Origin of the sequence: Streptomyces daghestanicus, assembly GCF_020521275.1 — a bacterium.
GTDB lineage: Bacteria > Actinomycetota > Actinomycetes > Streptomycetales > Streptomycetaceae > Streptomyces > Streptomyces griseoviridis.
Window position 1 is genome coordinate 1 of the sequence record NZ_BNDX01000013.1, and the last position, 54463, is coordinate 54463.

General features: G+C 71.2%; 64 protein-coding genes (1 of these 64 cut by a window edge). 21 read left to right on the forward strand and 43 right to left on the reverse strand.

Annotated elements, in window-relative coordinates:
* Positions 1–187 (reverse strand): hypothetical protein (locus Sdagh_RS24320; RefSeq protein WP_226535657.1); only part of this gene is annotated, 187 nt, incomplete at its 3' end.
* Positions 188–1260: 1073 nt separating this feature from the next.
* Here Sdagh_RS24320 and Sdagh_RS24325 point away from each other — a divergent pair.
* The 6 genes from Sdagh_RS24325 (at position 1261) to Sdagh_RS24350 (ending at position 8170) form a co-directional block, all read left to right on the forward strand.
* Complete coding sequence (locus Sdagh_RS24325; RefSeq protein ID WP_190078749.1) at positions 1261–1530, forward strand: hypothetical protein; 270 nt, start codon at positions 1261–1263, stop codon at positions 1528–1530.
* A gap of 12 nt (positions 1531–1542) precedes the next feature.
* Entirely contained in the window at positions 1543–2586 is a 1044-nt protein-coding gene (locus Sdagh_RS24330; protein WP_190078748.1) for a helix-turn-helix domain-containing protein, read from the forward strand.
* 114 nt (positions 2587–2700) lie between these two features.
* Positions 2701–4110, forward strand: a complete 1410-nt coding sequence (locus Sdagh_RS24335) for a DNA-binding protein (protein ID WP_190078747.1) — start codon at positions 2701–2703, stop codon at positions 4108–4110.
* A gap of 171 nt (positions 4111–4281) precedes the next feature.
* Entirely contained in the window at positions 4282–5040 is a 759-nt protein-coding gene (locus tag Sdagh_RS24340; RefSeq protein ID WP_190078746.1) for a TnsA-like heteromeric transposase endonuclease subunit, read from the forward strand.
* A gap of 59 nt (positions 5041–5099) precedes the next feature.
* Positions 5100–7130: a TnsB C-terminal domain-containing protein gene (locus Sdagh_RS24345; RefSeq protein WP_372478469.1), complete on the forward strand. Its 2031-nt coding sequence runs from the start codon at positions 5100–5102 to the stop codon at positions 7128–7130.
* Between the two features lie 71 nt (positions 7131–7201).
* Positions 7202–8170 carry a TniB family NTP-binding protein gene (locus Sdagh_RS24350; RefSeq protein WP_443732406.1) on the forward strand — a complete coding sequence of 323 codons (969 nt, stop codon included), beginning with the start codon at positions 7202–7204 and terminating at the stop codon, positions 8168–8170.
* A 572-nt stretch (positions 8171–8742) separates the two neighbouring features.
* Here Sdagh_RS24350 and Sdagh_RS24355 read toward each other — a convergent pair.
* Complete coding sequence (locus tag Sdagh_RS24355; RefSeq protein ID WP_226535659.1) at positions 8743–10704, reverse strand: helicase HerA domain-containing protein; 1962 nt, start codon at positions 10702–10704, stop codon at positions 8743–8745.
* A gap of 169 nt (positions 10705–10873) precedes the next feature.
* On the opposite strand from Sdagh_RS24355, the gene Sdagh_RS24360 reads away from it, so the two are divergent.
* Both Sdagh_RS24360 and Sdagh_RS24365 read left to right on the forward strand, forming a co-directional pair.
* Positions 10874–11113, forward strand: coding sequence for a hypothetical protein (locus Sdagh_RS24360; protein WP_190078704.1), 240 nt, complete (start codon positions 10874–10876; stop codon positions 11111–11113).
* Positions 11114–11185: 72 nt separating this feature from the next.
* On the forward strand, positions 11186–11707 hold the full coding sequence (locus tag Sdagh_RS24365) for a DUF6233 domain-containing protein (protein ID WP_190078708.1): 522 nt from the start codon (positions 11186–11188) through the stop codon (positions 11705–11707).
* Between the two features lie 89 nt (positions 11708–11796).
* Here the strand turns inward: Sdagh_RS24365 and Sdagh_RS24370 are convergent, their stop codons facing one another.
* Both Sdagh_RS24370 and Sdagh_RS24375 read right to left on the reverse strand, forming a co-directional pair.
* Positions 11797–12387 (reverse strand): hypothetical protein, encoded by a 591-nt coding sequence (locus Sdagh_RS24370; RefSeq protein ID WP_190078703.1) that lies wholly within the window; start codon positions 12385–12387, stop codon positions 11797–11799.
* A gap of 337 nt (positions 12388–12724) precedes the next feature.
* Complete coding sequence (locus tag Sdagh_RS24375; protein WP_226535660.1) at positions 12725–13363, reverse strand: hypothetical protein; 639 nt, start codon at positions 13361–13363, stop codon at positions 12725–12727.
* Between the two features lie 347 nt (positions 13364–13710).
* On the opposite strand from Sdagh_RS24375, the gene Sdagh_RS24380 reads away from it, so the two are divergent.
* From Sdagh_RS24380 to Sdagh_RS24400, 5 genes are all read left to right on the forward strand, one after another.
* Positions 13711–13878, forward strand: coding sequence for a hypothetical protein (locus Sdagh_RS24380; protein WP_190078709.1), 168 nt, complete (start codon positions 13711–13713; stop codon positions 13876–13878).
* 346 nt (positions 13879–14224) lie between these two features.
* Positions 14225–14428: a cold-shock protein gene (locus tag Sdagh_RS24385; protein WP_014145516.1), complete on the forward strand. Its 204-nt coding sequence runs from the start codon at positions 14225–14227 to the stop codon at positions 14426–14428.
* A gap of 348 nt (positions 14429–14776) precedes the next feature.
* On the forward strand, positions 14777–16255 hold the full coding sequence (locus tag Sdagh_RS24390) for a DEAD/DEAH box helicase (protein WP_190078702.1): 1479 nt from the start codon (positions 14777–14779) through the stop codon (positions 16253–16255).
* Positions 16256–16302: 47 nt separating this feature from the next.
* On the forward strand, positions 16303–16707 hold the full coding sequence (locus Sdagh_RS24395; protein WP_190078701.1) for a CBS domain-containing protein: 405 nt from the start codon (positions 16303–16305) through the stop codon (positions 16705–16707).
* Positions 16708–16756: 49 nt separating this feature from the next.
* Complete coding sequence (locus tag Sdagh_RS24400) at positions 16757–17065, forward strand: SCO5918 family protein (RefSeq protein WP_190078700.1); 309 nt, start codon at positions 16757–16759, stop codon at positions 17063–17065.
* Between the two features lie 149 nt (positions 17066–17214).
* On the opposite strand, the gene trhA is transcribed toward Sdagh_RS24400, so the two are convergent.
* The 3 genes from trhA to Sdagh_RS24415 form a co-directional block, all read right to left on the reverse strand.
* On the reverse strand, positions 17215–17991 hold the full coding sequence (trhA, locus tag Sdagh_RS24405) for a PAQR family membrane homeostasis protein TrhA (protein WP_190078699.1): 777 nt from the start codon (positions 17989–17991) through the stop codon (positions 17215–17217).
* Positions 17992–18258: 267 nt separating this feature from the next.
* A complete protein-coding gene (locus tag Sdagh_RS24410) occupies positions 18259–18627 on the reverse strand; it encodes an MmcQ/YjbR family DNA-binding protein (protein WP_190078698.1) in 369 nt (122 codons plus the stop codon).
* The gene (locus tag Sdagh_RS24415; RefSeq protein WP_190078697.1) at positions 18624–19019 is read right to left on the reverse strand and encodes an MmcQ/YjbR family DNA-binding protein; all 396 of its coding nucleotides are present in this window, start codon (positions 19017–19019) and stop codon (positions 18624–18626) included. The genes Sdagh_RS24410 and Sdagh_RS24415 overlap by 4 nt, the downstream gene beginning before the upstream one ends.
* 129 nt (positions 19020–19148) lie before the next feature.
* On the opposite strand from Sdagh_RS24415, the gene Sdagh_RS24420 reads away from it, so the two are divergent.
* Entirely contained in the window at positions 19149–20081 is a 933-nt protein-coding gene (locus tag Sdagh_RS24420) for a helix-turn-helix domain-containing protein (RefSeq protein ID WP_226535662.1), read from the forward strand.
* A 342-nt stretch (positions 20082–20423) separates the two neighbouring features.
* On the opposite strand, the gene Sdagh_RS24425 is transcribed toward Sdagh_RS24420, so the two are convergent.
* Both Sdagh_RS24425 and Sdagh_RS24430 read right to left on the reverse strand, forming a co-directional pair.
* Positions 20424–21404 carry an alcohol dehydrogenase catalytic domain-containing protein gene (locus Sdagh_RS24425; RefSeq protein ID WP_190078706.1) on the reverse strand — a complete coding sequence of 327 codons (981 nt, stop codon included), beginning with the start codon at positions 21402–21404 and terminating at the stop codon, positions 20424–20426.
* A gap of 153 nt (positions 21405–21557) precedes the next feature.
* Positions 21558–22994, reverse strand: a complete 1437-nt coding sequence (locus tag Sdagh_RS24430) for a carboxylesterase family protein (protein WP_190078695.1) — start codon at positions 22992–22994, stop codon at positions 21558–21560.
* Positions 22995–23853: 859 nt separating this feature from the next.
* Here Sdagh_RS24430 and Sdagh_RS24435 point away from each other — a divergent pair.
* Entirely contained in the window at positions 23854–24144 is a 291-nt protein-coding gene (locus Sdagh_RS24435) for a hypothetical protein (RefSeq protein WP_190078694.1), read from the forward strand.
* A 148-nt stretch (positions 24145–24292) separates the two neighbouring features.
* Here the strand turns inward: Sdagh_RS24435 and Sdagh_RS24440 are convergent, their stop codons facing one another.
* The 3 genes from Sdagh_RS24440 to Sdagh_RS24450 all read right to left on the reverse strand — a co-directional run bounded on the left by Sdagh_RS24440 (position 24293) and on the right by Sdagh_RS24450 (position 26727).
* Positions 24293–25318 (reverse strand): hypothetical protein, encoded by a 1026-nt coding sequence (locus Sdagh_RS24440; RefSeq protein WP_190078693.1) that lies wholly within the window; start codon positions 25316–25318, stop codon positions 24293–24295.
* Positions 25319–25387: 69 nt separating this feature from the next.
* Complete coding sequence (locus tag Sdagh_RS24445; RefSeq protein ID WP_190078692.1) at positions 25388–25900, reverse strand: hypothetical protein; 513 nt, start codon at positions 25898–25900, stop codon at positions 25388–25390.
* Between the two features lie 416 nt (positions 25901–26316).
* Complete coding sequence (locus Sdagh_RS24450; RefSeq protein WP_190078691.1) at positions 26317–26727, reverse strand: MerR family transcriptional regulator; 411 nt, start codon at positions 26725–26727, stop codon at positions 26317–26319.
* Between the two features lie 201 nt (positions 26728–26928).
* On the opposite strand from Sdagh_RS24450, the gene Sdagh_RS24455 reads away from it, so the two are divergent.
* The 3 genes from Sdagh_RS24455 to Sdagh_RS24465 all read left to right on the forward strand — a co-directional run bounded on the left by Sdagh_RS24455 (position 26929) and on the right by Sdagh_RS24465 (position 29270).
* Positions 26929–27858 (forward strand): alpha/beta hydrolase, encoded by a 930-nt coding sequence (locus Sdagh_RS24455; protein WP_190078690.1) that lies wholly within the window; start codon positions 26929–26931, stop codon positions 27856–27858.
* A 294-nt stretch (positions 27859–28152) separates the two neighbouring features.
* A complete protein-coding gene (locus tag Sdagh_RS24460; protein ID WP_229879963.1) occupies positions 28153–28605 on the forward strand; it encodes an AAA family ATPase in 453 nt (150 codons plus the stop codon).
* Positions 28602–29270, forward strand: a complete 669-nt coding sequence (locus Sdagh_RS24465; protein ID WP_190078689.1) for a hypothetical protein — start codon at positions 28602–28604, stop codon at positions 29268–29270. The genes Sdagh_RS24460 and Sdagh_RS24465 overlap by 4 nt, the downstream gene beginning before the upstream one ends.
* Before the next feature lie 49 nt (positions 29271–29319).
* Here Sdagh_RS24465 and Sdagh_RS24470 read toward each other — a convergent pair whose 3' ends face one another.
* The 4 genes from Sdagh_RS24470 to Sdagh_RS24485 form a co-directional block, all read right to left on the reverse strand.
* A complete protein-coding gene (locus tag Sdagh_RS24470) occupies positions 29320–31047 on the reverse strand; it encodes a helicase HerA domain-containing protein (RefSeq protein ID WP_226535664.1) in 1728 nt (575 codons plus the stop codon).
* Positions 31048–31095: 48 nt separating this feature from the next.
* Entirely contained in the window at positions 31096–31380 is a 285-nt protein-coding gene (locus Sdagh_RS24475) for a hypothetical protein (protein ID WP_190078539.1), read from the reverse strand.
* A gap of 92 nt (positions 31381–31472) precedes the next feature.
* The gene (locus tag Sdagh_RS24480; RefSeq protein ID WP_190078538.1) at positions 31473–32141 is read right to left on the reverse strand and encodes a ribonuclease FAU-1 family protein; all 669 of its coding nucleotides are present in this window, start codon (positions 32139–32141) and stop codon (positions 31473–31475) included.
* 119 nt (positions 32142–32260) lie between these two features.
* On the reverse strand, positions 32261–33745 hold the full coding sequence (locus tag Sdagh_RS24485) for a replication-relaxation family protein (RefSeq protein WP_190078537.1): 1485 nt from the start codon (positions 33743–33745) through the stop codon (positions 32261–32263).
* Positions 33746–34043: 298 nt separating this feature from the next.
* On the opposite strand from Sdagh_RS24485, the gene Sdagh_RS24490 reads away from it, so the two are divergent.
* A complete protein-coding gene (locus tag Sdagh_RS24490; protein WP_190078536.1) occupies positions 34044–34475 on the forward strand; it encodes a hypothetical protein in 432 nt (143 codons plus the stop codon).
* Between the two features lie 795 nt (positions 34476–35270).
* On the opposite strand, the gene Sdagh_RS24495 is transcribed toward Sdagh_RS24490, so the two are convergent.
* The 5 genes from Sdagh_RS24495 to mobF all read right to left on the reverse strand — a co-directional run bounded on the left by Sdagh_RS24495 (position 35271) and on the right by mobF (position 39030).
* Positions 35271–35477: a hypothetical protein gene (locus tag Sdagh_RS24495; RefSeq protein WP_190078535.1), complete on the reverse strand. Its 207-nt coding sequence runs from the start codon at positions 35475–35477 to the stop codon at positions 35271–35273.
* A gap of 212 nt (positions 35478–35689) precedes the next feature.
* Positions 35690–36394 carry a hypothetical protein gene (locus Sdagh_RS24500; RefSeq protein WP_226535666.1) on the reverse strand — a complete coding sequence of 235 codons (705 nt, stop codon included), beginning with the start codon at positions 36392–36394 and terminating at the stop codon, positions 35690–35692.
* 84 nt (positions 36395–36478) lie between these two features.
* Entirely contained in the window at positions 36479–37063 is a 585-nt protein-coding gene (locus Sdagh_RS24505) for a hypothetical protein (RefSeq protein WP_190078534.1), read from the reverse strand.
* 104 nt (positions 37064–37167) lie between these two features.
* Positions 37168–37470: a hypothetical protein gene (locus Sdagh_RS24510; RefSeq protein WP_226535668.1), complete on the reverse strand. Its 303-nt coding sequence runs from the start codon at positions 37468–37470 to the stop codon at positions 37168–37170.
* Between the two features lie 210 nt (positions 37471–37680).
* Entirely contained in the window at positions 37681–39030 is a 1350-nt protein-coding gene (gene mobF / locus Sdagh_RS24515) for a MobF family relaxase (protein ID WP_226535670.1), read from the reverse strand.
* A gap of 337 nt (positions 39031–39367) precedes the next feature.
* On the opposite strand from mobF, the gene Sdagh_RS24520 reads away from it, so the two are divergent.
* Positions 39368–39670, forward strand: a complete 303-nt coding sequence (locus Sdagh_RS24520; protein WP_190078533.1) for a hypothetical protein — start codon at positions 39368–39370, stop codon at positions 39668–39670.
* A 28-nt stretch (positions 39671–39698) separates the two neighbouring features.
* On the opposite strand, the gene Sdagh_RS24525 is transcribed toward Sdagh_RS24520, so the two are convergent.
* From Sdagh_RS24525 to Sdagh_RS24615, 19 genes are all read right to left on the reverse strand, one after another.
* A complete protein-coding gene (locus tag Sdagh_RS24525; protein WP_190078532.1) occupies positions 39699–40715 on the reverse strand; it encodes an ATP-dependent DNA ligase in 1017 nt (338 codons plus the stop codon).
* Positions 40716–40938: 223 nt separating this feature from the next.
* Positions 40939–41580, reverse strand: coding sequence for a 4-fold beta flower protein (locus Sdagh_RS24530; RefSeq protein ID WP_190078531.1), 642 nt, complete (start codon positions 41578–41580; stop codon positions 40939–40941).
* A gap of 152 nt (positions 41581–41732) precedes the next feature.
* Positions 41733–42623: a ParA family protein gene (locus tag Sdagh_RS24535; protein WP_190078530.1), complete on the reverse strand. Its 891-nt coding sequence runs from the start codon at positions 42621–42623 to the stop codon at positions 41733–41735.
* A complete protein-coding gene (locus tag Sdagh_RS24540; protein ID WP_190078529.1) occupies positions 42620–43969 on the reverse strand; it encodes a ParB/RepB/Spo0J family partition protein in 1350 nt (449 codons plus the stop codon). The genes Sdagh_RS24535 and Sdagh_RS24540 overlap by 4 nt, the downstream gene beginning before the upstream one ends.
* A gap of 312 nt (positions 43970–44281) precedes the next feature.
* Positions 44282–44824 carry a hypothetical protein gene (locus Sdagh_RS24545; protein WP_226535672.1) on the reverse strand — a complete coding sequence of 181 codons (543 nt, stop codon included), beginning with the start codon at positions 44822–44824 and terminating at the stop codon, positions 44282–44284.
* Entirely contained in the window at positions 44758–44967 is a 210-nt protein-coding gene (locus tag Sdagh_RS24550) for a hypothetical protein (protein WP_226535674.1), read from the reverse strand. Before Sdagh_RS24550 ends, Sdagh_RS24545 begins: the two co-directional genes overlap by 67 nt.
* Positions 44964–45479: a plasmid transfer protein KilB gene (gene kilB / locus Sdagh_RS24555; RefSeq protein ID WP_190078528.1), complete on the reverse strand. Its 516-nt coding sequence runs from the start codon at positions 45477–45479 to the stop codon at positions 44964–44966. Before kilB ends, Sdagh_RS24550 begins: the two co-directional genes overlap by 4 nt.
* A gap of 99 nt (positions 45480–45578) precedes the next feature.
* Positions 45579–46001: an NUDIX domain-containing protein gene (locus Sdagh_RS24560; RefSeq protein ID WP_190078527.1), complete on the reverse strand. Its 423-nt coding sequence runs from the start codon at positions 45999–46001 to the stop codon at positions 45579–45581.
* A 9-nt stretch (positions 46002–46010) separates the two neighbouring features.
* Entirely contained in the window at positions 46011–46187 is a 177-nt protein-coding gene (locus Sdagh_RS24565; protein WP_190078526.1) for a DUF8839 family protein, read from the reverse strand.
* Entirely contained in the window at positions 46187–46669 is a 483-nt protein-coding gene (locus tag Sdagh_RS24570) for a hypothetical protein (protein ID WP_190078525.1), read from the reverse strand. Before Sdagh_RS24570 ends, Sdagh_RS24565 begins: the two co-directional genes overlap by 1 nt.
* Positions 46669–46872, reverse strand: a complete 204-nt coding sequence (locus tag Sdagh_RS24575; protein WP_190078524.1) for a hypothetical protein — start codon at positions 46870–46872, stop codon at positions 46669–46671. The genes Sdagh_RS24570 and Sdagh_RS24575 overlap by 1 nt, the downstream gene beginning before the upstream one ends.
* Positions 46873–46891: 19 nt before the next feature.
* Entirely contained in the window at positions 46892–47191 is a 300-nt protein-coding gene (locus Sdagh_RS24580) for a hypothetical protein (protein WP_226535676.1), read from the reverse strand.
* Entirely contained in the window at positions 47188–47631 is a 444-nt protein-coding gene (locus tag Sdagh_RS24585) for an ASCH domain-containing protein (RefSeq protein ID WP_190078523.1), read from the reverse strand. Before Sdagh_RS24585 ends, Sdagh_RS24580 begins: the two co-directional genes overlap by 4 nt.
* The gene (locus tag Sdagh_RS24590; protein ID WP_190078522.1) at positions 47628–48305 is read right to left on the reverse strand and encodes a GGDEF domain-containing protein; all 678 of its coding nucleotides are present in this window, start codon (positions 48303–48305) and stop codon (positions 47628–47630) included. Before Sdagh_RS24590 ends, Sdagh_RS24585 begins: the two co-directional genes overlap by 4 nt.
* A gap of 88 nt (positions 48306–48393) precedes the next feature.
* Positions 48394–48705, reverse strand: coding sequence for a hypothetical protein (locus Sdagh_RS24595; RefSeq protein WP_190078521.1), 312 nt, complete (start codon positions 48703–48705; stop codon positions 48394–48396).
* 3 nt (positions 48706–48708) lie between these two features.
* Positions 48709–49668: an ATP-binding protein gene (locus Sdagh_RS24600; RefSeq protein WP_190078520.1), complete on the reverse strand. Its 960-nt coding sequence runs from the start codon at positions 49666–49668 to the stop codon at positions 48709–48711.
* Positions 49665–50009, reverse strand: a complete 345-nt coding sequence (locus Sdagh_RS24605; protein ID WP_190078519.1) for a hypothetical protein — start codon at positions 50007–50009, stop codon at positions 49665–49667. Before Sdagh_RS24605 ends, Sdagh_RS24600 begins: the two co-directional genes overlap by 4 nt.
* The gene (locus tag Sdagh_RS24610) at positions 50006–50518 is read right to left on the reverse strand and encodes a hypothetical protein (RefSeq protein WP_190078518.1); all 513 of its coding nucleotides are present in this window, start codon (positions 50516–50518) and stop codon (positions 50006–50008) included. The genes Sdagh_RS24605 and Sdagh_RS24610 overlap by 4 nt, the downstream gene beginning before the upstream one ends.
* A gap of 114 nt (positions 50519–50632) precedes the next feature.
* On the reverse strand, positions 50633–51094 hold the full coding sequence (locus tag Sdagh_RS24615) for an RRQRL motif-containing zinc-binding protein (RefSeq protein WP_190078517.1): 462 nt from the start codon (positions 51092–51094) through the stop codon (positions 50633–50635).
* Positions 51095–51391: 297 nt separating this feature from the next.
* On the opposite strand from Sdagh_RS24615, the gene Sdagh_RS24620 reads away from it, so the two are divergent.
* A complete protein-coding gene (locus Sdagh_RS24620; RefSeq protein WP_190078545.1) occupies positions 51392–51598 on the forward strand; it encodes a hypothetical protein in 207 nt (68 codons plus the stop codon).
* A gap of 26 nt (positions 51599–51624) precedes the next feature.
* On the opposite strand, the gene Sdagh_RS24625 is transcribed toward Sdagh_RS24620, so the two are convergent.
* From Sdagh_RS24625 to Sdagh_RS24635, 3 genes are all read right to left on the reverse strand, one after another.
* Positions 51625–52182 carry a DUF6197 family protein gene (locus Sdagh_RS24625; protein ID WP_190078516.1) on the reverse strand — a complete coding sequence of 186 codons (558 nt, stop codon included), beginning with the start codon at positions 52180–52182 and terminating at the stop codon, positions 51625–51627.
* 17 nt (positions 52183–52199) lie between these two features.
* Positions 52200–52388 carry a hypothetical protein gene (locus tag Sdagh_RS24630; protein ID WP_190078515.1) on the reverse strand — a complete coding sequence of 63 codons (189 nt, stop codon included), beginning with the start codon at positions 52386–52388 and terminating at the stop codon, positions 52200–52202.
* Between the two features lie 112 nt (positions 52389–52500).
* Positions 52501–54463, reverse strand: the 3' portion of a protein-coding gene (locus Sdagh_RS24635) for a DNA translocase FtsK (RefSeq protein ID WP_226535678.1). It continues 488 nt past the right edge of the window; the window shows 1963 of its 2451 coding nt (coding positions 489–2451); its start codon lies off the right edge, out of view — the gene reads right to left on this strand; it ends in the stop codon at positions 52501–52503.

Below are 54463 nucleotides of genomic sequence, written 5' to 3' on the forward strand. Positions count from 1 at the left end.
CCCCGCCCTCCGGCAGCGCCGCCGCCATCGCGATCATCGTCGCGCGCTGCTCGCGCTCCGTGCGCGCCTGCAGGTATGCCTTCAGGCACGTCTCCACCGCGCTCTTGGTACGGCGCAGCGCGTAGTACGCCAGGAGCATCAGCGGGACCGAGATCCCACCCGCTCCCATCCACTCGAGCCAGGTCACCAGACCGGCCTCCCATCATCGACTCGTTGACGAGGGTCTTTACGCCCTCACCCCCTTACACGCGCCGACACACCCGAATCCGGATGCCCTTGAACAACTTTTTTCCCGCCCGCTCCAGTTGTCGCCACAGACCGCTACTGATCAGCGGAAACACGCGTGGCCGCCGGTCAAGAGGGACAAGCCGTCCGCAGGAGTCCCGCCTGGGGCCCACGCCTCCTGCTCGGGCGTGAGCAGCGCATCACCGGACGCGCCCGTCGTCGTGAGTATCGGCGCCGGGCCCGGCGGACCACCCCGCCAGCGGTATGCCGGGCCGGCTCTCATCCTGGCCCGGATGCGGTCGGGGTACCGTCGTGGGTGTTGGTGTATCACTTCGGTGAGGCAACAACATCAGCATCACCGCTGCGTGCCGGCAATCGGCGCGTGTCGGGTGGGGACGATAACGACGGCCCTTGCGCTCCGGACGGACGCTGCCATCGGTGTGTCGCCCCTGCCGTGCATCTGACTGCCCGCGTTGGGGCCGATGTTCGGGACTTGGAGACGACGAAACCGGCACCCCGGGTAACAGATGCCGGCGTCGTGCGGACAGATCACGCGCCAACGTAGATCTGCCGGTGTCCCTGTCAGCGTCGGTTGCAGCCAGTAGCAGTTCAAGGACGTTCGCGGGCCGGGAGCACCGGCCTCGTCGTGTTCTGTGACTCACCATCGCTCATAGACGGGGCCGCGGCAAGCAGAGCATGGACGCGGATGGACTATTCGCGTGCAGCACGCGGCCGGAACTGACGGCACCACGGCTGCCGCCCTGGTCGTCCGGTATTCGAGGTACGAGGGCAGAGGAGGTTGTGAGAACCGCTCTCTTGGACACCACAGAACCAATCAACGGGCATTAGCGGCTTAGGTGATGTTTCGGTCGGTGATCTCTCTGCGGGATGCGGCGTGGGGCTGGAATGATGGAGGCATGCCCGGCACGAGCGGCGACGCCAATCGTCTTTGTGCTGACGGGATTTGCAGCCAGTAGCAGTTCAACCCGCCCTGGTCCGCTGTCTTGCTACCGGGGCTCGTGAGAGGACCTTCGTATGTCGAGCAACAGCCCCCGTGTGCCGCGATGCGGGGCCGGCCGGACGGACGCTGCGCCCCGGTTCGGTGCGCCGCAGGCCTTCACCGCCGTCTCGTTCCCCGTGCTGGGTGTCACCCTGCACATGACCGAGATGCCCGTGGACGACATCTTCCTGCTGCTCGGGGGATGTGGTGCCCTGGGTGCTGCCGCGGTCGTCGCTGTAGGAGGGGGCCGGCGTCGTCTGGGCGGATTGGCCGCCGCGGTGCTGCGTGCCACGGCCGGGAAGTAGGCGGCGAGCGGCATGGGGCGCAGAGAGAAGCCCGTCGACCAGAGCAGGCCTGCGCGCGGGCGGCTGGCCGTGCACTTGCGCGGATGGCGGGATTCAGCCGGGGTGACGTACGAGACGCTGGCCCGCCGGACGGGGCTGTCGCCTGCCACGCTGAAGCGGGCGGCATCCGGGGCTGTGGTGCCCCGGCGCACCACCGTCGAGGCCTACGTCGAGAGATGCGGCGGTGGGCAGGAGGCGGTGCGCGCCGCGGACGAGCTGTGGCGCCAGGCCCGCGTCGAGGAACGCGGTCGGCTGGTGCAGCTGCGGGCCCCGCGACCTGAGCTCATCGGGGATGAGGGGGACTTGAGCAGGGCGCTGGAAGTGGTGTGGGAGCAGGCCGGGGCGCCGAGCCTGCGGGAGCTCAAGAATCGCTCAGGCGACCCGCTCGCGCTGCCGGTCAGCAGCGCGGCCCGGATCGTCAGCCGCGACGCCATCCCGGCCGATGAGCAGCAGCTGCGGGCTTTCCTGGCCGGCTGCGGCATCCCGCCCGAGCGGCACACGCCATGGCTGAGCGCCTTCGAGAAGATCACCCGGCGCTCCCCGGTGACTGCGGCCGGCGAACTGCCCGGTGAGTGGAGTCGGCTTCGCAGTCAGGCCGCGCTGAGGCGGTTGCAGCGTACGTCCTCCCGGCTGCTGAGTGATCCGGCGACGGCGCGGCCCGGGAACACCTGGGGATCAAGCGACCAGCAGTGGAGGCATTTCTTGTCGCTGCTCGAGCCGGCGGTGCTGGAAGAGATCGTGGGCAGCGGGGTGCACAGCTACCTCGCCTCGCGGGCCGCGCGGAACGGCAAGGCTCCAGCGCAGCCGGGGTCCTGGCAGCCCGACTACCTGGTGCACCACAACGGCCAGCACGTGGTGATCGAGGTCAAGAGCACCTCCAGGCCGCCGGGCCGGCCTCCGGCGGGTGGAACGGCGGGCATCACCCCCCACACGCCGTCCGGCAGCAGGGGCAGCCCCGCCGCGCGGGTGCTTCCCCTCCCGGCCGGGCCCCCACCTGTTCTTGCGGCAGTCCCCTGACCATGCAGCCCGCGCCGTCGGCCTGCCCTAAAGCCCTGGCCGGCGGCGCGGGCGGCGTGACGCCGTGCATTCCAGCCCTCACCATGCACCGCCAGCAGAAGGCCGAGGCCCGTCATGGTCCCCTTCCCGGGTACAGCAGCCCTCGCCTTGGGACGCCGGGGGGTCCTTCGTGTCGCTCCCCTGCCCCGCGAGACCACGGCGTCTTTGATCAGCCGCATCGCCGGCCGCTACGGGATGGAAGCGAAGGTGCTGCGGGCCTGCTGGAAGTGGCGCAACTACCCTCCCGGGCACGACGGCGGGGGTGCGCGGGCCGATGTTGAGGTGCTGCTGAACGCGGCCGGAAGCCGGCTTCTGGCAGGCCTGTGCGGCGTCGAGGAGGACGCGCTGGCGCGGGCATTGCCGTCCTGGACGGTGGAGGATGCGAAGCTGCGCGCCGGATCCGGTGATCCGGTGGGGCTGTGGCGGATCGCCGGCGCTGTCGCCGGGCCGGCCGCGTTCGGCTGCCGGCTGTGCACGGCCCGGCGTACGGGAGCGGCGGTGAGGGTGGTGCGGTATGCGCCGCGGTGGGAGCGGGTGTGCGTGCGGCATGGGCGGTGGCTGCTGGACGCGGACGCCGATCAGCCGCTGGAGCACCTCGATCTGCGGGGCCTGCCGGAGGTGGTGGCGGCGCAGCGGCGGTGGGCCTCGGTGGCGCGGCGGGCGGTACGGGCCGGTGCGGAGCCGGAGCGGGTGTTCGCGCTGGCGCGGGCGGTGGTGGCGCGGTGGTGGGAGCAGGCTTACGGCTGGGAGCGGGAGACGATCTGGCCGCGGCGTCTGCACCAGGTCGCGGGCGGGAATGCGGGAGGTGATCTGGAGCGGTGGCGGGTCGTGGGGCGGGACACGGTCGTCTTCCCGGAGGTAGTGGCGGTGGCCGACGCGCTGCTGGACCCGGCCATGGCCGATCTGGTGTGGGCCGACAGCGGTGCCGGGCGGCCGCGGGCGCTGCCCGCCGACGGACTGTTCTGCCGCAGACTCGGTGAGCGGATCGGCCGGCCGTGGCTGGGCCCGCTGGCCGCGACGGACCACGGCGGGCCGCTCATCGCGTGGATGGGCAGCGTCATCCGCCTTCGTCGCGGCACCGGCGGAACCCCCGGATACGACAACGACCCATGGTGGCTGCGCCAGGAACACCAGGCCGCAACCATGGCCGGGCAGCTGCGGGTGCTGGGCAAGGAGAAGAAGGCACCCGGTTCGGGGACGATGTGGCGGGCTGCGGTGCCCGCCGAGCAGCGCAGGCTGATCACCAGCACGCTCGACAGCGTCCAGGATCAGCTGCTGCAGTTGCGCGGCGTGCACAGCGGTCCGACCGCCGACGTTGCGCGACGGTTGCTGCGCGGGCTCGGTCATAGCGCCGGCCTGATCGAGAACGCCTGGAAGCGTACCGCTCTGGCGGCGGTGAACGGCGGCGTTCCCCTCGAAGAGGTGGCCCGGTGGGTGGACATGCCCGCCGAGGTGCTGCGGGAGATGCTGACCGCAAAGGGGTAGGGGGAGGCCGGCGGCTGAGCACGGTGGGCCAGGGCAAGGTCGGCTGTTAGCTGATACGGCACTCGTTCGTGGCAGGAACACTGAAAACGGCGGTCTGGGCGGGCGGGAGCGGCTTGGCTGGCGCGGGTGAGCAGCACAGGAGCAGCCCGGGCTCGGGCAGGGCGGGCGGGCGTGGCCCAGGACGGCGGGTTCGAGGCGGTGTTCCTCGACCCGGTAGGGCAGACGGTGCAGCAGCGGTGGGCCGATGCCGCCCTGGCCGTGGCGTTCGAGGACCTGCCGCCGGTGTCGGCGTTCCCGGTGGTGCCGGGCAGGCGGTGGGGGCCGGGACTTTGGTGGTCGGCGACCACCGGGCGGCACGTGGCAGCCGGGTCGAACGCGATGCGCACCCAGCTGATGGTCCTGGACCGCGACCCTGACGTGACAGGGCTGGCGGGGCGGCCGGTGCGACTGCTGTGGCGTAATCCCCGCGGGCAGGTGCGTTCCTGGGTGCCGCAGCTCTTCGCCCGTCGTGCCGACGGCACCGCGCTGCTCGCCGACTGCCCCGGCCACCCCGACGCCGGCGGCGAACGCGCGGTGAAGGCCGCCGAGGCAGTGGCGCAGGCATGCGCGGACGTCGGCTGGACCTACCGGCGCATCCCACCGCTCGACGACGTCCTGGCCGCCAACCTCAAATGGCTGGCCGGATACCGCCATCCTCGCAACGCCGGCCGCCCGGGGCTGATGGCGGCGGTCGTCGAGGCGTTCACGCGGCCGCGGCCGCTGCTCGAGGGCACCGAAGCGGTCGGCGACCCGATCGAAGTCCTTCCCTGCGTCTTTCACGCTCTGTGGCATGGCCGGTTGATGGCTGATCTCGACACGCCACTGCACGAACGCATCCTCGTCGGCCCGCAGGGCTGGAGCGACCCGGGCAGGAAGGAAGGTGCCCGGTGAACGCGCGGCGTAGTGCCCGGCCGGCCGTGAAGGTCGGTGCTCACGTCCGGTTCCGTGGCGTGAAGTGGCAAGTGGTCGCCTTTTCGGGGCAGGACATCCACCTCCTCGGCCCGGACGGCGGTGGTGAGGTCGTGCTCGCCGGGCACCTGTTCGCCGACCCCGGCTTCACCGTCGTCGGGGCCGATGCGCCGCAGGCGGCCCCGCGGTGGGGGCTGTTCGAGACCGCCCCCGCAGCGGCGCGTGAGAGGGCGCTGGCCTGGCAGCGGCACGTGCGGGAAGTCGAATGCGGGCTCACCGGCGGGCCCGGCAGCGAAGGAGTGGTCCGGGAGCAGTACGACCCGCAGCGGCACACACTGGCCGAACGGGAGCAGGCCAAAGCAGAAGAGCTGACCGCGCTCGGCTTCGGACGGGTCTCGCGCACCACGGTGCAGCGCATGCGCCTGGCCTACCGCAAACAAGGCCTGTGGGGACTCCTCGACCACCGCACCACCCGCGCCTCCAGCCCCACCGGCCGGGCCGACGAACGGGTCGTCGCCGCCGTCCGCGAAGCACTGCGCCGCCGCCGCGGCCGCTCCAAGGGCACCATCAACGGCCTCTTCCCGCTCATCAACCAGATCCTGGAAGACCGGCACGGCCCCGGCACGGTACCCGCGCCGTCCCAGGCCACGCTCTACCGGCTCGTCACCAACCTCGCCCGCCCCGGCGAACTGCCCACCGGGCCCGTGCGGCAAGTGCCCGCGAGCGTCGACGGGCGGGCCTTCACCCCCGCCACAGCGCTGCGGCCCGGCGAGCAGGTCCAGGTCGACACCACCCGCCTGGACGTCCTCGCCCTCTTCGACGACGGACGCCTGGCCCGCCCGGAGCTCACCATCGCCGTCGACGTCGCCACCCGCGCCATCCTCGCCGCCGTGCTGTGCCCGAGCGCGACCAAAGCCGTCGACGCGGCGCTGCTGCTCGCGGAAATGGCCGTCCCCCACCCCGCCCGGCCCACCTGGCCGGACATCTTGCGCATGGACCACGCCCCCGCACTCCCCCACCAGCGGCTGGCCGCACTCGACGAGCGCCTGGCCGGTGCGGCAGCCCGGCCCGTCGCCCTGCCCGAGACGATCGTCGTCGACCGCGGCAAAGTCTTCGTCTCCGCCGCGTTCACCGCTGCCTGCGAGCACCTCGGTGTCAGCGTCCAGCCCGCCCCGCCCCACGCGCCCACCGCCAAAGGCATCGTGGAGCGGACCTTCGGCACCATCAACGCGCTGTTCTGCCAGCACCTGCCCGGCTACACCGGCTCCGACGTCACCCGCCGCGGCCCCGACGCCGAGAAGGACGCCTGCTACAGCGTCCCCCAGCTACAAGACCTGCTCGACGAATGGCTGATGCACTACCACCACCGGCCCCACGAAGGCCTGCGCCACCCGCTGATGCCCCGCAAAGCCCTCACCCCGAACCAGATGTGGGCCGCGCTCGTCGCCGTCGCCGGGTACGTCCCCGTCCCGCTCACCGGCCGCGACTACCTCGAACTGCTCCCGGTGCGCTGGCAGGCCATCACCCCCGCCGGCATCACCATCCACCACCGCACCTACGACGCGGATCTCCTCGCCCCCTACCGCGGCCAGCCCTCCCCCGTCGCCGGCCGGGGCGGCAAATGGGAGATCCACTACAACCCCCATGACGTCCGCCAGATCTGGGTGCGTCTGCCCGACGGCGAGCTGACCGAAATCCCCTGGATCCACCGCGACCACGTCCACCAGCCCTTCAACGACCACACCTGGCAGCACATCCGCACCCACGCCCACCACAGCACCCACGACGACAGCCAGCAACACGAAGCCGGCCTCGCCGACGCCCTCGACCAGCTCATGCGCCGCGTCCACAGCGGCCACGCCACCACCACCGAGCAAGCTCTCCTCGCCCGCGCCACCACGCGGCCCGTTCCCGCCGCACGGCACCCGCACCACGGCACCGGCCCCATAACCGGCGAGTCGGCGCAGCCCGGAGGGGACGACAGCATCGACGACCTCGACGACGACACCTGCCCCGCCGCGGCCGCAGGATTCGGGCTCTACGACGCATACGAGGAAGCCGACAAATGGTGAACCCCCGCCCGCATAGCACCGCACCGGCCAGCGCCCGCGGGGGTGGCGGCGCGGCCGAGCCGTCCTGGCCCCTGACCACCTGGCAGGGCTGGCACCGCTTCGCCACCACCGACCCGCTCACCCCGCCCCAGCCCGGCGACCCACCCCGCAGCACGGAAAAGCGCCTCGCCTACCACTCCAGCTTCGTCACCATCCGCACCCCCGCCATCAGCCAACTCGCCACACAGGTCCGCACCCTGATGATCCTCGGCCGCCACCAGCAGACCACCGCACGGCCCTCCCTCATCGTCACCGGACCCGCCGCAGCCGGGAAAACCACAGCCCTTCTTAACGTCGGCCGCGCCTGCCACCTCGCCCACACCCGAAAGAACCCGCCCCCGCCCGGGTCAGCCCACCCCACGGCACCCGTGGCCTACGTCCTGGTCCCGCCCGGCGCCACCGCGAAAACCCTCATCACCGAGTTCGCCCGCTACCTCGGCATCCCCGTGGCCGCCCGCATGACCCAGACCCAGATCACCGACGCCGTCTGCCACACCTACACCCACGTCGGCGTCCAACTCGTCCTCATCGACGAAATCCACCGCCTCAACCCCCGCACCACCACCGGCGCCCAAACCGCCGACCTCATCAAAGACCTCACCGAACGCCTGCCCGCAACCTTTGTGTACGCCGGCATCAACGTCACCGACACCCCACTCTTCACCGGCACCCGCGGCGCCCAACTCGCCGGCCGCGCCACCCTCATCACCTGCGGCCCCCTCCCCGCCCGACACGGCACCCACCACCCCTTCCGCGACGTCATCACCGACATCGAAAACGCCCTCGACCTCCACCACCACAAACCCGGCACCCTCCCCCGGCACGCCCCCTACCTCCACCAACGCACCGCCGGCCGCATCGGATCCCTCACCAGACTCATCCGCCAAGCAGCCATCACCGCCATCTGCGACGGCACCGAACGCATCACCAAAGCCGCCCTCGACGCGGTACAACTCGACCACCTCGCCGAACAACACAACCGCCCCACCCGCAACCGCTAACCCAACCCCCAACCGACCAGGCAAAACAGTTCTGACCAGCACAAACACAAACCCAGCCATTACACGCTAGAACTACCTACAACCCACCCCGCCACCCTCCACACACCACACATAACCCCAGCTCACACACCCCGCCCACCCCGACCCAACCGCCCACTCGACTTCTCAGCAAACCCACAACACCCCAGGCCAGCAAGGACTCGGCACACCAACAAACCCCCCTCCGAGCGTTAACGGTGTGCGCGCCGTGGTGCAGGAGCTGGGCGGCCAGGGTGCGCAGGGCGGTGGAGATGCCGCCGCCGCTGGCGGAGCAGACCAGAACGTGCGGCGATTCGGTGTCCCAGTCGAGGCTGACCAGTCTGCCTGTCGGCTCCGAGCCCGATGAGGGCCTGGGAGGCAGGCATCGCCGCCAGCTGCTCGCGCAGGCCCGGGTCGGTGAGGCGCAGCGGCTCCGGGAGGGTGCTCTTGTTCTTGTTCCACAGCATGGTGCGGGGTTCCTTTTCTGTGCTGGTCCGGGTGAACCGGCTGTTCTCCAGGGGGCGGATCGTGTCGGCTGAAGCGGACAGGGCCCGTCAGTCGAGGTCGGTGGTGCCGGTGGCGGCACGGGGCCGGTTGCGGGCCCACTTCTTGAGGTCGCCGATGCGGTAGAGGAACGCCGTGCCGCGCTTGCCGACCGGGGCGGGGAACTCCGGGTCGTTCGCGCGGGCCCAGCGCAGCGCAGCGAGGCTGGCGATGGTCTCCGACAGGTGCTGGTCGTATGCCTCGCGCAGTCCCAGCTCCTGGTGGTCGTCGGCGGGTGCCGGTTGTACCGGCGACGTCGCCGCGGCGGCGGTGTCGGCCGGGGTGGCGGGCGAGGGCGAGGGGGTGAGGCTCCTGGCTTCGGCGGCCAGGTCCCGGTTGGAGGCCGGTGGCTCGGTGGCAGGCGTGGGCGGGATCTCCTGGGCGTGGGTGTTGCAGGCGCCGGCGAAGTCGTCGGGCGGGGCGGCGGGGACGGGAGGCTGGTGCAGGGACGGGCCGGCCGTGCCCTTGGAGTGGATGCCGGACATCGCCCACTCGCGGGCTTCCTCGTTCGACAGGTTCAGTACCTGCGTCTCCTGGGCGCGGCCGCGGGTGACGACTTGGACGCGGCCGTTGTGCTGGCTCGGCATCGGGATGGGGCTGACCTCGGGCACGAGCATGCGCCAGGCATTGAGGGTGTAGCGGACGAGGATGCGGGTGGAGAAGTTCTCGCGCATCTCCGGGCCGCCGATGGCGCGGGCGGTGGCGGACTGGGCGACCAGGAGCACGTGGAGGCGGACCTGGCGGCCCATGAAGAGGATCTCGGCGAGCGCGTCGACGGCCGGGGACTCCTTGGGGTCGCCGGACTCGCGGATCTTCGCCCAGTACCGCTTGAGCTGTCCCATGGTGGCGTTGACCTCTTCAAGGAGGATCACCAGCCGCGGGCCGACCCGCCACGGTTCGCGCTCCAGGACGTCGTCGGCCATCTGCTCCGCGAGACGGATCCGGCGCTGGCCTTCCTGCGCGAGCCGGATCAGGGCGTCGTGGATCTCGGCGATGTCCCGGCAGTAGGTGACGCCGGGCACGCCGCGGGCCCAGGTGTGGGAGATCCGCTTGAAGTCCAGGACGTAGGCGTGCGCGCCGTTGTGGATGAACTGGCAGCAGATCGTGCGCAGGATGGTCGACTTGCCGCCGCCGGTGCCGGCGGAGATCAGGACGTGCGGGGAGTCGGCGTCCAGGTCGACGGAGACCTTCTTCTTGCCCGCGCCGAAGCCGATCAGCGGCGCGGACTCGGGCATCTTCGCCAGGATCTCGCGGACCCCGGGGTCGGAAAGGCGCAGCATCTTGGGCGGGGCCTGGCGCTTTTTGACGATGACGTGCGTGTCGCGGCCCGCGCGGCGCCAGGTGAAGGAGACGTTCTCCAGAGCGAGTTTCTTGACGATGAGGTCGGCGACCAGGTCCTCGTTGAACCGCATGTGGGCGGGCACGTCGATGCGTATCTCGGCGTCGTCGTCGGAGAAGTTGCGGGGGATGTGGAGGTAGCGGCGCGGGTCGGTCAGCTCGGACATGCCCAGCGGCACAGCGAGCGCCTCGTGCAGCGGGGTCACCCACTCGCGCATGAACTCCCGGCGCTTGCGGGTCGCCAGCCCGTACACGGCGCCGCCCACGGCTGCGGCGGAGACCAGGCCGATGCCGCCCGTCTGAGCGGTGGCGATGGCCGGATCGGGGTTCTCCCAGACGTCGCGCACGGCGGCAAAGGTGGCGTCCTGGTTCTTCCACAGGGTCCAGTAGCCGCCGGCGCCGGTCGCGGCCAGGCCGCTGATACGGAAGGTGAGGCGCTGCCACCCGGCCCGGTAGGAGGAACGCGAGACGTGGCCTTCCACGACCTTCGGCAGGACGCGGGTGCCCTTGCGCCAGAACGTCGCGTCCGTCTTCCGCTCCCCGCGCAACGGCCGGCCCGCCAGGAACCTGCCGATGACGAACGCCACGGATTCAGCGGTCTCATCCACCTGCCTGTCGAACTTCGTACGCGCCATGGTTGTGCCCCTTCGCTGTGCTTGCCGGGCACTTCACACCCGGAAGCGGACATCCCCTTGGTAGGCGGCCGAGCCTGTGGACAGAGGCCGGCCAATTCCGTGGGACCAGCGCACCCATGGGCTGCACGGTCGGTACAACGGTGGGGAGATCAACCTGGGGAGGGGCTGTATGACCGAACACGAAGGCGCGCTGGAGCGTGCGAAGGGGTACGAGGGGTTTGCCGCCAGGTACGCCAAGAAGGCAATGGAGGGCGATGCGGGCGCGGCACAGCTGGCGCAGACGTTCGCGTCGCTGGCCCTCTCTGCCCGAATGGAACGCATGGACTGGCGTATGCGGGTGCTGGGTGACCAGCTCGCAGACGTGAAGAAGGCGATGGACGGCCTTCGCCGGAAGCTGCCCGAGCGGTGACGTCCGTCAGATGGCAGCGGCGGTGCTTACCGTGGGGTCGTGACCACGCCCTCCGGTGACGCAGCCCGGCCGGTGCCGGTGCGGGTCGTGCTGCCCGCCGACCCGCTGCTCGGGCACCCGGAGCAGGAGATCCTCGCCAGGCTGTGGAAGCGGCGGCAGACCGAGACGGGCTGGGTGTACCTCGTGGGGCTGCCGTCGTACAGAGACCTCGAGGACGGCAGGGTGGAGGCCGCGGAGTACCGGGTGTGGGTCCGGGCGCCCGACCATGTGCGGCCGGTCGACGGCGTCGACTACGACCAGGTCCCCACCGAGCCTCTTCCACCGGCGCCACCGACGTCGACGGTCCGCGAGGTCCTCGGGGAGCGCCGGCCTTCGGGCTGGGTCCTGGCGAAGGTCCGCGAGGGGCGGGGCCCGGCCCGGGGCGTGCTGCACACGCCGGACTGCGAGGAAGCCCCGCAAGGAGCGCCGCTGCTCGATCTGGAGCACGCGCTGAACGTCGCCGAGAACCCGGGGACACGGCTGTGCACGCTGTGCGGGTGTGCTCAGGAGCTGACGCCGATGCTGAACGGGTTCGACCACATCACCGACTCCTGACCCACCGTGGTACGGAACGCCGGTCGTCCCCGAGGCCCCGGGGCACCCCGGCAGGCGTGTGTGTGCTCGCGGCGGCAGAGGGCGGCTGGTCAGCGGACGCCAGCCGCGGCCCATCCGGCCCGCACCTGCTCGTATGCCTCACGCACGGCGTCCGCGTCGGGTGGAAGGCCGGTGTGGCCGGGTGGCAGGCCAAGGGGGTGGAGTGCCGCCGCGGTCAGCATGCACACGGCCGGGATGTCCAGCATCAGCATCGCCGCGACACGCTGTACATCCTCGGTGATCTGCTCGACGGTGCGGCCTTGGCCCTCTCCGATACCGTCCAGCAGCTCGCGCAGGTCGGCGGCCTCGGGCTCACCGGCCTGCGCGCGGCGGAAGACGGTCAGGACCTGCCAGAGGTAGTCCAGTTCCCATCCGGGCAGGAACAGCACCCTGATGCCCTCGCGCTCGTCGTCGGCCGGCTCTTCCATCTCGGCGGCCAGTCGGCCGATCACGGAAGCCGCTCCCTCCAGCACGCCGACGGACAGCACGTACCGGTCCTCGTCGAACCGGAAGGCGGCGACGCTGGCGGCTGCGGCGACGACGCGGAGCACCTTTTCCTCGAGGTACCGGACCTCGTGCAGCCACGACGGGTCACCGGGCAGGACACACGGCCGGTCCGGGTCCCGCAGCCGCGACGTCACCACAAGGCCCTCCCCACTTCAGACGCTGCCAGCGCCAGCATTCCGCATCACCCCCGCCCTCAGCACCCGAACCCGGAAATCCGCCACGTTCCACCGCCGCGGTGCCGACGGCGGAGCGTGGCGGTCCCGGCCAGAAGGCCGGGGTTCAAGGGGCGGTGCGGTTCAGGATCTGCGTCATGTCGTCGGCGGCCGCCAGCAGCAGACCGGCCTGCCGGGGTTCGGTGGCCGCCTCCCGTCCGGCGGCGAAGCCAAGCAGGGAGATGGCGCGCTGGAGCGCGGCGCGCAGGTCGCGGGCGTCGGTGGTGGGGTGGGCGGGGTGTCCATCGGCGGGGTCTCCTCAGCAGGTGATGCGGGCGACGAGGGCGGTGGCGTTGTCCGCGTAGGGCTCGGTTAGTTCGTGCGCGCGCCGGACGGCGTCGTCGACCAGGCGCTCGGCGGCGGTGCGCGGAGTGCCGGTGAGGTAGCCGGCGAAATCGTGGCCGGTGTCTTCGTGGGGTTCGTAGGCGCCGTCGGAGGCGAGCAGCAGCCAGCCCGGCCGGGCCGGGCCGCGCAGGTGCTCGATGGCCGGGTGCCCCCAGATCTGTTCGGTCTCCTCGTCGCTGCGTGCTTCCCCGAGGCAGGCGGTGATCAGGTTGCGGTCTCCGCCGGGGACGTGGACGGCGACGACGGCCGCCGCACAGGGAAGGCCGTGGCCGGCGGTGCGGGCGGGGTCGGCGGCGTAGTGGCCGTACTCGGCGCGCAGGCCGGCCTCCGCGTCCGCGTGCCCGGCGGCCGCGCGGGCCAGGAGGAAGGCGGCGGCACGCGTCCAGGAACGGACGACCTCGGTGTCCCCCACGCCGTCGAGCAGGGCGTAGGCGCGGGTGCCGTCCGGCGCCGCGAACACGGCGGTCGCATCGCACTGGAAGGCCCGGTCACCACGCCGCTGTGCGGTGGCGTACGACGTCACGGCCAGATCCTCGTCCACGTCCTCGCGCATGCGGCAAGCCTTCCAGAACGCGGGGTCCGGGCGGAGCGCTTCGCGAGGGCGTCCGTGCCCGGAGGGGTGAATCCTTCCTCGCGCACGCGGACGCAGCCTTAGCAGCACGACCCAACTTGCCTATGTACAGGAGCAATTGACAGCTTTTGTAGGTTCTGTCATTCCCTGTCCGCCGTTTCCGGTGAACGAGCGAGAGGTGATCTCATGCGGCGGACCGAGTACAACGCGGGCCAGGCCGCCAAGCGTCTGGAGGTGCCCGCAGCGGCCTTTCGGTGGTCCCGGCACACGGCCTCGTCCCCACCCCCGGCGTGTCCCCCTCGCAGTGGTCCCGGGCCGCCGTGGAGGCGATGGACGCCGACGCCATCCGGGCCGTGATGCCCTCCCCGCCGGTTTCCGGCGGCGCGGCGGCCGACCGGATCGCCACCGCGCTCGGCACCCCGAACCAGATACAACCGGCATGGTCGGCGTCATGGCCGGGCCTGTATACCCTCACGGCGGTGCGACCCGTGCAGTAGCGGAGAGCGCAGTGGGGGACGGATCAAGCGAGCGTGGCACGCAAAATATCGCGTCGCCCGGGTGAGGAAATATCTGTGCCCGCGGGTTGAGATTTCGCCGGAGTATGCGGATAGATTCTCTGCCGCAATAAGCAGGGTGGCGTTGTTCACCACACACTGGCTGCCGCGGCGTGCTACTGTCGATCTCAGTTGCAGTTGTGGTTCCCGAAACAAGTGCTCCGGTCGGCCCCGTGCCACTGGTAGCTATTTTGCATCTCCGGTCTTTTTCCGGACGGGGTGATCATCGCGGCGACACGCGGTTCGCACGGTGCGGATCCCGTATGTACTGCCCCAAAGGAGAAATGACATGGCTGCTGGTACCGTGAAGTGGTTCAACGCGGAAAAGGGCTTCGGCTTCATCGAGCAGGACGGTGGCGGCGCTGACGTGTTCGCTCACTACTCGAACATCGCCGCCCAGGGATTCCGCGAGCTGCTGGAGGGCCAGAAGGTGACCTTCGACATCGCGCAGGGCCAGAAGGGCCCGACGGCCGAGAACATCGTTCTCGCCTGACGCTGACTGTCACACACTTGCAGCTGGGGCCCGCATCCCTCGGGGTGCGGGCCCCAGCTGCATGCTTTTCCCGCAGCGATTTCGCCTGCGGATGACAACCCGGACACTGTTGACTCACCGCCCACGGATCGCCCTTCGAGGGTGCAGAAGCATATCTTCTGGCTACAGTGCAGTAACGCTTCTGATATCGAGGCCACGCCGCACCCAATCATTCCAGCGCCTGCGCCCACACAGGATTCGCGTCGGCCAGTTTCACTTTCGCATTCCATCGGTCCATTCTTGCAATTCTCTGTGCTGCTCATCGCTGCGGGAATTCCTTGATATGTGCCGCATCGAGGAAGGTTCCGCATGAACCGCACACGCACGAACGACCGCTACACCCGCAACGGCAGCGCCGACTCCGGAACGGGCGGCAGCCGCTTCGGTTCGTCGGCCAGGAGCCGCTCCGGCGGGCCGAGCCGTTCCAGTGGTCAACGCCGGCTCGCCGGGGTCCAGGGGGAGTTCGCGCTGCCCCGGACGATCACTCCCCCGCTTCCCGCCGTGGAGGGCTTCGCCGATCTGGAGATGCCCGAGGAACTGCTGGCCGCGCTCGGCAAACAGGCTGTGACCGTGCCGTTCCCGATCCAGGCCGCGACCCTGCCGAACTCCCTAGCCGGCCGCGACGTCCTCGGCCGTGGCCGCACCGGCTCCGGCAAGACCCTCGCCTTCGGCCTGGCCCTGCTGGCCCGCACGGCCGGACGGCGGGCCGAGCCCCGGCAGCCGCTGGGACTGATCCTCGTCCCCACGCGTGAGCTGGCGCAGCAGGTCACCGACGCGCTTGCCCCGTACGCCCGCTCCGTGAGGCTGCGGCTGGCCACGGTGGTGGGCGGGATGTCGATCGGCAAGCAGGCGAGCGCACTGCGCGGTGGCGCCGAGGTCGTCGTCGCCACGCCGGGGCGCCTCAAGGATCTCATCGACCGCGGCGACTGCCGGCTGGACCAGGTGTGCATCACCGTTCTCGACGAGGCCGACCAGATGGCTGACATGGGCTTCATGCCGCAGGTCACCGCCCTTCTCGACCAGGTCCGCCCCGAGGGCCAGCGCATGCTGTTCTCCGCGACCCTGGACCGCAACGTCGACCTGCTCGTGCGCCGTTACCTCAGCGACCCCGTGGTGCACTCCGTCGACCCCTCGGCCGGTGCTGTCACGACCATGGAGCACCACGTGCTGCACGTCCACGGTGCCGACAAGCACGCGGCCACCACCGAGATCGCCGCCCGCGACGGCCGCGTGATCATGTTCCTGGACACCAAGCACGCTGTCGACAGGCTGACGCAGGACCTGCTCAACAGCGGGGTACGGGCCGCGGCCCTGCACGGCGGCAAGTCCCAGCCGCAGCGCACCCGCACCCTGGCGCAGTTCAAGGCCGGACACGTCACCGTGCTGGTGGCGACCAACGTCGCCGCGCGCGGCATCCACGTCGACAACCTCGACCTCGTCGTCAACGTCGATCCGCCGACCGACCACAAGGACTACCTCCACCGCGGCGGCCGCACGGCCCGCGCCGGTGAGTCCGGCAGCGTCGTCACTCTCGTCACACCGAGCCAGCGTCGCGGCATGGTCCGCCTCATGTCGGACGCCGGGATCCGGCCGCAGACCACCCAGGTCCGCGCCGGCGAAGAGGCCCTGCACCGCATCACCGGCGCCCAGGCCCCCTCCGGCATCCCGGTCGTCATCACCGCACCAGTCGTCGAACGCCCGAAGAAGCGCGGCGCCACCTCACGCGGCCGGCGCCGCCCCGTCCCGGCGGCCCGCCGCACGCAGTCCACCGCCGGTGCGGCCGCATAGAACCGCCGTGGGCCCGGACCCCCGCCCGTCTGCACAGGAGGCACCCTTTGACGCTGGGACAGTTGCAGGTTCGCTCCGTAAGCGCTCGTCCATGGCACGGCACGGTGGTCAACATCATGGACGCGGCCGGGCCGCAGGTCTGGTACGGCATGACCGTCGAGGTGGCGCTGTCCGTGATGGCCGCCGCCCGTGTGGAGCATCTGGTCGTCTGCGACGAGGACGCCCGGTGCGTCGGCCTGGTCACCCAGGCCCGACTCACCGCCGCCCGGGACAGCTCCGGATACACCGACCGGCTCCGCCTGGGTGACATCACCGACGGCAGCGAGCTCTTCGTCTCACCGTTGGTCACGAGGGAAGAAGCCGAGGAAGCGGTGCCTTTCGGGCGGCTCGGGCTGGTGCCCGTGGTCGACGACCACGGTAGCGCCCTGGACATCCTCACTCTTTCCCGCTGAACCGCTGATTGGCGGTCAGCCCCGATTCCTCTCCTGCCTGTGAGGCATCATGCGCTGTGTCATTGCCCGCTTCCCGTTCCACCTGACCAAGAGCGGCGTGCTGGAATCAATGAAGGGCGTCAAACCCGAACCGGTCACCGGCGAGTCCGTGATCATCGGACGGCGTCACTACCCCGTCAAGCAGGTCGGCCAGGTCATCACCCGCCAGGACCGCCGCGATTTCAGCACCGGCGAGGTCCTGAGGGCCATGGCCCTGCTCGGCTTCACCTGCCGCACCCCGCCCGAGGCCGCCGCTGCGCGCACCGAAAGCCCGTTGCAACGGGCTTCCGCGATGCTCGGCGCCCCCCTGTCCGTCTGACCGCCGCGACAGGCGCGCGCTGACACCAGAACAGCAGTGAGGGCCCGACCGGCGCGCCGGTCGGGCCCTCACTGCATGCCACACTCTCCGGCCGGTGCGCGAGTGGGAGCGACGGCCCCGTGACGCAGGGGCGATTGCTGTTACTGGGGTCAGTAAACAGCGAGGGAGATGGCTATGTAGTGCACGGTGAAGGCTGCCACGGTCAGAGCGTGGAACACCTCGTGGAAGCCGAACCAGCGGGGCGAGGGGTTGGGGCGCTGGACGGCGTACACCACCGCTCCCGCACTGTAGAGGAGACCACCGGTCACTATCAGGATGGCTACGGCCGCTCCGCCGGTGTGCAGAAAGTCGGGCAGGTAACGCACCGGTGCCCATCCCAAGGCCACGTAGCAGGGGGTGTACAGCCAGCGGGGAGCGCTGACCCACAAGACACGAAAGGCGATACCGGCCAGCGCACCCGTCCACACGATCCACAGCAACAACGCCTGCCGGTCAGGGGAAAGGAGCATGGCCAAAGGCGTGCAGGTTCCCGCGATGATCAGGAAGATGTTGGCGTGGTCGAGGCGACGCAGAACGGCCTCGCCCAGTGACCCCCAGGTGCCCAGATGGTAGACGGCGCTCGTCCCGAACAGCAGCCAGGCAGTCACGGCGTACACGGCGCAGGCCCAGGTCGCCGGCGTCCGGGCCAGGCAGATCAGGACGATGCCGGCACTCAACGAGGCAGGGACCATCGCGGCGTGGAGCCAGCCACGCAGTTTCGGCTTGACCGGCTCGACCAGGTCCGCCGCCCACCCGGCCAGGTCGGCAGCAGGACGAGAGTCCTCCCCGGCATCGCCACGGTGTGATCCGCCCGGGAGGCCGGCTACAGCCTCCCCCGCCACAACTACCCGTGCTGTCTCGCGCCTATGGGCATCATCGAAAACCATCCGATCATGCTAAAAGCATGCCCGAAACAGCCTTGCCGAAGGTCGAGCTCCCATCGCCAGACCGCCATCGCCAGGCGGGACGAGGCTGCCATCAAGAAAGCGCCGCCCCCGGCCGCCTGCCACCGCTGGGTCACTGAAAGCCGTGCAAGTCGGCTGACCCACGAGGTCTCCCCGGCCGCCTTCGGCGGCCAGTCCTTCACCACCTGCACTCCGCCCGGCAACGCGCGCCACCGACGGCTAAGCGGCTCGCGGAGGAGCTCGCGGTGCTCAGCGAGCAGCGAGACGGTCGCGTCGTGGCAGCCGCTTGATGACCAGGTCGTATGGATCCTCGACCGCATCGGTGACCAGCTGCTTGGTGATGCCGGGGCCTGGCCTCAGCGAGATCCGGTGCCGTTTGTCGAGATAGCGGCCCGGTGTGATCGACGCGTAGCCGTGTTCTTGCGCGCGGGCGTGTTCGGGTTCGCACTTGACCGTGATGATCTGCTCGTCCGGGTCGTCGGTGACGATCAGGGACACCTTGCCCGCGACCTTGTACACGTCCAGTGCAGGGGTGAAGGGGCGTCCGTGGCTGACGCCGGGAAGGGCGAGAGCCGCCTGGCGGGCGGTGTCCTGGAGCCGGTCGCCGGCCGCGCTCACTGGGCTGCCCGGGTGCCGTTGCCGTAGGTGTGCGGGTCGACGGGTTGCTGGGCCTTGGGCAGGTGGGCGACGACGAGCAGGTAGGAGTCGGTGACGAGTTCCCTGACGAGTTCCTTGCCGATGCTGTCCCCGCCCTCCAGCGTGATCCAGTGCTTCTTGTTCATGTGATAGCCGGGAGTGATGTGGCTGTTGTGTTCTTGCAGGGCGAGGGCCTCACCAGGGTCCGCCTTGAGGATCACGACAGGCCGGCCGGGGACGTCTGTCATCAGCATGAACACCTTGCCGCGTACTTTGAACACCTCCCAGTCGGGGCCGAAGGGGTGCTCCAGCTGGGCCCCGGGAAGTTCTTCCGCACAGTCGGCGGCGGTCTTCTGCAGGGTCGGTCCGTCCATGGGCGGTGGGCCTCCTCGGGTGGTAGGGGACTGCGGCATCGAAGGACACGGAGCGCATGTCGCGCGGTCCTGGCGGCACGTCCCATCCTTCCCTCGAAGCCGACAAAGAGGGCGGTAGGCTGCGGACACGTGATGGTCGGCAAGCGACACCCCAGCCCGAGCGGACAGGCCGGATCGGCCGCGGTCCCGCTGTACGGTTTCCAGCCCCCGGTCGGCACCCCGTACGGCCTTGAGGTCAGCCTCATCGAGGACTTTTTCGCCCAGCACGACGACTGGCCGTGGAACCCGCCCCTCCCGGGACGCGCCACCTTCCACTACCTGATCCTGGTCATCGAGGGTGAACTGCGGCACGACGTCGACCACGTCACGCGGAGCGTCGTCCCCGGCCAGTGGCTGTGGGTGCGTCCCGGACACGCGCAGTGCTGGCATCCGCCCGGCACCGCCCGCGGCCCGTTCATCCTGTTCGAGCCGGACGTGCTGACCGCCGACACCGCCCGCCTCCTGGCCCCGCTCACCTCGCACGAGGCCCCTGCCGTACTGAGCCCGCACCCCGACGACGCCGCCTGGCTCCAGCAAACGGCGCTCCAACTCCTGGACGAACACCGCGCGCTCGGGCGCCGCCCCCTCGAAGTCCACCACGCCCTGCGGCGCAGCCTGCTCGAATCTCTGCTGCTGCGCCTCGCCAACTCCGCCGGCGTCGCCCCTCCCGACACGACGGCCGCCAGGGGGCGCGCTGACACGTACGGACGGTTCGTGGACGCCCTGGAGCTGCACTTCCGCGAACTGCACCAGGCGGCGGACTACGCCGAGCTGCTGGGCTGTTCGGTCCGCACACTCAGCCGCGCCGCCCGGGACGCCACCGGCAAGGGGGTACGGGAACTCATCGACGAGCGGCGGCTGCTCGAAGCCCGGCGTCTGCTGCGAGGTGCCCGGTGGGCCGCGCGGGATGTGGCCGTACACCTCGGCTTCACCGACCCCGCGAACTTCGGCCGCTTCTTCCGCGCCCGTACCGGTCTGACTCCGGCCGCATTCGCGGCCCGCGAAGCCACCACCGCCCCGTGAGCGCGAAGGCGGCGGCCGCAGCCCCCGTCCACGCCCCTTGCCGGTGGCGGGCCGCCAGTACCCGACCGAAGTACGCACCTGGGACCCGGGCGCTGGCGCGGCGCGAGTGCGGTCCGGGACGTATTCGGTCGCTGTCCAGGGCCGCCCGCGCGGCCCGGGTCGGGCGACGCCGGGTGTAGGTGGGCAGCGTCTCCAGGCGGAGCCATCCGGCGTACAGCACGCCGATGAGGGGCAAGGACTTTCCCACGTCGGCCCCTCCGGCACGCGACCAGCTTGCCACGTAGCGCCGTGACGGCGATGTCCCTCAGGTCGTGCACGCCGCCCTGTGCTGCTCGACGTCCTTCAGTCGTCGAGCAGCACGACGTGCTTGCCCGGTGTCCTCCCGGACTCGACGTCGGCCTGGGCGTCGCGCACCTGCTCCAGACCTCGGTAGGTCTTCGCGACCGGGACGTTGAGCCGGCCGTCGGCGATGGCCTGGAGCTGCCGCTGGAACACCTGGGCCGGCAGGTCGGCCGCCTCACCCGCGTAACTGGTCAGCCGCACCCCGCTGGGGATCATGAACGGGGTGAAGTCGGGGACGGTCCACCCGCCCCCCAGGGCGCCGGTGAAGCAGACGGAGCCGTGCACCCGTACGCATCCGAAAGTGTCCGGCAGGACGGTGCACCCCACCAGCTCCAGCGCCGCGTCGACGCCTTGCGGTACCAGGTCCCGTACCTTCTCGGCAATCCGCCCGTCGTCCACGACCGGATGGTCGACGCCCATCGCCCGGAGCTCGTCGCCGCGGTCGGCGTTGCGGGTGGTGGAGATGACGGTGACGCCGATCTCCTTGGCCATCGTCGCCGCGCTCAGCCCCACCGTGGAGGTGCCGCCGCGGATGAGCAGCGTCTGCCCGGGCTTGAGGTCCAGGCCGCGGGTCAGGGATCCGTAGGCGGTCTGGAACATCTCCGGCAGCGCGCCGACCACATCCCACGGCAGGCCGGTCTCGAGCGGGATGACCTGACCGGCAGGGACGGTCACGTACTGGGCGTACGCGCCGTCGTACGAGCGGCCCATGCCGCCCATCATCGTCGCGACCTGCTGGCCCGGTCGCAGACCGCTGTCCTCATCGGCCTCGTCGACCGCGCCGACGCCCTCGATGCCGGGCACCCGCGGATAGGTGACCTCCGCGTCCGACTCACCCTTGCGGGTGGTGACCTCGGACTCGTTGACGCCGAACGCCTTGACCTTGATCCGTACCCAGCCGGACTTGCGTACCGGCACCGGCACGTCCTTGATCTCCAGGGCGTCGAGGCCGCCAGGGCGGGTGACGACGACGGCCCGCATCGTCGCGGGTGCGGCGCCGTCGACTGCTGTGGTGTGGTTCATGGCAAGCTCCTTGTCGTGTTCGCACGCCCTCGGGTGTGAAAGTGGGCCGGGTGAGGCTCCTGGCGCAGGCACCTGCTGATCACGTAGGTCTTGCTTGTTGACCGTTGGCTGTCAGGGGCGGTCGATGCCCTCGTACCGGTCGAGGACGGCCTGGTAGTGCGCGCCGGCCTCGAGGGGGAGGTTGCCGACGCCTTCCGCGTTGGGGCGGTCGATGACGGCGGGCCACAGCCGGTTCCGCTCGCCAGTGGCGAAGTCGAGCACGATGTCGCGGATGCGGGTGTCACGCTCGGCCTGTTCGGCACTGCGGCCCGGCTGCTCCTGGCCGACCAGGGCGTACAGCTCGGTGCCGTGCACGGCGGGCGCTCCCTCGGCGGGCCCGACCAGGAGGAGGTGGGCGTTTCCGCCCGCAGCGGCGTGGGCCAGGGCGCCGCGGGCTGCGGACACGGCGAAGGCGTAGTCCGTCAGGTATGCGGCGCGGACCTCGGCCGGGGTGCGGCCGTCCCGGTTGTAGGCGCCGACGATCTTCTGGGCACGGGTACGGGGGATGCGCCATCCTGCGATTTCGTCGGTGACGGCCTCGATGGTGTGCGGGTCGAACCGGTCGAGGTCGTTCGCCACCCACCAGCCCATCTCGTCACTGGCCGCGCTCAGCAGGACGTCGACGTCCCGGTGCGTGCCGGAGGCCAGGACGTCCATGGGGTGGGCACGCAGCACCGCTCCGGGCTGTCCGGCGTCCAGGACGACACCGATGCTCGTGCCCAACATCCCGCCGCGGACGCCAATGTCGGTGGGGGTGACCTTGTGCAGGGCGGCCACCAGCGCGGCCGTGTCGAGGTCGATGAGCTTGTCCGGGCTGTCCGCGACACCGAGTTCGGTGACGAACCGGTGCGCAAGTTCCTCGGCCCACCAGGCCGGCTGGATACGCGAGGGGCCTCCGGAGAATCCGGCCAGGCGCCGGTACAGGCCGTTGGCTGCAGGAGCGCCGAGCAGCCCGAACGCGGAAAAGGCGCCGGCGCTGTGGCCGTAGACGGTGACGTTGTCGGGGTCGCCGCCGAAGTGGGCGATGTTCTGCTTGATCCAGGTCAGCGCGGCGATGACGTCCTGCAGGCAGAGGTTGCTGGCCTCGGCGAGAGCACCACCGTACTGCGACAGAGAGACCGCGCCCAGAGCTCCGAGCCGGTAGTTGATCGACACACCCACCACCCGCCCCGTCGCGGCGAGACCGGAGGCGTTCGAGGCGATCTGCGTGTTCGCGCCGTACTCGAAACCGCCGCCATGGATGTACACCGTCACCGGCAGTGCCGCGCCGACCGGCTGCTCGGGGGCCCACACGTTCAGGTTCAGGCAGTCCTCGCCCATGCCGCTGTCCGCCTCCAGCCAGTCGCCGCTGTCCGGCTGGACCGGGACGACACCCTTGCGGTCGTAGGGGCGGTCCGGATCGAAGTCCGCGAGCACGGGCCGCCGGTATCGCTCGGCGGTGGCGTACGGGATTCCCCACCAGGACCGCACCCCTGGTGCGGTCGGGGCCTTGGGTGCGGTGGCGGTCATGGGATGTCCTTCCGGCGCGATGCGGGTGTGTCACGAGGTGTGTCGGCGGCAGGTTGCTCGCTCTCAAATCGTCACCTGGGATTCGCCGAGGCGCCTTGCAGGCAGCGGTCACCTGGTAGTCGCCAGGTGACACTTCTCTGCTCCCTGTTTTCGTAGCCCAGGCGGCCGCGCGCTCGCTGGGCGACCTGAGGTCTGCCGTCAGCAGGCCGACTGAACCTCGGCCGGGGGAAGCCTGCCGAGCAGGCACAGCGCGGCGGGCGTGAGGCGGTCGTGGCGGCTGACAAGACAGCGGGCAGGCGGACTGCTCGAACTCAGGCCGTCGCGTCGGCCGGGTACCGGAGCGCCCTCGGTGAGCCCGAGCGCGGCCAGGCCGCGGCCCAACCACCTTCCGGGCGGGAGGCCGGCCATCTCCTGGGCGTCCTTCAACGACTGGCCGACCGGGCGGCGGCCGTCCCCGAACGCGACTCCGCGCACGTAGTACCGCCACGCGTTACGCCTCTGAACCTTCGCGACACTCAGCATCCCCACAGGGGACACCGGCCCTGACCTGCGGAAAAGCGCGATCCCGTACGGCGGGAGAGTTCACCGCAACTTCACGGCCGAACCCGCACGACGGGCACTTCCGGCGAGATCGCGCCCGCCCGACGGACACCACCAGGGCCATGTAAATGCTGCGCGGAACCCAGTCACACACGCCTCACCCACCCCGGAAACCGCCAGTAGACGACTTCACCGCCAACGAGCGCACATCTACGTACCGCTCCCCCACCCGACGGCCGAAGACGCCGCGCCCTGCTCCACGTCACCGACTCTCCGCCCCCGGCAGCGCCGGGGGCTTCTTGCTGCCTGGAGGACCGACGTGCCGACCTACGAGACCTCTCCCCGCTTCACCAGCGACCTGGACCGACTCACCCCAGAACAGCGCCGTCGCTTCCGCCGGACCGTGGCGGCCTTCGTCGAGGATCTGCGCGCCGGGGCCTTTCGTGCTGGCCTGCGCATCAAGGGTGTACGGCGCGCGCCCGGCGTCTTCGAACTCACCTGGGACGGGAACGGTCGCGCCACCTGGTCCTACGGGCCGCCGATAGTTCCCGGCGAGCAGCACATCGTCTGGCGCCGGGTCGGCACCCACAACATCTTCGCCGGGCCCTGATCCGTCAGCGCGGCGTGCGAAATCTCACGCGAGCGTTCGAGTCAATTCGAACGCGGTCGCTTCAATTGAAGCGCCGGCCGTAGAGCGTTGCCCTTCATGCCAGCGGCCCACGACCGGGGAGGTCGTGGGCCGCTGTGCGCCGGGAGTATCAGCCCTTTGGGGCGTGCAGCGCCTTGTTCCGAATCGCGGTGGCCCTCTTGATGATGACCTGCCGAACCCGCTCGTACTCCTCAGCATCGTCCGGGTCGGCGGCGGCCTGAGTGAAGACGTCCTTGGTAATCGCCCGATTCACCGTGTTGAGCGTCTTGAGCGCGTCCTTGAGTGCGACCATGTGCTCAGGGACGATTTCGGCGTCCTCGATGTCGTCGCCTTCGTTCCCAGCCGTGCTGGATTCCTGGGGGCCGGACGCCGACGCCTCGCCGTCCGGCGTGCGAATTCGCACGCCATCGTTCGAATCTTCTTCGAACATGGCAGGTTCGTCGTCGCCTCCGCCGTGTCCGAGCGTGCGGCGGGTGACGCGCTCGATCGTGGCGCGGGCCTGCTCTGGCACCTCGGGGAGTGCGGACGGCAGCTCCTTCCGCACGGCTTCAAGGGTCTCGGCGGTGGTCTTGTCCCCCAGTTCCTCCGTGACCTCGGAAACGACCTGGAAGAGCAGGATGGCGGCCTCGGTGCCGTGCTGCCGCTGCGCCTTGCGGGTTTCTTCGATTTGTCCGGGGTTGGGTACTCGCCCGGTCTGCGCTGCCGTCTCCAGGGCCAGCGGGGCGCCGGAGCGCAGGCGGCGGATGTACGACGCTGAGCGGCCGGTGAGGTCGTTGACGTATGCCGCATAGGTGGGGTGGCTGCGGCGCCACCACTTGCCCTTGGCAGCGCGCTCCAGGCCCTGGGCGATGATCCAGATCGCGGTGTTGCCCGCGGCGACGGCGGTACGGATGACGCTTTCGGTCTTGTCCTTCTGCTGTCGTTCCGTGTCGGTGAGCTCCGAGGTGTCGTCTTCCGCGACGGCCTGGACCTCGTCGAGGCTCGGCAGGGAGTCGGCCAGCTCCTTGAGCGACGCGATCGGGTCGGCTGCTGCCTGCCGTCCCTCGAGGATCGCCTCGGTGCGGGCGGCGACCGCAGAAGCCGGGCTGTCCGTGGTGCTGTCACCGTTGGAAAACATGCTCGCGATCGAACTCACCGGGCGTCCCCGAGGCTCCGGGGCACCCCGGCAGGCGTGTTTGTGCTCGCGGCGGCAGAGGGCGGCTGGTCAGCGGACGCCAGCCGCGGCCCATCCGGCCCGCACCTGCTCGTATGCCTCACGCACGGCGTCCGCGTCGGGTGGAGGGCCGGTGTGGCCGGGTGGCAGGCCAAGGGGGTGGAGTGCCGCGGCGGTCAGCATGCGCACGGCCGGGATGTCCAGCATCAGCATGGCCGCGACACGCTGCAGATCCTCGGTGATCTGCTCGACGGTGCGGTCGAGACCGTATCCGAGGTCCTCGAGCAGCTCCCGCAGGTCGGCGGCCTCGGGCTCGCCGGCCTGCGCGCGGCGGAAGGCGGCCAGGACCTGCCAGAGGTAGTCCAGCTCCCATCCGGGCAGGAACAGCACCCTGATGCCCTCGCCCTCGCCCTGGCCCTCGCCGTCCGCCGGCTCTTCCATCTCATCGGCCAGGCGGCCGATGACACAGGCCGCTCCCTCCAGGACACCGACGGACAACACGACCCGGTCCCCGTCGAACCGGTCGGTGGCGACTGCGGCGGCTCTCGCAACGACGCGGAGCACCCCTTCCTCGAGGTACCGCACCTCCTGCAGCCACGAGGAATCACCGGGCAGGACACACGGCCGGTCCGGATCACGCAACCGCGACGCCACCACAAAGCCCCCCCACTCCAGACGCTGCCAGCGCCAGCATTCCGCATCACCCCCACCCCCAGCGCCCTCACCCGGAATTCCGTCCCGACCCCACCGCCGCGGTGACGGCGGCGGAACGTGGCAACCCCGGCCAGGATCCGGAGTTCAGGGAGCCGCGGTTCAGGACCTGTGTCGTGCCGTCGGCGGCTGCCAGCAGCAGACCGGCCTGCCGGGGGGTCGGTGGCCGCCTCCGGCCGGCGGCGAAGCTGAGAGGTCGTTTTCTCCCGTTGTTTCATCCCGTAATGCGGCCTTCATTATGGGATGAAACAACGGGAGAAAACGACCTCTCAGACGCTGGCCTCTTCGGCGCGGCCTGGTGTGTGTTCCTGCTGCCCGTTCGTCTCGCGCAGGGCCGCGAGGTAGTCGGCGATCGCGTCCCTGTTGCGGGTCAGACAGTCGATGCGTGTCGTCAGGCGAGCCTGCTCGGCTTCCAGGAGCGCGACCATCTCCGGTGTCAGGCCGGAGAAGCGGATGCTGCTGTGCGGGGTGGAGATGCACGGCAGGATCTGCTGGATCAGGCGGGTCGGCAGACCGGCTTGCAGCAGGTCCCGGATCTGCACGATCCGCCCCAGGGCGTTTTCGTCGTACTCCCGGTAGCCGTTCTCGGAGCGACCGGGCACGAGCAATCCCTGCTGTTCGTAGTACCGCAGCAGTCGCGGAGTCGTTCCCGTGTGCTGCGCCGCCTCTCCGATGCGCATGTCCTCGATCTTAGAAGACCGTCTCCATAGGGCCGTGACCTGCACGGTTTGACCTTGACATCAGTGTCAGGGACGCACACTGACGACGTTGGCGAGGCCACCGGAACCGTTTCGGCGACGACCGCCCGCAGGACATGTGTCTTGTCCGTGTGGTGTACCGGGGCCGCGCGATCAGCGACATCGACGAAGGACGTGAGCACCATGAACTTGACACCAGAGGCCACAGCGCTGCTGGGACGCTGGACGCAGGCGGCCAGCATCATCGCTCCCGCGCTTGCGGGGGGAGGTGGCCTCTCCTGGGCGGAGGTGCGGGAGTCCTACGGCAAGCAGCTCGCCGCCGCCCTCCCGGCACCGCAAGGCGTAACCTTCGAGCAGACCACGCTCGACGGCGTGCCGGCCATGCTGGTGGTGCCGGAGGAAGTGACCGATGACCGGACCCTGCTCTACATCCACGGCGGAGGCTACGTACACGGGGCGGTCGAGGGCTACATCGGGCTGACCGGCCACTACGCCAAGCGCCTGCGGGCCCGGGTCTACGTGCCCGACTACCGCCAGGCACCCGAGCATCCGTTCCCCACCCCCATCGAGGACGTGTTCACCGCCTACCGGGCGCTCCTCGCGGCGGGGACCGCTCCCGAGAAGATCGCGATCTCGGGCGACTCCGCCGGGGGCGCGATGGTGATCACCATCATGCGCAAGGCACGCGCCGCGGGCCTGCCGCTGCCCGTGGCGGGCGTGGCCATCTCGCCCTGGGCCGACCTGACGCACTCCGGCCCCTCGGCACGCAGCCGCGCCCACACTGACCCCCTGTGCGGCGTGGACTTCCTGGAAGCGCTCGCCCGTTCCTTCCTGGGCGACGCGCTGCCGACCGATCCGGACGCCTCCCCCATCTTCGCCGACGTGCGCGGCCTGGCCCCGACACTGATCCAGATGGGGGAGAACGAGGTGATGCTCAGCGGCGGTGTCACGCTCGCCGACCGGCTCGCCGAACAGCGCGTGCGTACCACCCTTGAGGTATGGCCCCACATGTTCCACGTCTGGCACCTGCTGGCTGGCCACATGGCCGAGTCCGACGAGGCCCTCGATAACGCCGTCTCCTTCATCACCCGGGAGTACGAGCGAGCGCGCTGAGCCGGCACCCCCACGCATCCCGGCCTCCCGGCTCCGCCTGTCCCACCCTGTGGAGGGGATCCTCGGCTTCCAAGGCTTCGGGTGCTGCGGGCGTTCGATCGCCACCTCGGTCATCACGAGTCCGTCGTCGATGGCGCGGCGGTGCCCGCCGGGATGCGGGCTCGAGGCAGCGGGGCATCACCTGGCTCAACGCGGTCAACGAGCAGGTCGTGGGCAACGGACAGATGGCTGTGGTGTGACATCAGCGGCGGGACAGATGCCGCCGACGTTCTCAAGCTGATCCTGCAGCGCCGGATGGCCCGGAAGCTCAACACGGTGATCGACGCGACCAACGTCGAACAGGGCGTGCGGGTGGAGCTGGTAATGGCCGCTAAGCGGCACGGCATGCCGACCGTCGTGGTCGTCGTCGCCACGCCGCTGCCGGTCTGCCTGGAGCGGCAGGGCCGGCGGCCGGACAACCGGCGCGTGCTCGAGGACGTCGTCCGCGCCCAGCACCAGGCCATGGTCCACTCGCACCAGAGGCTCGCTGCCGAAGGTTTCAACACCGTCGTCTTCGCCAGCGCCCTGTACCGCCTGGAGCCGTTCCTGAGGCCCTGGACGACGTGGACGCAGCCGGGGTGCGTCTTGCCCTTCGGGACGGTGCCGATGTGCGGGGCCAGCCGCTCCCAGGTGCCGGTGGTGACCCGCCCAAGGACCAGGGTGGAGAAGCTCTCCCGCGCCTCCGGACCGAAGGGGCGGTTGAGGTGACCGGCGAGCAGGACGTGCATGCGGGTCTGGGGGCCGGCCAAGAAGAGTTCCTCGAGCGCGTCGATGGCCGGGGACGTCTTCGGGGCGCCCTTCTCCCGGACCGTGTCCCAGTGGCGGGCAAGGCGGTTCAGGGTGGCGTCGGCAACCTCGAACACCACGGTCAGGCGCGGCAGATCGTCGGCGTCACCGTGCTGGTCAATGTGGTGGAGGCGGCGCACCAGTTCGGCCTGGAGACCGACCAGGGCGTCGTGGATGTCGGCGATGTCGCGACAGTACGTCACGCCGGGCAGGCCCTGGGCCCACCGGTGGGAGATCCGCTTGAGGTCGAGGACCAGGGCGTGGCCGCCGTGGTGCAGGAACTGGGCGGTGAGGGTGCGCAGGACGGTCGAGGTGCCGCCGCCGGTGCCGGAGCAGACCAGGACGTGCGGCGATCCGGCGTCCAGGTCGACGCAGACCGGCTGTCCGTCGGTGGTCAGACCGATCAGGACCAGGGAGTCGGGCAGGGCCTGAAGCTGCTCGCGGACGCCCGGGTCGGACAGGCACAGCACCTCGGGGAGGTTGGGCGTGGCGGCGGTGTGCTTCTGCGTCATGGTGCGGTGTTCCGTTTCTGTGCTGTGCCTGGTGAACCGGGTGTTCTCCAGGACTGGGGGGATCGTGTCGGCTGAACCGGACAGGCCCGTGTTGGCGGGCTTGGTCGCGCGGGGCCCGGGGCGGTCAGTCGAGGTCGGTGGTGCCGGGGGCGGCGCGAGGCCGGTTGCGGGCCCACTTCTTGAGGTCGCCGACGCGGTAGAGGAACGCGGCGCCGCGCTTGCCGACCGGGGCGGGAAATTCCGGGTCGTCGTGCCGGGCCCGGCGTAGCGCGTCGAGGCTGGCGACAATCTCCGACAGGTGGTTGTCGTACGCCTCGCGCAGTCCCAGCGCCTGGTCGTCGTCGGCGGGTGCCGGTGGTGCCGGCAACGTCGCCGCGGCGGTGTCGGGCACGTCGGCGGCCGGGGCGACGGCCGCGGGCGAGGATGTGAGAACCGAGGCTTCGGCGGCCAGGTCCCGGTGGGAGGCCGGCGGCTCGGTGGCGGGCGCGGGCGGGAGCTCGGAGGCGCTGGTGCTCCAGGCGTCGGCGAAGTCGTCGGCCGGGGCGGCGGGGGCGGGCGGCTTGTACAGGGACGGGCCGGTCGTGCCCTTGGAGTGGACGCCGGACATCGCCCACTCGCGGGCTTCCTCGTTCGACAGGTTCAGTACCTGCGTCTCCTGGGCGCGGCCGCGGGTGACGACTTGGACGCGGCCGTTGTGGTCGCTCGGCATCGGGATGGGGCTGACCTCGGGCACGAGCATGCGCCAGGCGTTCAAGGTGTAGCGGACCAGGATCCGGGTGGCGAAGTTCTCGCGCATCTCGGGGCCGCCGATGGCGCGGGCGGTGGCGGACTGCGCGACCAGGAGCACGTGGAGGCGGACCTGGCGGCCCATGAACAGGATCTCGGCGAGCGCGTCGATGGCCGGAGACTCCTTGGGGTCGCCGGGCTCGCGGATCTTCGCCCAGTGCCGCTTGAGCTGCGCCATGGTGGCGTTGACCTCTTCGAGGAGGATCACCAGCCGCGGGCCGACCCGCCACGGTTCGCGCTCCAGGACGTCGTCGGCCAGCTGCTCCGCGAGGGAGAGTCGGCGCCGGCCTTCCTGCGCGAGCCGGATCAGCGCGTCGTGGATCTCGGCGATGTCCCGGCAGTAGGTGACGCCGGGCACGCCGCGGGCCCAGGTGTGGGAGATCCGCTTGAAGTCCAGGACGTAGGCGTGCGCGCCGTTGTGGATGAACTGGCAGCAGATCGTGCGCAGGATGGTCGACTTGCCGCCGCCGGTGCCGGCGGAGATCAGGACGTGCGGGGAGTCGGCGTCCAGGTCGACGGAGACCTTCTTCTTGCCCGCGCCGAAGCCGATCAGCGGCGCGGACTCGGGCATCTTCGCCAGGATCTCCCGCACGCCCGGGTCGGTCAGGCGCAGCATCTTGGGCGGGGCCTGGCGCTTCTTGACGATGACGTGGGTGTCCTTGCCCGCGCGGCGCCAGGTGAAGGAGACGTTCTCCAGGGCGAGCTTCTTGACGATGAGGTCGACGACCAGGTCCTCGTTGAACCGCATGTGGGCGGGCACGTCGATGCGTATCTCGGCGTCGTCGTCGGAGAAGTTCCTGGGCACGTGGAGGTAGCGGCACGGGTCGGTCAGCTCCGACATGCCCAGCGGCACGGCCAGGGCCTCGTGCAGCGGGGTCACCCACTCACGCATGAACTCCCGGCGCTTGCGCGTCGCCAGCCCGTACACGGCGCCGCCCACGGCCGCGGCGGAGACCAGGCCGATGCCGCCCGTCTGCGCGGCGGCGATCGCCGGGTCGGGGTTCTCCCAGACGCCTCCCAGCCGCCGCCGACAGCGGAAGGCCAGCGGCGACCGACAGGTCGGCATCCCCCGTCCGGCGGGAGGGCGCGGGGGTGCCCTCCCACGAGGCGGGCATCAGGCGCAGGGCAGACGGTCGGAGACGGGCCAGTCGATGCGCACCCCCCGGCGGATCAGCGCGGTGATGCTGTCGACCTGGCACGTGGGCGGCTGCTCCTGGGTGAAGGGGCGCAGCGCCCGGTACACGCCGTCGCGCAGCTGCCCGTCGGTCATCGTGGGCGCCTGCTCCTGCAGTTCATCGAGGAGCTGCCTGGCGCGAGCCGCGCGGGACAGCGCGGCGTCGGCGAGCGGCCCTTCGGCGAAGCCGTCGCGTACGTACAGACCGGGCTCGATGAAGGTCATGGTGACGGTCCTCTCTGCCCGGCCGCGCTGGTCTCCCGGGTGGAGACGCGGTCGCGGGACCGAGCGGGCGGGAACGTAGAGCACCGAATCCGTTAGCGTCGCGTCGCGGGGACCGGCCGGGGCAGGCGCGGCGTGGGCCAGGCCGGATCCCATCGCCAGGCCGCCCACTGTTCCGCCTGCGCGAAGATGCCGGAGCGTTCGGTGAGCATCGCCAGGACCTCGTCGCGGGCGGCGTCGACGGCCTGGTGCTCGGTGTCGGAGACGATGCCGAGGCGCCGCACGTGGGCGTACTCGTCTTCGTCCTTCCATTCCCAGTGGGTGAGGTCGGGTGCTACGACCAGGTCAACGGTGAGGTCGAGGGTGTCGAAGCCGGCCTCGGTGCGGCGGGTGGGGTGCTCGAAGTTGACGTACCAGTTCCGCAGCCGGCGCCCGTCCCCTTCGGGGACGAAGAAGGCGTTGACGCTGAACCAGGACGTGGGCGGCTTCCACAGCAGCAGGTCGGTCTCCTGCCACACCGCCCCCTCGAGCTCCCACTCCCCCGTTGCCATCGCGTCGAACGCGTCCGTGCGCATCGAGCGGTCTCCCTGCGCGCGGGCCTGCGCGTACAGGGCCGGCCACCGGGCCTGAGCGCCGGGTGCGCAGGCCGTCACCAAGGCCTCGCGGGTGTCGTCGACGACGCGCAGCGCCTGCTCGCTCCACACCCTTCCCGACCGGTGGACATCGCGCCGTACGACCGTCTGGCCCGTCTCGAATCCGCGCACCGCATCCCCTTCTCCGGCCCGAGGTCATCGGGCCCGGCCCGGCGTGCCCACCTCAGCCCGTCCCGGCCGGGGTGGGCAAGCCGCCATCCGAGGGTGACTTGCCCACGCCCCCGCCGCACCTACCGGCGGCGCCCGAACAGGCCGCGGCCCTTCTTCGCCTCCGCTTCGGCCGCCTCTCGCGCTGCGACTTCCTCCGCCTGGCGCCGCGCGGCCTGCTCCGCCTGCACCTGTTCCCAGTGTTCATGCAGGCACGACTCGCAGAAGTCGCGGTGCTGCTGCGCCGGGTAGTGCCGGATCGAGTCCCAGCGGTCGTCGGTGAACTTCGCTCCGCAGCGCCCGCACACGGGTCGCTGCGCCTCGCGCGCCGCGGCTTCGCGCTCCTCCTGGCGCCTGCGGGACTGCTCCGCCTGCATCACGTACAGCCGGTCACCGTCGGGGTTGTCCAGGGCCTCCGTCAGCGTCTGCCACTCATCGCGCCCGAGCCTGCGCCACACCTTCCCCGCCGCTCCATCAGGATCGGTCGTGATCCGCTCCAGCTCGGTGACGACCACGGGCACCGCCTGGTTGTAGTCGACGGCCGTGATGCCCCCGCCCGCGTACGTGGTGCCGGCGAAGTAGGAACGGGCGGCCTGCTCCAGCCGCCGCATCCTGCTGGCCCGCTGCGCCTTCGTCTTGCCCGTGAACACGAACGCGAGGGGCACGTAGCCCTCGTGGCCGGTCGCCGGGTAGATCCGCGACCACAGCCGGAAGACGTGCACCCTCACTCCCCCGAAGGCGCGGGCCACCCTCTCGCGGTCCTTGTCGGCCTTCGGCGCCAGGAGCTCGAACCACTCGGTGTAGCGGCGCACCTTGTCCACCAGGACGTCGACGGGCTCGTTCACGCGGTCGACCTCCAGGAGCATCGCGGGCACGCCGGCCTCCGGGGCGCGCATCGTCAGGTCGGCGTACTGGGTGTAGCCGTACGGGAGGCGGTGGGCGATCTCGGTCTGCCAGGACAGCGGCGTGCCGAACCCGGCCCCCGTGAGGACCGCAGCGGTCATCGTGACGGCGGCCGCGTGTTCGTCGTAGCCCTCGCCGGTGACCGGCTCGCCGTCGTCGTCGAACTCGAGCTTGCGCAGCGCGGAGATCCGGACGTTCCCCGGCAGCAGTTGCTTGGCTTCCTTGTGTCCTCGCTCGGTGAGCACCCACAGCTGGTGTCCCGACTCCAGTCGTGTCTCCACCCGGACCTTCCCCTCGTCCTTGAGGGCGTTGAGGGTGTCCCTCGTGCACCGGTCGTGCCGGTCGCCGGGGCGCAGCATCCGCCACAGGTGTTCAGCGGTAGCCCTCTGGAAGATCCCGAGAGCCTTCAGCACTTCCTTCTTGCGGGTGTGGGTTGGCTTCCATGTCTGCTTCAGAGACTTAGAAGGGTTGTCGAACGCGTCGCGGGACCTTGACTTCCGGGGCTGACCTGCGGATGCGCGCCGGGCAGTCGAAGCGGCCGTGGAGGGGGCGATGGAGAGGCCCGTGGAGGGGGCCTGCGGGACCTGGTCGACGTCCTCGGAGGGCCAGTGGTCGCGGGTGGCGCGGTCCTCGTGGGCGGGGTCGGGCGTGGGTTCAGTCGGCATGGTGTCCTCGGTTTCTCCAACCCTGTGGGCCGGGTCGGCGTCGTCCGGCCCGCGCGCGGATCTGCGCGCGGGCCGGAGCCACCGTGTGAAACCACCCCTTGTCCGCGGTCTGACCGCCGCCGACACTGGGCGTCCGATTCCTCCTTGACCGCCCCTTGCAGTCCGAGTTTGTCCGTGATCGGAGTCACGCCCGCAGCGTCTCCGGAGCGCGGACTCTGTCCACAGGGCCGGGCGCGCACCGTAGGGCGATCGGCCGGGCGCACCAGGCATCCGGCCAGCGAACAGCAGGGAGGTCGTCATGGAGACGACGTCGCCCAAGGTGCCCCAGCTCGCCCCGGAGCAGATCCTGCGGGCCGCCGACTACGTGGAGCTGGTCTGGCGGGAGCAGGGCAGCGAGGAGGAGAAGGCCGCGCTGGCGGAGTTCCACGCGGACGGCCCGGAGCTGGCGCGGCTGATCGGTGAGTTCGGTGCGCTGCTGCTGGCCGACTACCTCACCGTCGTGCCCGATGAGCACGCCGACTGCGATTCCGCGTACGTCGCCGGGCAGCTGGTGACGGTGGCGAGCCGGTACCTGAAGCGGTGGTGCCTCGCAAGCGGGGCCGGGGCGCACACCGCGTGGATCGCGGTCGGGTTCCTGATCGAGTGCATGCAGGAGGTCGACCAGGTCCACCAGTTCCTCGCAGACATCCGCGGCGACGCCTACGCCGGGCAGCCGGCGGCCACGGCCTGAGCCGGAGCGGCCGGGGCAGCGTCCGGGGACGGAGATTTCTCCTCCCCCGGGCGCTGCCCGTTTTCGGTGGGCATGTCGCAGGTAGCAGAGGTGGACAAGGGGGTGGCGCACGGCCTGCCGTGGATGGTGGGCCGCGGATGCTGTCCACTCCCCCACCGCGATGTCGTGCATCGAGTGGAGTCCACCCTGTCCGCCCACCGCGCGGTGGGCTCCACCGAGTGGAGTCCACTCCGCGCGGTGGATTCCACTCCCAGAGCAGCGGTGCGCAGCATGGTGCGCTCGGGGCGCACCACCGGTGCGGTGGTGCGCACCACGGTGCGGTCGGTGCGCGCACCCGTCCATCCGGTGGTGCGCAGCACGGCGCGCCGCGCACTCCTGGTGGTGCGCGATGCCACTGCTAAGAGGCGCCGTGTCGAGCCGAGTTCCTGTATCACGCGACCCCTTGACCGTCGTCTTGGCAGATCCCGGATTGTGCGGGAGATCACAGGAAATTGACGTGCGAGGCGGTCCTGACCGGGTGGTGCGCATGGTCCGTGTAGGAGGCGCGCTCGGTGCGGCGCACCGAGGACGCGGTGCGCGCCGGTGGAGCGCACCGGACGCCGGAAGGCCCCGCACTCTCCCACTGGCCGGCGCTCCTCGGAGTGGAGTCCACTCCCGTCCGATGGACACCAGGGTGGAGTCCGCTTCCACCCGGTGGATCACCACGGTGGGCTCCACTCTCGGAGTGGAGCCCACTTCCACCCGGCCGCCGCCGATCCACCACCGGGTGCACGGTGGAGTCCACCGTGTGCCCACTCACCTCTGGCGGCGTCGGTGCGTACGGGCGGAGCGCCACGGGTTCGGCCGGCCGCTGGGGTACTGCCGGGAGCGAGCGCGGGGCTGGGGCAGTGGCAGCTTCGGGGCCGGGTACAGCACCGTGCGCAGCCGGACCGCGTCGACGAGCAGCTCCAGGCGCTCACGCTGCTCCGGTGACAGGTGCGGCGGTGGGACGGGGTTGACCATCGGGGCCTCCGTGCTCAGGCGGGGTCGCACTTCCTGCACCCTCGCCGGTCCCCGGCGCGTCCGGGCCGTGTGCTGTGACCGCGTCCCGAGAGCTGGTGCGGCGACTTCGCTGTCCGTCCCGCGAGGTGGAGTGCCCCCGGTCCGGCCTTCTGGGAGGCAGAAGCGCGGACGCCCCACGGACGGCTGGTCCGTGGGGCGTCCGGGGGCACCGGTCAGCTCTGCATCATGGCCTTGAGGTCGCTGAGCGACAGCTCGTTCGTGCCACGGTCCGCCGCCTTGCTCTGCGTCCAGGCAACGATCGCCGGGTGCGCATCCTCGTACTGGGCGCCGGCAGTCGTGTGCTGCCCGTCAGTCGTGGCAACCTGGGTGAGGTAGGCGGCCAGGGCGTGCGGACCCCCGCCGTTGTACCCGATCTCGTAGCCCAGGCCGTTCCTCTGCGGCAGGAGCGAGAGCACGCCCTTGTCTGTCCGGGCCCAGAACAGACTGCGGCCGGTGTAGAAGCGGCTGAAGGTGTCGTCCGGGCGCAGTTCGAGCGGGGCGTACGTCGTGTAGCTCCACTGGTCCGTGCCGCCGGTGCCCGCGTGCTTGAAGTGCTCCCCCACGACGGGCAGCCCGAACTCGGGATCGTAGAAGGTCCGGCGGCACAGGCAGCCCGATCCGCGGATGGCCGAGGGGCTGTCCTTGTCCTCCGTGACGCACGGGTGGAACAAGGCTGGGATCTTCTTCGGCTCCACGAGGGTGCAGTGCATCGCGTTCGGCTCGCAGCGCACCAGCCTGCCCAGCCACTCCTGGAAGTGAGGCGTCACGGTCTGCTGCGCCTCGATGTCCCGTACGGCGTTCAGCGACGACGTGACGGCGCCCCGCTGGGGCTCGGTGTAGAGGACGAAGTTCAGGTAGCCCTTCGTCGGGTCGGTCAAGTTCAGATCGCGGGCCTCGTAGGGCAACGGGCGCTCCAATGCGGGTGTCTGGCGGCCGGGGCGCGGCCGCGGGGAACCGTGAGGTCAGCCGGCGCGGTGTTCCGGGCGCAGGGTGAGGCCGCGATCGAAGAACTGCGCGGTGTCGTCCGGTCCGAGTCCGAGGGCACGGGCGACAGCGGTGCCTTCGTCGTCGCGGACGAAGGCGAGGAGGATCTTGCGGCTGGTGGGGTCGGCCATGGCCCGGCGGGCGGCTTCCACGGTGTGGGTGACGCAGCCGGTGGTGCCGTCTTCGACGATGTCCCGGCGCGTTTTGTCGTCCCAGACGTTGAGCTGGAGGTTGGCGCCCTCCGTGGAACAGTCCTCCTCGGAATCCGCGCCCAGGACGCACCGCCCGAGCAGCGCGGCGTGGGCGTGGCGCTGGAGGTAGACGGCCGTGCCCAGGAGCCGGTCGACTTCCTTCTCCGTGTTCTCGCGGGCCTTCTCGGGGCTGACGAGCGAGGTCTTCGGGTCGTGGGGCTGAACCCGGATCTTCAGCGCGGACAGGCTGCGGGCGAGGTCGTCGGCGAGGCTGAGCAGGCCCACCAGGTTCACGTCGCCGCGCTGGCGGGGCGGGGGCAGTTCGTCGGGGTAGCTCTCCAGCGGTTCCAGCGGTTCGTGCAGGTCGGTCAAGGTTCCTCCCGTGTCGGGTGCCAACGCCCCGATTCTCAGTCCGGGCCGCCGGGCCTCGCGGGTGAAGGCGCAGATCGGCCACCTGCTGGCCGGTTGGCATCCCTTCACCGGTGGGGGCCGGCTCCCCTGTTCTGGTCGGGCTGCGTCGTGTGGTGATGCTGCTGCGCGTCGGCGGCCGGAGCCTGCTTCGCCTGGTGTGCGTGCTTGGTCTGGTCCGCCTGCTCTTCGACCGTGCGGCCGCGGGCCTCGGCTGCGCGGGTGAGGGAGGCGAGGTGGGCGAGGTTCTGCGGCGAGGTCATCCACGTTGCGGGGTCCGTTGTGCGGCCCTCCAGGTACTCCTGCGGCATCGCGGCCTGCTGGTGGGCGTGGATGGCGGCGGCCCGCTGCGCCGGGGTCTTGGCGGCCATCCGGCCGGGATGGTCGACGCCGTGCTGCGCGGCCGACGCAGTCGCGGCCGGAGCTTCGTCCCGTGCGGGCGGTGCGGTGAGGGCGTCGCGAATCGCGTTCTGCAGGGTGAGGCTGGCGAGCCGCGCCCGCTCGTACCGGGTTGACTCCCGGGGTGGCTTCCCGTCGGTACCCGCGATCCACCAGCGGGTGGGCCAGACGAAGTCCGCTGTTTAGGAGAGCTGATCCGCAGCCGGGGGCCGCCGGCCCTTCTGGGGCACGGTGAGCTGACGGCCGTAGCGCTCCAGGGCCCGGTTGGCGATGTGGCTGTCGATGCCGGGCACGTAGGCGCGGCCGCGCAGGGTCTCCAGCAGGTGCCGGCGCGCTTCGGCCAGGACGTGGCGGCGGTAGAAGATCCCGCGCACGGTGAAGACGACCGCGGCGACATCGACCGTGGCGAGCGCGGTGTCCACCCACGGCCTCACCCGGGCCCGGATCGCTGCCCCGGCCGCCTGGCACCGCTGAAGGAGCTCGTCGACCGTCCGCTGCCCGAACTTCAGGAGCGCGGAGACACGCCACCACGCCAGCAGCTGGTCCAGCGGGCGCGGGGTCTTCTTGTCCGGTCGGGTCTCCTGCGCCGCCCACCACGCCAGACCGTGGCGGGCTCGCTCGCCGGGGAGCCGGCCGTGCTTCTTCACGTAGTCGTCGGTGATGCCCTCGAGGACGTCCTCGATCCGGCGGCGCCGGGTGGAGGACCAGTCGATGAGCTCCTGGTCGACGTCGGCTATCTCCATCACCGGGCGCAGGCCCGGCGTCACCTCCCGGGGCACGGTCGCCAGCCCGAGCTCCTCGCACACCTCGGTGGTCATCTCCAAGGTGTACAGCGTGTCGGCGGCCACGATGTTCTTGTAGAGCCGGACCGTGTCCAGCGCGTACCAGGAGCCGTCCGGGCGCTGTACGCGGTTGGCGATCAGACAGTGCTCGTGCAGGAGGGGAAATCCGTTCCTGTTGTCGTTGTGCCGGAACGCCGCGACGACCAGGGCCGGGGCTTTCGCGCGCCCCCGGCCGGATGCCCACCGGGTCTGTGCGACCTCGTCCTCCAGCCAGCGAAGGGTCGCGGCGACGGCCCGCTCGTGCGCCCGCTCGATGATCCGGCGCGTCCGGTCGTCCCCCAGCGCCCACAGCATGATCAGTGAGGCCTGCGGCCGGAACACGAGGTCCAGGGCGAGCAGCGGGGTCTGTTTGCGCTGCTCGATCTCCTCGATCGGCTGACCGAGGACGGTGGCCCGCCTGGCCGTGGCCGGGTCGACGCCGTCGTCCAGGAGCTCGCGTTCCAGGCGGTCGGAGTCCGGGTGCCGGCCTTCCCCGAACAACAGCTTCATCTGCCGTTCCGTCACCACCTGCCCTGCGGCGAGGCCCAGCGCGGCCAGGCCGCGCCCCAACCACCTCCCGGGCGGGAGTCCGGCCATCTCCTGGGCGTCCTTGAACGACTGGCCGACGGGGCGGCGCCCGTCCCCGAACGCGACCCCGCGCACGTAGTACCGCCAGGCGTTCCGTCGCTGCACCTTCGCAACACTGATCATCCCGGCAGCGAACACCGGCTCTGACCTGCGGAAAAGCACGATCCCGTCAGGCGGGAGGGTTCACCGGAACTTCATGGCCGATCCCGCCGGACGGGCGGCCGCGGCGACACCGTGCCCGCCCGGCGGACACCACCAGGGCCATGCAAATACTGCGCGGCCCCCAGGCACCCACGCCTCACACACCCCGAAGACCACCAGCAGACGACTTCACCGTCAACCAGCGCACATCCACTTACCGCTCCCCCACCCGACGGCCAAAGACGCCACGCCCTGCACCACGTCACCGACTCTCCGCCCCCGGCAGCGCCGGGGGCTTCTTGCTGCCTGGAGGACCGACGTGCCGACCTACGAGGCCCTGCCCCGCTTCACCACCGACCTGGACCGCCTCACCCCGGAACAGCGCCGCCGCTTCCGCCAGACCGTGGCGGCCTTCGTCGAGGACCTACGCACCGGCCGCTTCCGCGCCGGCCTCCGCATCAAGCGCGTCCAGCGCGCACCCGGCATCTACGAACTCACCTGGTCCATGGGCACCGGCCCCGCAGGACGCGCAACGTGGGAGTACGGGACACCGATAGTTCCCGGCGAGCAGCACATTGTCTGGCGCCGCATCGGCACCCACGACATCCTCACCGGCCCCTGACGCTGCCCGGACCGCGGCGGGAGGGCGGTCATCTGCTTGCGGGCTCAGCGCGCGCGCCGAAGGGCGGGACGTCCGTGACCTCCACGTCGAGCCGGAGCCGTGCGAAGCGCACCGGGTGTCTCCAGGCGCCGCGCTCCTGCGCCGTGTCCACCGTGACCTCGGCGACCAGCTCCGGTTCGACGAGCACGACGTCGAGCGGTGTGCGCGACCCCCAGGAGGTCGTGAACCGCACGCCCTCCCACGGGTGACCGGGCCCTGCGGGCGTCAGCCGCTCGGCCAGGTCGCGCGCCGCGTCCGGCCGTAGCGGCGTGCTGCGGCCGACCGGCCGGAGCACACCCTCCGCGTCGAGGCGGCCCAGCATGAGCGTCTGCGGCCGCCCTACGGTGCCGGTGATCGCGCCGACCACCGTCTCAGTGGTATCCCTTCGGCGCACCTTGTACAGCGCGCGGGCTCCCGGCAGATACCGCTGACCGCTCCCCCGGATCACCAGCCCTTCGACACCCGGCACCTGCGTCCAGGACGTCAGCCACTCCTTGGTCGTCGCCGGGTCGGTCGTCTCCGGGCAGAGCGTCCAAGGGGCACCCAGCCCGCGGTCGGTGAACAGCTCCTCCAGGTGCGCGCGCCGCTCGCCGTACGGGACGTGCAATAGCTCCTGGCCGTCGAGCTGGAGGAGGTCGAAGGCGATGAAGTGCGCCGGCATCTCGCGGGCGAGGCGGGCGGCGGTCCGACCGCCGGAGACGGCTCGCCGCTGGAGCGCCTCAAATGACATCTGGCCCTCCACCCACACGATCAGCTCGCCATCGAGGACCAGGCCGTCGGGCAGGTGCGCGGCCGCGGCCATGAGATCGGGGAAGCGGCTCTGCATGAGGCTGCCGCGACGGGACTGGATCAGCAGCGGGCCGGGCGCCGGCCATGGGGTGAAGACGAGCGCCCGGTAGCCGTCGAACTTCGGCTGGAACCGCAGCTCCCCGGGCAGCGCGCCCGGCGCGGGCACCGTGTCACGGGCCTGCGCCAGCATCGGCTCCACCGGCGGCCGAAGGACCATACATCCGGTCTACGGGCTGCCCGGCGTCCCTGCGACCGCACGGCGCCGCGTCACGCGGTGAGCGGCGCGCGCTCGGGTGTCGCCTCACGCTGACTGTCGTGCCACTGCGTCGGGAATGGCGAAGCCCGCGCCCCTTGACGAGCGCGGGCCTCCTTCATGGTGTTGTTCAGCGTTTCCAGTGGAAACGGGCGCCTTCTTGTTGGGTAGGAGGCCCTCGGAACGGTCACCCCGCGCGACGCAGGTCCTGCCAGCCCCCGGGCAGGGTGATCCGTCCGGGACGCCCAGGCCGTCCAGGGCGTCCGGGCCTTCCAGGTCGTCCCGGTCGCCCGGCCCTGCCGTAACGCGGCGCTCGTACCTCACGGGCGAGCCGGTCGGCGTCCAGGATCGAGCCGAGGTAGGCGCCGTCCGGAGCAAACACCTTCTCGTCGTTGTAGGGGCACCAACCGATCCACTCGCAGTCCGGAGCCCAGACGTACTGGCCGATCCGGAAGGCGATCCATTCGCCCGACGAATCGAAGAGGTACTGGAACTGGGTGGTGGCGGTCTTCGGGAGGTCCTTCGCTCCTGCCGGGAGGGTGATGGGCCCTCGAAGGCCCGGCAGTCCGGGGAGGCCCGGGAGACCAGGCAGGCCAGGCAGGCCGGGAAGACCGCGGGGAGGGCGGTTCGGCAGGACCAGCAGGCGGTCCTCAACGATGGTCGCCAGGTAGTTGCCGGTGGAGTGGTCGTGGACATCGAGGTCCCCAAACGGGAGCCACCCGAGCTGGTGGCCGTCCGCGGTGAACACGTACTTGTCGGTGGTGTCACGGCGGAACGCGATGAACTGCCCGTGCGAGTCGAAGAGGTGCTCGGTCACAGACGCTCCCATCCTCGTAGCGATAGGGCGCCGACCCTAGCGGAGGGCACTGACAGCGGGGCGCCCCCGCCGTGGGCTCAGGCGGCCGTCATGCCGCAGGGCCAGCTCCTCACCGAGGTGAGGGAACCGGCCCTGCGACGTGTCGCCGTTTCCAGTGGAAACGGTCAGGCTGCCAGGTCGACGAATCCGAGGTGCGTCATGATCTTGCGGTAGTCCACGGAGGGCGCGGAGTTCGGCAGGAGGATCGGCAGGGGGCACTCGTCCTCGTACAGCTTCTTGGCGTCTGCCGAGTACCGGACGTACGGCAGGAGCACGGAGCCGTACTTGGCCTGGGCGAGCTCGGCAGCGCGCCGAGCGGCGGCTTCCTTGTAGGTGGGCGTCGGTGTTCCGGTGAGGAGCATGTGGTTGAGGGTGGGGCGACCCGGCACGGACATCCGGCCGCGATTCTTGCTTCGAACCCGCTCCAGCTCGTCCACGAGCCGGGCAACCATTTTGACGTCCTTGGGATCCGCCTTGATGGACGGGATGACGGAGTCGTCCTCGTCCAGCATGCGCAGCACGGAGTAGGGCATCTTGCCGTAGCTCGCCGGGAAGTCCATGTAGAACACCGTGTCGTCGCCTGCGTAGCCGCGGCAGAGTTCGACGAACCAGTCGTTGCGGTCGACGTCCTCAGCGATGGCGGTGTCCGCGCCGGCCATGGTGGGGCTGCTGGGGACGACTCGCAGGTTCGGGATCGGCGCGAAGGCGTCCTCGTCGTAGCCGTCACCGATGCGGAACCGGGCGGGAAGGGCGACCTCATCGAACGTGGCGTCGCCACGCAGCAGGTCGTAGGCGGTCTTCTTGCCCTTCAGCGCGGTCTCGTCATAGCCGAGGATCAGCGAGGACGACATGTTGCTGTCGAGGTCGAAGACGACGCCGGGGTATCCCCGGAGAGCGGCCGTGACGGCCATGGAGGTGGCGCTGCTGGTCTTCGTTGATCCGCCGCACTCGATGAGGAAGGCCCAGATGAGAGGCCAGTTGCGTCCCTTGGGACGGAAGCGCGGGTCGACGGTCATCGGTCTCCTCCTGCGGTGACCAGTCCGAGTTCCTTCTGCTCCCACTCGGTCTGCGGTTCGTACTGTGCGTGCTCCTGGAGAACACGGACGTGGTGGATCTCGCGGCTGCTCCAGGACTGGCGTCGCGCGCTCGTCCGGAGTTCAGCCGCGGCCAGGGCGCTCGCGAAGGCGGCGAGGCGCTGCAGAGCAGAGTCGCCGGAGTCCTGCACCGCGTTGAAATAGGCGGCAGCGTCGGCGGCCTCCAGGCCGTGGCGGTTGATCTCGCGCAGCCAGAGGTAGGCGCGCTGCTGGGCCGCGGACTGCTGCTGCGGAGCCAGCACGGCGGCCGCGAGCACGCTGAGGATCAGCTCGTGGCTGTCGGGGTCGGACGGGTCGGTGGTTTCCAGCAGGAGCCGGCAGTGGGTGTCTCGGGCTGCGGCTGCGGCGCGGCGGTCGGCATCGTCCTTCCCGGCAGCCTTCTTCGCCTGCTTCGGCCGCTTGGATGCGGGCGGCGCGGCTTCCCCGTTTCCGTTGGAAACGGTGGTCGTCTCGGATGACGGTTCCGGAACGGCTGGCGTCTCTCCGCCGGAGTCATTTCCATTGGAAACGGGTGCGTCGTCGGCGGCGTCCTCTGGCTGGCGCTGGCGGGCGAGGATCTGCGCGTGCGCTTCGGCGGGACGCGCACCGCCTCGTACGAGACCGAGGTAGGCCCGCTGGTCCTCGCCGTCGAGCTGCTGTGCCTTCTCGGCGGCGCTGACTTTGAGTGTTCCGTCTCGGAGGGCCTGCTGTACCTCGGGGCTCAGTTCTAGGAGCTTGACGCGCTTCCAGACAGTGCCCTTGGAGATGGCGCCGTCTGCGGTCTCGCCGACCTTCTCTGCGATCTGCTCGTAGGAAAGGCCGGCCTCCCGGAGGGCCTGGTAGTGCTCGGCTTCCTCGAGGGGGCTGAGCTGAGCACGGCGCAGGTTCTCGATCAAGGTGATGAGGCGGGCGTCCGCGACCTTGTCGTCCCTCAGAACGCTCGGGATCTTCTCCCAGCCCAGCTCTTGGAGGGCCCGCCAGCGGTGCTCACCGAAGAGGATCACGTTAGGGGCTGTGATCTTGTCGGCGGTCTCCGGGTAGGTCTTGATCCAGACCTCAGCCCTGATGTGGGCGATGTTCTGGAGCAGCCCGACTTCCTTGATCGTCGCGGCGAGTTCAGGCACCCCCTTCATCTCTCGCTTGTTGAAGGGGTTGGGGCAGAGGGACGTGAGCTCCAGTTCCAGGATGTCGCCGCTTCGGTCCTTGTCGGTGTAGAGGACGTCTTCGGGAGCCACCGTGGGCTTGGACTGGGTGCTGTTGCGCTTGGGCCGCGGGAGCGCGCCTGCCATCTGATCTCCAGGACTGCAATGAGAAGTACGGCCCGAGACTAGCGTTTCCAATGGAAACGGCAGACCCCTTCCCCACCGGAATCCGCTTTGCGTGTAGCTGAGAGGGGGGCGACGGGCGGAAGTAGACCGGCGACAGCGGGTTGACTCCCGCGCCCCGCCTCCAGGGCGCCGTTTCCACTGGAAACGCAAAAAGGGGCCGTAGCCTCCGGCTGTCGAAGGCCACGGCCCCCTTGAGGACCGACCAGTTTCGTGCCATCACGCCATGGGCGTCGACGGCTTGGGCGTACTGGACGGCGGTGCGAGCCAGAGCGGTCACGCGCTCACCCCTGCGACGGCGGCGTCCAGGAGCGCCGCGGCGTCGGCCTCGTACGGGTCGGCGAACAGGTGGTGGTCGCTCACGTCGAATGGCCCGAACCTCGCGGCGACGCGGTGGCCGGGCACGAGGGTGGTCTCGCGTCCGTCCAGCGCGGTGGTGAGCCGGTCGTAGTCCTGCTGGGCGTGCCGGGTCTGGGTATACGGGCCGACGCGCAGCAGAGTAAAGCCGTCGAGGCTGTCGTCGCGTTTGCGGGCCTCGATGTAGAGGGCGTAGTGCGCGGGGGCCATGCCGACGTCGTTGGGCAGGGGGAGGCCGGCGGCGGCGTGGGTGAGCATCGCGTAGGCCGGCTGCCAGGTGCCGAGGATTGCGGTCGTCGCGCAGCGCAGCCAGCCCCGGCCGTCGTAGCCGAGCTGGCGGCCGTGGAGGTAGGCCGCGGCGTCGCCGGTGTCGGGGTGGACCAGGGCGACGGCGATCATCTCGGTGCCGTGGTCGTCGCCGGGCCGGGGGTGGGCGCGTTCGACGAACGGGCCGACCCGCACGGCGACGTCCAAGGCGAGCCGGGCGTCCAGGGCTCCGGGTTGCGTACGGCGGTGAGCATCGCGCGGAACTGGTCGACGACGGCCTGGTCCTCGGGGGAGATGGCGCCGGGGGCGTGGCCGCAGCGGCGGAAGCGACGGATCATCGGGGGCTCTCCTGCTCGAAGGCGGGGTGGGTGCTCGCGGGGCGCAGGTAGCGGGCGGCGGTGTTCACGAAGTCGTCGTGGGCGGCCTTCGCGGCCTCGCGGGCTGCGGTCAGGTCCTCGGTGGTGGCGTACGCGTCCCGGATCGCGTACGTGAGCGTGATCATGCGGTCGGCGGCGGCGCGCACGGCCTGGTCCTCGATGAGGACGCGCAGGGCGACCAGGGGGCGGGTGACGGCGCTGCGGGTCATGTGGCTGTCGCCGCGCAGGGCCTCGATCCGGTCGGTGCCGGCGCCCTTGAGGATGGCGTCGCCGCGCATCCACATCGCCGTGCGGTGGTCGCTGGCGGCGCAGGCCAGCGCGGTGACGGCTTCCAGACGGTCGCGGCGGATCGCCTCGCCGTGGCTGGCGCGCATCTGCCGTTCGGCGGCGCGTTCCTGGAAGCGGCCGGAGACGATCGCGCCCAGCAGGGTGGCAACAACGGCGAGGCCGGCGGTGATGAGGGTGGGTAACACGCAGGGGCTCCTCGGGGTGCTGGTGAAGGGAGAGAACGGGGAAGCGCCGCGCCCCGGCCTTCTGGTCGGGGCGCGGCGCTGTGGTGTCGTGCTGGTGGGTCAGGAAGCCATGGCCGCGCGGAGGATGTCGGCGTGGTCGAACGCCAGGCGCTCCGGCAGGTTGGCCAGGGGCCACCAGCGGGCGGTGCGGGCGTCGTCTCCGGCGACGATCGGGGTGCCGGCCGGGACGACGGCCGCGTACGCGACGGTGACGTACCGGCCGCGCGGGTCGCGGTCGGGGGCATCCCAGACGCCGATCGGGCGCAGGCTGTCGGCGTCCACTCGGACGCCGGTCTCCTCCTCCAACTCGCGGCCGGCCGCACGGCGGCTGGTCTCGCCGGAGTCGACGTGGCCTCCGGGCAGGGCCCAGGAGCCCTCGTACGGCGGCCAATCGCGTTCGATCAGCAGCACGCTGCCGTCGGGCGTGAGGGCCACCACGTCGGCGGTGTAGCGGATGGCTTCGGGCGTCTCGGTGTCGGTCATGTGCGCCTCTCAGTGGGTGGTGTCGGTGATGACGAGGAACTGGCCGCTGCCGAGGTCCATCACGACGCGGGCGTTGGTGCCCTGGGCGCGCTGGGCGGCGGCGAATTCTTCGGCCGGCCAGGAGCCGCGGGGAGCTCCGGCGGGGAACCGCTCCAGGACGGTTCGGGGCTGCTCGGTGGTGGCCATCAGGCGTCACCGCCGTTCACACGCTCGTGGATGTCGATGAGGGTGGCGATGGCGTCGGGGTTGTCCGCCAGGCCGACCCACGTCCCGTGCGCGGTGAAGACAGGCACGGCGTCGGTGTCGGCGTCGAAGATGACGACGTAGTCGCCGTACCTGTCGAGCACCATCTCCCGCAGGACCGGGACCAGCGCGGTGTCCAGGACCTCCAGGGCGTCGACGGTGAGCCGGGCGGGCTCGCCGGGCGCCGGCGGCTGGACCAGGGTGCCGGTCGCGCGGAGCAGGTCGCCGGGCTGTATGCCGTTCAGCAGCTCGTGGGTGATCCGGGGGTCGCCGCTGGTGCAGGTGACGACCGTGTCGGGGGCGTCGTCGTCGAGCGTGTCGATGTCGGCGGGCCGGACGACCAGGTCGAAGGTGACGGTGTCGCGGGGGCCGGGGACGGGGATCGCGTCGACCCAGCCGTCGAGGGCGCAGTGCTTGGTGTCCATCAGCTGGCCTCCGCCAGTGTCTCGGTGGTGCGAGGGGAGCGGGGTCGGGTGGTGCGCTGGGCGATGTCCAGCAGCTCGCGGTTGCGCCGCTTCTGGGCATCGGTGAGCGGGCGGGCCTGCGCGCCGTGGCGGTGCCAGAGCGGGGAAGCCGGCGGCTCGGGGTAGGCGAGGGCCTGGTCGACGTCGCGTTCGGTGCTGCTCATGGGGTCCTCCAGGTGGAGGTCAGACGTGGTCGCCTTGGCCCTTGGACTCGGACTTGGGCTTCGGCGCGAGGTCGGAGGCGAACCGCCCGAGGCGGGCCTCAACGGGGTTGGCGGTGATCCAGTCCTCCGCGCATGCCTTGTGCACGGGCTCCTCGGAATGGGAGCGCATGGGCGTGGGCTGGCCGCACAGCGTGCAGGGGAGGGCCTGCCAGTGGTCGAAGTGCCGGCTGTCGCGCCAGACGAGAAGGTGGCCGGGAGCCGGGATCAGGCCCGGCTCGAACGGCTGCTTCTCCTTCTTCGTGCGTCCCCTGCTGGTCACGGCCGGAAGGCGGGCAACTGCTGGAAGACGCTGGCCAGCAGATCCTCGGTCGGCTTCCAGGGCCCGAGCTGTCCGGCTGCGGGCACGGGCAGCGGCAGCTCCTGGACGTCCTGGAGGACCAGGTGCCAGGTCCCCACCTGCGCCCAGGGCGTGCAGGGCTGGGAGCCCTCGGGGTCCTGGTGGCAGTCGACCAGGCGCGCGATGCCGAGAACGGATCCGGTAGTCAGATCGCGGCCGCAGATCGTGCGGGCGATCTGCGGGACTCGCAGGGCGGGCCGGTCGATCCGCTGGCCCGCGTGCAGGAGCATCCAGCCGCGCCAGCTCCAGGGACGCGGGCGGTTCTCGATGCCCTTGGCGCCGGTCAGGATGCACGCGGCGTGCGGCTGCTGGACGCTGATGCCGCGGATCCAGTCGCCCTGCGGGAGGGTCACGGTGCTCACGCCGCTCGCCCCCACACGGCCGTGCCGGGCCTGCCCGCGCGGCGCCCGTTGACGGTCGGCGTGGCGGCGTGCGCGGCGGTCGCCAGGACTGCGCGGCCGGTGTGCTTGCCGTCGTACAGCGCGGCGTCGGCCGCCCTCTGCAGGCGCGTCAGGTCGCGTGTGCCGATCACGTCCGGGGCCGCGGCGCCGACCGACGCGGCGACGTCGACGGTGCCGCCGGCGTCCAGGACGACCGGCGTGTGGAGCATCCGGACCAGCTGCTCCAAGCGGAGCGCGCGGCGGTCGGCGGGCAGCGCCAGGACCACGGCGAACTCATCGCCCCCGAGCCGGCCGACCGCAGCGCGCGGGCCCGCCCAGGCGGTGAGCCGGGCCGCGATCGACGCGAGGACGGTGTCGCCCGCCGCGTGCCCGAGACCATCGTTGATCTCCTTGAACCTGTCGGCGTCGACCATGACCACGGTCGTGTCGTCGCCGTGGCGGGACAGGAGCCGACGGGCGCGGGCGGTGTAGGCGTCGCGGCGCAGCAGCCCGGTCAGCGGGTCCTTCTCCTTGGCGGCGATCTGCTTGAGCAGCACGGTCGCGTGGACGGCCCAGCCGGTCAGCGGGACGGCGGCGGCGGTGATCACAAGGGTGCGCGGGCCAAACCGGCCCGTCGTGTGCAGGACGGAGTCCATACTGGTGTCTCCCTCTCGTCTCGTACGGGATGGGGAACCCGGGGCAGGCGACGGTTTCGACGCCTGTGGCGCCTGTCTCGGGGCGAATTCAGATCAGGCTGCTGGGGTTGACCCACGCCGTGGTGGTGGCCTTGTGCCAGTCCAGGACCCAGTCGGGACGCAGGCCGCGCGCGGCCCATCCGTCGCTGGAGTCGTCGGGGGCCGGGCGGCCGGCGGAGATCTGCTGCACGGCCCGGTCGTAGGCGTTGCGCGCGGCGGCCAGGGCCTCGCTCTCCCCAGCGGCGCAGCCGGTGCAGTGGTAGGTGACCAGCTGCTGCGGCTCGCTGTCCTTCCCGGGGAAGCAGCGGGCGCCCGGCGCGGCCGGGCGGGTTGTGGCTGTTCGGCGGAGCGTCGGCGGCACGGCTCACTCGCGGACCGCGTCCGCGTACTGCGCTTCCAGGCCGACGCGCCTTTCGGGGTCGTCGTCCCGGTCGTCGGGGCGGTGGGGGCCGTGGACGGTGCAGATGATGTCCTCGTCGTCCAAGTCGCCGTTGAGCGCCCGGTACAGGCAGGTGACGCTGTAGGCGGGCACCCAGGCGGTGCTGGTGCATTCGTCGTCGTGCGGGCACGGCACCGCGACGTCGAAGCCGACGTCGCCCTGGCCGTCGATGTCGGTGCGCAGGGCGAGGGTGAGGTGCTGCCGGCCGAGGCGGATCTCCGCGACGCGGTCGCCGCCGGCGATGTCCGAGCCGGGCTTCCACTGCCACAGCGGCACGATCTCCTCGCCGAACACCCGGGACACGAGGTTCAGGTCGCCGAGGCCGGCGCCGCCGTCCAGTCCGAGGTCGGTCTGCCGGGCCTCGCTCAGCCGCTGAAGGAAGGGCAGCAGCCGGCCGAGGCTGTCGGAGAAGACGATCTCACCGAAGCCCTCCGCCCTGAGGGTCCGGTGCGAGTCCACCATCTCCTTGAGCTGCCTGAGGACCACGTCCGCAGGCACGGTGCGGTTGTCCGGCCTTGGTCCCTGCCGCTCGATGCAGACGCTGCCGGGGGTGGCGACCATGACCGCGACGGGCAGCATGCTGTGCCGCCGGGCGGCCGCGAGCAGCGGCTCCCGGGCGGCCCGGGTGACGTTGGTGGCGTCGACGACCGTGAACAGCCGGCGGCGCATCCTCGCCTCCAGGAGCAGATGCAGGGCGGCGACCGCGTCGCCGGTCGCGTCCTGGTCGCCCGCGTCGTCGCTGACGACCTCGCGCAGCGCGTCCAGGGACAGGACCTGGGATGCGGGCCAGGTCCGCGCGAGCGTGGACTTCCCGGCGCCGGACGGGCCGATGAGGACCACCAGGCTGTGCTCGGGCATCGGCGGGTAGCAGGGCAGCTCGGTCATGTGAGATCTCCTTGCGGGTGGAGGGAGCGGGCAGCCCAGTTCAGGCGCTGCCCGGCGTTGTCGGTGAGCAGGGCGGCGGCCTCGTGCAGGGGGCAGGAGGCGTCACCGTCGTGGTCGGGCTCGATCTGCTCCGCCCGGCGCGCGGCGGCAGTGACCAGCTGCGCGAGCATCGGGATGAGGCCGCCGGGGACGTCGACGTCCTCCTGGAGCTCGCGCAGGATCGCGGCGAGCTCGGGGGCGTCGACGTCATCGGCGCTCAGGTCGTCCTCGATCTGCTGGAGGGCGAGCTGGGCGATGCCGACCGAGGCGCGCACCCGGTCCAGGCGGGTGCGGCTGATCATCGGGTGGTCGCCTTGGTGCTGGCGACCACGGCCGCGACCGTTTCCCAGCCGTGATGCCAGGCGGAATCGAGGTGGAAGGCGCCGTTCATGCCGAAGTCGGCGAGCTTGTATAAGCCGCCCTTGCCGGTCTTGGTGGCGATCTTCTCCAGCAGGCCCTTGCCCGGGACGCGGCGGTCCGCGGCGTAGTGGGTCGTGAAGGAGATGGCGAGCGCGGCCGTGGCGGCGGCCGGGTGGACCTTGATGCCGAGCGCGCGGGCGCCGGCCCCGGCGACGATCGCCTGCGTGGCCGTGTAGGTGAGGCAGTGGTGCAGGCAGGCCATACGGCCGTCGGCCGTGCCGTGGGTCGTCTTCTCCTTCGTGGCCGGGTCCTCGTAGGTGACCGGGTGGTCGTCGGAGGCGCCCTTCACCCGGGCACAGAAGTCGTTCTGCACCCAGAAGTCGCCGGCGGCGCTGGCGGCGCGGGTCAGTCCGAGCAGGGCGGCGAAGACGGCGGGACGGTGAGCATGCATGCTTGGGTTCTCCTGATCTCGAAGGGTGAGGGAGCGGGCGGCCGGCCTTTTGCCGGTGCTGCGGCCGCCCGGGGCGGTCCCGTCCCGGCCTGTGTGGCCGGGACGGGGTCCGCGTTACGCGGCCAGCCGGTGAGCGGCGGGTATCGCGGGCTCGAGGTAGCTGCTGGGGTCCACGGGCGTGCCGTCGAAGCACTCGATGCAACAGCCGAGCTTCTTCGAGAGGCAGAAGAAGAACCGCCTCCCGCAGTCCCCGCAGGTTTGGCGAGCTGCCATGGCCCGGTCCAGGGCCCATTCCTGGGCGAGTGTCGGGACGCGCTTGGGCACGGCCAGGTCGACCCGGAGCAGGAAGCCGCGGGTGGGGTGGTTGCACGACCACTGCGGCCGGTACGAGCACCACTTGCAGCGCAGAATCGCGACCGGGCCGTCGTTGCCGCCGGGGCTGAGGCCCATGTCCCTGAGCTGTCGCCGGGTGACGAGTCCTTCGGGGACCGCGCCGCGATCGAACTCCGGCAGGAACGCCTCCGAGCGGGGCACGCGCTTGATCTCGCGGCGCCGCTTCCTGCGCCTCCTGGGCATCAGCGGCCCCAGGCGCCGGGCAGCCGGTTGGGGCGCTGGGGGTAGCGGGGGCCGGGGCGCTGCGGGCGGGGCCGGCCGATCCGGCGGCGCGGGCGGGGTGTGAGCACGGGCTGGTCCTCCTGGTGTTGGTGGACAGAGAGCCGCGCCCCGCCGACGGTGGGCTGGTGTCGGCGGGGCGCGGCGGGTGGTCGGGCGGCCTGTCCGGTCCTCGCCCGCATGGGGGGGGGACAGGGCAGGGCGACGGGTCAGCGCTGGAGAGTGCCGGAATCGGTGGAGCACTGAGGGGGCTTTTTGGGCATGCTGGCCGACCAGGGCGAGGCAGTGGGGAGGGCGTTCGTGGACTTCGTCTTCGTGTGCGGCTGGTGCGGTACCGAGTGCGTGGTGTGGGGCGAGCCTGTCGTGTCGTGGTGGACGCAGAAGTACGAGGTGCCTGACGAGTTCGAGTGCTGGAACTGCGGTGGGGAGAGCACGAGCCCGCCTCCGCCCTGGACGCCGGCCGACTGAAGCGTGCGTGGTGGCCGGAGCGGGGCTTACAGACCGCGGGCGTCGGCCATCGATGTGGCCTCACCGAGCACGTGTATGGGGACGCGGCCGGTACGGTGCGCGTCGTTGAAGGACGGCACGGATTCGACGTGGTCGCCGAAGCGGCGGCGGATGGCGTCCAGTACGACGGCTGCGGCGTCGGCTTCCAGAGCGTGGTCTCCGCCGGCTTCCTTGCGGATGGCGCCGAGCAGGCAGACCGCTCCGGATGTGTCGCTCAGCGCTCCGGCGCACCAGCCGTCGGTCTCCATGCGGGCCCGGGCCCGCTCGAGGAGAGCGGCCACCGGGGTGGCGGGGAGCTGCCGCGCCGGCGGCTGGAGGGCCGGGGTGAGCGGCACGGTGATGACGTCGGCGAGGTCGACGGGCTCGGTGTGGATGTGCGCGGTCCGTACTTCGTGGGCGACGGCCGCTTCGTCGAGCCGGACGGTCATGGCCGCCTCCGCGGCGGCGAGCCGGGCGTCCAGGCTGAGACGGTCACCGGCGGCGGGAGATGCCGCCGGGGGTGTCCGGCCGGTGGCGGCGGGCGCGGTGGGCAGCGAGGCGGCCATGGCGGAGTCTCCTCCTGTCAGTGCAGTGAGACGAGCCCGGCGAGGGCGTGCAGCAGGTGCGTGATGGCCGGGGCGATGCCGGTGGAGGCGAGGCAGAACCCGAACGCGCCGCAGACCAGGGCGGAGCCGGTGGTGACGGTGCGCTGGCGCAGCAGCACGACCACGACGACGGCCAGGAGCAGCGCGGCGGAGACGGAGACGATCACGGGGGTTTCCTTCCACGGGGCGGGGTGGTGTGGTGTGGCCCGGACGGGTGCCGGGCGCGGGGGTGCGGCCGCCCCTGGCGGTGTGCCAGGGGCGGCGGCTGGACGGTGAGGGTCAGTCGTCGGCGGCGAGGTCGTAGTCGGCGCGCAGCTCGCGCAGGACGTCGTCCTGGGCGTGCGCGGCGACCAGGATGTCGCGGGCCTTGCTGCCGTCGGCGGGGCCGACGATGCCGCGCTGCTCCAGGACGTCGAGGAGGCGCCCGGCGAGGGCGAAGCCGACGCGGAGTTTGCGCTGCAGCATCGACTGCGATGCGAACTGGCTGCTGATGACGAGGTCGGCGGCGTGCACGACCAGGTCACCGTCCACGCCCTCCGGGGCGGGGGCGGGCTGCGTTGTCGGCCCGTCCTGTCCGGTGCCGGCGGTGGTGTGGCCGGCGGGCGCGTAGACGCCGTGGTCGACCTGGACCAGGCGGCCGTCGGTGACCAGGTCGCTGAGGGCGTTGCGGACGGTGCCGGCGGCGGCGTCGACCTGCCCGCGGATCTCCTTGGCGGTCATCTGCCGGTCGACGACGTCGAGGACCTGGTCCTTGACGGTGCGGGGCTTCGTCTTCACGGCGGGCGGGGCGAACGATCCGATCCCGCTGAACTGCGGCAGCGCGCCCTCGTCGCCGTCGCCGTCGCCGTTCGTGGAGGGCGGCGGCATCGTCCAGTCGTGCCACAGGCCCAGCTCGGTCAGCGCGCTGATCTCCCGGTCGGTCAGCGTGTTGATGCCGCCGCCCTCGGGGAAGATGTCGTCCAGCCCGTCCCGGGAGCCGTCCTTGGGCAGGTGCACGTACAGGCTGCGCATCATGGTGGCGCCGGAGCCGGTGACGATGTGGCCGACGCCCTGGGTGGGCTCGCCGGGCACGTCGTCGATGACGCCGCCCATCCGGGCCATCAGGGACATGGAGGCGTTGAACCGGTCGGGGATGTCGGCGAGGTCGACGTCCCCGGCGAGTCCGCCGGTGGCCTGCCGGGCGGCGATGCCGCCGGAGGCGTTGGCGATGCGCAGCACCACGCCGATGCCGCCCTGGACCTGGTCGCGCAGGGACGCCTCGCCGCCGAGCTTGGACAGGTTGAGGGACTGGCCGGCGAAGACGATGCCGATGCCGAACTTGCGGCCCTCGCGGGCGAGGACGTCGGTCATGCGGGCGATCTCGTCACCGAGGGCGTCGTCCCCGACCAGGGAGTTGAACTCGTCGAGGACCAGGACCAGGCCCGGGTAGGGGGAGTGGGCGGAGAAGTCGTGGCCGGCCTCGGCGTTGATCGTGCCCCGGATGTCCATCAGCGCGATGGCGGCCTTGAGCATCCACCACGTGAAGACCGCGCCCGCGCTCTGCCGGTCGATGTGCCGGCCGACCGCGCTCATCTGCGCATCCGGCCGGGCGGAGGTCACCCAGGTCGCCAGGCCGGCCAGCGCCCACGCCGCGCACATCAGCGCCAGGGAGACGGTCTTTCCCGATCCGGTGACCCCGACGAGGAAGCCGTGCAGCGTGCCGGCCGCGGACTGCATGTGGACCTTGGCGTCGGACCCGTCGTGGGCGGTGCCGATGGTGTACCGGCCGTACGCGTCCAGGGTGAGCAGTTCCCGGGTGGCGCGTCGGGAGGCCTTCAGCGGCGCCGACTCGTACAGCGTCACCAGCGCCTCGCGGCCGCGGGCCTCGGCGACCAGGCGCAGTTCCTCCGGCTCCACCCCGAATGCGGAGCAGAGCTGGCCGTGGTTGATGCGGGCGATCTCGCCGGCGTCGACCTGGGCGAGGACCATGCCGCGGGCGGGCAGGTCACCGCGGGCGGGGAACTGCTCCACGCGGACGATCTCGCTGCCGGGGATGGCGCCGCCGGGGCGGGCGACCTTCTCGGCCCACATCGCCTCGATGCCGCCACCGCCGCGGCGGGCGGTCGGGGCGACGGTGAGCCGCACGCGGCCCGGTCCGGTGCCGGGGATCTCCCCGATGGTGACCGAGGCGGCGGGCACGCCGAACGCGGCGGCCGCGGCGACCAGTTCGATGTGCGGCACGGGCTTGCCGGCGGGGGCGACG

Excerpts from the sequence above, each read along its gene's own strand:
- Sdagh_RS24325 (WP_190078749.1), top strand. The coding sequence starts at position 1,261 with ATGTCGAGCAACAGCCCCCGTGTGCCGCGATGCGGGGCCGGCCGGACG.
- Sdagh_RS24330 (WP_190078748.1), top strand. The coding sequence starts at position 1,543 with ATGGGGCGCAGAGAGAAGCCCGTCGACCAGAGCAGGCCTGCGCGCGGG.
- Sdagh_RS24335 (WP_190078747.1), top strand. The coding sequence starts at position 2,701 with ATGGTCCCCTTCCCGGGTACAGCAGCCCTCGCCTTGGGACGCCGGGGG.
- Sdagh_RS24355 (WP_226535659.1), bottom strand. The coding sequence starts at position 10,704 with ATGGCGCGTACGAAGTTCGACAGGCAGGTGGATGAGACCGCTGAATCC.
- Sdagh_RS24360 (WP_190078704.1), top strand. The coding sequence starts at position 10,874 with ATGACCGAACACGAAGGCGCGCTGGAGCGTGCGAAGGGGTACGAGGGG.
- Sdagh_RS24375 (WP_226535660.1), bottom strand. The coding sequence starts at position 13,363 with ATGCGCGAGGACGTGGACGAGGATCTGGCCGTGACGTCGTACGCCACC.
- Sdagh_RS24380 (WP_190078709.1), top strand. The coding sequence starts at position 13,711 with ATGGACGCCGACGCCATCCGGGCCGTGATGCCCTCCCCGCCGGTTTCC.
- Sdagh_RS24385 (WP_014145516.1), top strand. The coding sequence starts at position 14,225 with ATGGCTGCTGGTACCGTGAAGTGGTTCAACGCGGAAAAGGGCTTCGGC.
- Sdagh_RS24390 (WP_190078702.1), top strand. The coding sequence starts at position 14,777 with ATGAACCGCACACGCACGAACGACCGCTACACCCGCAACGGCAGCGCC.
- Sdagh_RS24400 (WP_190078700.1), top strand. The coding sequence starts at position 16,757 with ATGCGCTGTGTCATTGCCCGCTTCCCGTTCCACCTGACCAAGAGCGGC.
- trhA (WP_190078699.1), bottom strand. The coding sequence starts at position 17,991 with ATGGTTTTCGATGATGCCCATAGGCGCGAGACAGCACGGGTAGTTGTG.
- Sdagh_RS24415 (WP_190078697.1), bottom strand. The coding sequence starts at position 19,019 with ATGGACGGACCGACCCTGCAGAAGACCGCCGCCGACTGTGCGGAAGAA.
- Sdagh_RS24425 (WP_190078706.1), bottom strand. The coding sequence starts at position 21,404 with ATGCGGGCCGTCGTCGTCACCCGCCCTGGCGGCCTCGACGCCCTGGAG.
- Sdagh_RS24430 (WP_190078695.1), bottom strand. The coding sequence starts at position 22,994 with ATGACCGCCACCGCACCCAAGGCCCCGACCGCACCAGGGGTGCGGTCC.
- Sdagh_RS24450 (WP_190078691.1), bottom strand. The coding sequence starts at position 26,727 with ATGCGCATCGGAGAGGCGGCGCAGCACACGGGAACGACTCCGCGACTG.
- Sdagh_RS24455 (WP_190078690.1), top strand. The coding sequence starts at position 26,929 with ATGAACTTGACACCAGAGGCCACAGCGCTGCTGGGACGCTGGACGCAG.
- Sdagh_RS24460 (WP_229879963.1), top strand. The coding sequence starts at position 28,153 with ATGGCCCGGAAGCTCAACACGGTGATCGACGCGACCAACGTCGAACAG.
- Sdagh_RS24470 (WP_226535664.1), bottom strand. The coding sequence starts at position 31,047 with ATGCCGACCTGTCGGTCGCCGCTGGCCTTCCGCTGTCGGCGGCGGCTG.
- Sdagh_RS24475 (WP_190078539.1), bottom strand. The coding sequence starts at position 31,380 with ATGACCTTCATCGAGCCCGGTCTGTACGTACGCGACGGCTTCGCCGAA.
- Sdagh_RS24485 (WP_190078537.1), bottom strand. The coding sequence starts at position 33,745 with ATGCCGACTGAACCCACGCCCGACCCCGCCCACGAGGACCGCGCCACC.
- Sdagh_RS24490 (WP_190078536.1), top strand. The coding sequence starts at position 34,044 with ATGGAGACGACGTCGCCCAAGGTGCCCCAGCTCGCCCCGGAGCAGATC.
- Sdagh_RS24495 (WP_190078535.1), bottom strand. The coding sequence starts at position 35,477 with ATGGTCAACCCCGTCCCACCGCCGCACCTGTCACCGGAGCAGCGTGAG.
- Sdagh_RS24510 (WP_226535668.1), bottom strand. The coding sequence starts at position 37,470 with ATGGCCGCCAAGACCCCGGCGCAGCGGGCCGCCGCCATCCACGCCCAC.
- mobF (WP_226535670.1), bottom strand. The coding sequence starts at position 39,030 with ATGATCAGTGTTGCGAAGGTGCAGCGACGGAACGCCTGGCGGTACTAC.
- Sdagh_RS24525 (WP_190078532.1), bottom strand. The coding sequence starts at position 40,715 with ATGGTCCTTCGGCCGCCGGTGGAGCCGATGCTGGCGCAGGCCCGTGAC.
- Sdagh_RS24530 (WP_190078531.1), bottom strand. The coding sequence starts at position 41,580 with ATGGGAGCGTCTGTGACCGAGCACCTCTTCGACTCGCACGGGCAGTTC.
- Sdagh_RS24535 (WP_190078530.1), bottom strand. The coding sequence starts at position 42,623 with ATGACCGTCGACCCGCGCTTCCGTCCCAAGGGACGCAACTGGCCTCTC.
- Sdagh_RS24540 (WP_190078529.1), bottom strand. The coding sequence starts at position 43,969 with ATGGCAGGCGCGCTCCCGCGGCCCAAGCGCAACAGCACCCAGTCCAAG.
- Sdagh_RS24550 (WP_226535674.1), bottom strand. The coding sequence starts at position 44,967 with ATGATCCGTCGCTTCCGCCGCTGCGGCCACGCCCCCGGCGCCATCTCC.
- Sdagh_RS24560 (WP_190078527.1), bottom strand. The coding sequence starts at position 46,001 with ATGACCGACACCGAGACGCCCGAAGCCATCCGCTACACCGCCGACGTG.
- Sdagh_RS24565 (WP_190078526.1), bottom strand. The coding sequence starts at position 46,187 with ATGGCCACCACCGAGCAGCCCCGAACCGTCCTGGAGCGGTTCCCCGCC.
- Sdagh_RS24570 (WP_190078525.1), bottom strand. The coding sequence starts at position 46,669 with ATGGACACCAAGCACTGCGCCCTCGACGGCTGGGTCGACGCGATCCCC.
- Sdagh_RS24575 (WP_190078524.1), bottom strand. The coding sequence starts at position 46,872 with ATGAGCAGCACCGAACGCGACGTCGACCAGGCCCTCGCCTACCCCGAG.
- Sdagh_RS24590 (WP_190078522.1), bottom strand. The coding sequence starts at position 48,305 with ATGGACTCCGTCCTGCACACGACGGGCCGGTTTGGCCCGCGCACCCTT.
- Sdagh_RS24600 (WP_190078520.1), bottom strand. The coding sequence starts at position 49,668 with ATGACCGAGCTGCCCTGCTACCCGCCGATGCCCGAGCACAGCCTGGTG.
- Sdagh_RS24605 (WP_190078519.1), bottom strand. The coding sequence starts at position 50,009 with ATGATCAGCCGCACCCGCCTGGACCGGGTGCGCGCCTCGGTCGGCATC.
- Sdagh_RS24610 (WP_190078518.1), bottom strand. The coding sequence starts at position 50,518 with ATGCATGCTCACCGTCCCGCCGTCTTCGCCGCCCTGCTCGGACTGACC.
- Sdagh_RS24615 (WP_190078517.1), bottom strand. The coding sequence starts at position 51,094 with ATGCCCAGGAGGCGCAGGAAGCGGCGCCGCGAGATCAAGCGCGTGCCC.
- Sdagh_RS24620 (WP_190078545.1), top strand. The coding sequence starts at position 51,392 with ATGCTGGCCGACCAGGGCGAGGCAGTGGGGAGGGCGTTCGTGGACTTC.
- Sdagh_RS24625 (WP_190078516.1), bottom strand. The coding sequence starts at position 52,182 with ATGGCCGCCTCGCTGCCCACCGCGCCCGCCGCCACCGGCCGGACACCC.